This is a genomic window from Pseudomonas sp. GW821-FHT05H12 (genome assembly GCF_059419385.1).
This window is the reverse complement of record NZ_JBWKRS010000004.1, coordinates 1-47,965: the sequence shown is the minus strand read 5'-3', so window position 1 is coordinate 47,965 and position 47,965 is coordinate 1. Positions and strand designations below refer to the sequence as shown.

At 64.3% G+C, this 47,965-nt stretch carries 37 protein-coding genes and 1 riboswitch; of the genes, 14 read left to right on the top strand and 23 right to left on the bottom strand.

The window, feature by feature from the left end:
- Positions 1 to 62 precede the first annotated feature (62 nt).
- The 4 genes from AC07SU_RS04745 to AC07SU_RS04730 are packed head-to-tail and all read right to left on the bottom strand — an operon-like array spanning position 63 to position 5,051.
- A complete protein-coding gene (locus AC07SU_RS04745) occupies positions 63 to 1,670 on the bottom strand; it encodes a dipeptide ABC transporter ATP-binding protein (RefSeq protein WP_494996353.1) in 1,608 nt (535 codons plus the stop codon).
- Positions 1,667 to 2,494: an ABC transporter permease gene (locus AC07SU_RS04740; protein WP_494996352.1), complete on the bottom strand. Its 828-nt coding sequence runs from the start codon at positions 2,492 to 2,494 to the stop codon at positions 1,667 to 1,669. The genes AC07SU_RS04745 and AC07SU_RS04740 overlap by 4 nt, the downstream gene beginning before the upstream one ends.
- The gene (locus AC07SU_RS04735) at positions 2,494 to 3,471 is read right to left on the bottom strand and encodes an ABC transporter permease (RefSeq protein WP_494996351.1); all 978 of its coding nucleotides are present in this window, start codon (positions 3,469 to 3,471) and stop codon (positions 2,494 to 2,496) included. The genes AC07SU_RS04740 and AC07SU_RS04735 overlap by 1 nt, the downstream gene beginning before the upstream one ends.
- The gene (locus AC07SU_RS04730; protein ID WP_494996350.1) at positions 3,468 to 5,051 is read right to left on the bottom strand and encodes an ABC transporter substrate-binding protein; all 1,584 of its coding nucleotides are present in this window, start codon (positions 5,049 to 5,051) and stop codon (positions 3,468 to 3,470) included. Before AC07SU_RS04730 ends, AC07SU_RS04735 begins: the two co-directional genes overlap by 4 nt.
- Positions 5,052 to 5,357: 306 nt before the next feature.
- Here AC07SU_RS04730 and AC07SU_RS04725 point away from each other — a divergent pair, with 306 nt between their 5' ends.
- Positions 5,358 to 6,704 carry a tetratricopeptide repeat protein gene (locus AC07SU_RS04725; RefSeq protein WP_494996349.1) on the top strand — a complete coding sequence of 449 codons (1,347 nt, stop codon included), beginning with the start codon at positions 5,358 to 5,360 and terminating at the stop codon, positions 6,702 to 6,704.
- Positions 6,705 to 7,128: 424 nt separating this feature from the next.
- Here the strand turns inward: AC07SU_RS04725 and AC07SU_RS04720 are convergent, their stop codons facing one another.
- Positions 7,129 to 8,127 carry a P1 family peptidase gene (locus AC07SU_RS04720; RefSeq protein ID WP_494996348.1) on the bottom strand — a complete coding sequence of 333 codons (999 nt, stop codon included), beginning with the start codon at positions 8,125 to 8,127 and terminating at the stop codon, positions 7,129 to 7,131.
- Between the two features lie 354 nt (positions 8,128 to 8,481).
- Here AC07SU_RS04720 and AC07SU_RS04715 point away from each other — a divergent pair, with 354 nt between their 5' ends.
- Genes AC07SU_RS04715 through AC07SU_RS04685 form a run of 7 tightly spaced genes read left to right on the top strand, consistent with a single transcriptional unit; the run spans position 8,482 to position 17,267 of the window.
- A complete protein-coding gene (locus AC07SU_RS04715; RefSeq protein WP_494996347.1) occupies positions 8,482 to 10,917 on the top strand; it encodes a TonB-dependent receptor plug domain-containing protein in 2,436 nt (811 codons plus the stop codon).
- 57 nt (positions 10,918 to 10,974) lie between these two features.
- Positions 10,975 to 12,312, top strand: coding sequence for an LLM class flavin-dependent oxidoreductase (locus tag AC07SU_RS04710; RefSeq protein WP_494996346.1), 1,338 nt, complete (start codon positions 10,975 to 10,977; stop codon positions 12,310 to 12,312).
- Complete coding sequence (locus AC07SU_RS04705) at positions 12,309 to 13,223, top strand: 5'/3'-nucleotidase SurE (RefSeq protein WP_494996345.1); 915 nt, start codon at positions 12,309 to 12,311, stop codon at positions 13,221 to 13,223. Before AC07SU_RS04710 ends, AC07SU_RS04705 begins: the two co-directional genes overlap by 4 nt.
- Entirely contained in the window at positions 13,220 to 14,209 is a 990-nt protein-coding gene (locus AC07SU_RS04700; RefSeq protein ID WP_494996344.1) for an LLM class flavin-dependent oxidoreductase, read from the top strand. The genes AC07SU_RS04705 and AC07SU_RS04700 overlap by 4 nt, the downstream gene beginning before the upstream one ends.
- Positions 14,206 to 15,183 carry an LLM class flavin-dependent oxidoreductase gene (locus AC07SU_RS04695; protein ID WP_494996343.1) on the top strand — a complete coding sequence of 326 codons (978 nt, stop codon included), beginning with the start codon at positions 14,206 to 14,208 and terminating at the stop codon, positions 15,181 to 15,183. Before AC07SU_RS04700 ends, AC07SU_RS04695 begins: the two co-directional genes overlap by 4 nt.
- Positions 15,184 to 15,199: 16 nt before the next feature.
- Positions 15,200 to 16,153, top strand: coding sequence for an LLM class flavin-dependent oxidoreductase (locus tag AC07SU_RS04690; RefSeq protein ID WP_494996342.1), 954 nt, complete (start codon positions 15,200 to 15,202; stop codon positions 16,151 to 16,153).
- A gap of 1 nt (position 16,154) precedes the next feature.
- Positions 16,155 to 17,267, top strand: a complete 1,113-nt coding sequence (locus AC07SU_RS04685; RefSeq protein WP_494996341.1) for an LLM class flavin-dependent oxidoreductase — start codon at positions 16,155 to 16,157, stop codon at positions 17,265 to 17,267.
- Positions 17,268 to 17,678: 411 nt separating this feature from the next.
- On the opposite strand, the gene AC07SU_RS04680 is transcribed toward AC07SU_RS04685, so the two are convergent.
- Positions 17,679 to 23,900, bottom strand: coding sequence for an amino acid adenylation domain-containing protein (locus AC07SU_RS04680; protein WP_494996340.1), 6,222 nt, complete (start codon positions 23,898 to 23,900; stop codon positions 17,679 to 17,681).
- A 490-nt stretch (positions 23,901 to 24,390) separates the two neighbouring features.
- Between AC07SU_RS04680 and AC07SU_RS04675 the strand changes: the two genes are divergently transcribed.
- On the top strand, positions 24,391 to 25,185 hold the full coding sequence (locus AC07SU_RS04675; protein WP_494996339.1) for a helix-turn-helix transcriptional regulator: 795 nt from the start codon (positions 24,391 to 24,393) through the stop codon (positions 25,183 to 25,185).
- Complete coding sequence (gene adeC, locus AC07SU_RS04670; RefSeq protein WP_494996338.1) at positions 25,185 to 26,636, top strand: AdeC/AdeK/OprM family multidrug efflux complex outer membrane factor; 1,452 nt, start codon at positions 25,185 to 25,187, stop codon at positions 26,634 to 26,636. Before AC07SU_RS04675 ends, adeC begins: the two co-directional genes overlap by 1 nt.
- Positions 26,637 to 26,726: 90 nt before the next feature.
- Here adeC and AC07SU_RS04665 read toward each other — a convergent pair whose 3' ends face one another.
- The 6 genes from AC07SU_RS04665 to AC07SU_RS04640 form a co-directional block, all read right to left on the bottom strand.
- Entirely contained in the window at positions 26,727 to 27,131 is a 405-nt protein-coding gene (locus tag AC07SU_RS04665) for a RidA family protein (RefSeq protein ID WP_494996337.1), read from the bottom strand.
- Between the two features lie 190 nt (positions 27,132 to 27,321).
- Positions 27,322 to 28,254, bottom strand: coding sequence for a flavin-nucleotide-binding protein (locus tag AC07SU_RS04660; protein ID WP_494996336.1), 933 nt, complete (start codon positions 28,252 to 28,254; stop codon positions 27,322 to 27,324).
- 79 nt (positions 28,255 to 28,333) lie between these two features.
- Positions 28,334 to 29,218: a LysR family transcriptional regulator gene (locus AC07SU_RS04655; protein WP_494996335.1), complete on the bottom strand. Its 885-nt coding sequence runs from the start codon at positions 29,216 to 29,218 to the stop codon at positions 28,334 to 28,336.
- Positions 29,218 to 30,138 (bottom strand): LysR family transcriptional regulator, encoded by a 921-nt coding sequence (locus tag AC07SU_RS04650; protein WP_494996334.1) that lies wholly within the window; start codon positions 30,136 to 30,138, stop codon positions 29,218 to 29,220. The genes AC07SU_RS04655 and AC07SU_RS04650 overlap by 1 nt, the downstream gene beginning before the upstream one ends.
- 24 nt (positions 30,139 to 30,162) lie before the next feature.
- Positions 30,163 to 30,783 carry a glutathione S-transferase family protein gene (locus AC07SU_RS04645; RefSeq protein ID WP_494996333.1) on the bottom strand — a complete coding sequence of 207 codons (621 nt, stop codon included), beginning with the start codon at positions 30,781 to 30,783 and terminating at the stop codon, positions 30,163 to 30,165.
- A gap of 106 nt (positions 30,784 to 30,889) precedes the next feature.
- Positions 30,890 to 31,762 (bottom strand): LysR family transcriptional regulator, encoded by an 873-nt coding sequence (locus tag AC07SU_RS04640; protein WP_494996332.1) that lies wholly within the window; start codon positions 31,760 to 31,762, stop codon positions 30,890 to 30,892.
- Positions 31,763 to 31,904: 142 nt separating this feature from the next.
- On the opposite strand from AC07SU_RS04640, the gene AC07SU_RS04635 reads away from it, so the two are divergent.
- From AC07SU_RS04635 to AC07SU_RS04625, 3 genes are read left to right on the top strand one after another with little or no spacing between them, the layout of a single operon-like run.
- Positions 31,905 to 33,257, top strand: coding sequence for a GntP family permease (locus AC07SU_RS04635; RefSeq protein WP_494996331.1), 1,353 nt, complete (start codon positions 31,905 to 31,907; stop codon positions 33,255 to 33,257).
- 20 nt (positions 33,258 to 33,277) lie between these two features.
- Positions 33,278 to 34,051: a glucose 1-dehydrogenase gene (locus tag AC07SU_RS04630; protein ID WP_494996330.1), complete on the top strand. Its 774-nt coding sequence runs from the start codon at positions 33,278 to 33,280 to the stop codon at positions 34,049 to 34,051.
- Between the two features lie 14 nt (positions 34,052 to 34,065).
- Complete coding sequence (locus tag AC07SU_RS04625; RefSeq protein WP_494996329.1) at positions 34,066 to 35,112, top strand: L-idonate 5-dehydrogenase; 1,047 nt, start codon at positions 34,066 to 34,068, stop codon at positions 35,110 to 35,112.
- Between the two features lie 146 nt (positions 35,113 to 35,258).
- Here the strand turns inward: AC07SU_RS04625 and AC07SU_RS04620 are convergent, their stop codons facing one another.
- From AC07SU_RS04620 to AC07SU_RS04610, 3 genes are read right to left on the bottom strand one after another with little or no spacing between them, the layout of a single operon-like run.
- A complete protein-coding gene (locus AC07SU_RS04620; RefSeq protein WP_176999127.1) occupies positions 35,259 to 36,050 on the bottom strand; it encodes an ABC transporter permease in 792 nt (263 codons plus the stop codon).
- Complete coding sequence (locus tag AC07SU_RS04615) at positions 36,047 to 36,724, bottom strand: ABC transporter ATP-binding protein (protein WP_176999126.1); 678 nt, start codon at positions 36,722 to 36,724, stop codon at positions 36,047 to 36,049. Before AC07SU_RS04615 ends, AC07SU_RS04620 begins: the two co-directional genes overlap by 4 nt.
- A gap of 4 nt (positions 36,725 to 36,728) precedes the next feature.
- A complete protein-coding gene (locus AC07SU_RS04610; protein ID WP_494996328.1) occupies positions 36,729 to 37,976 on the bottom strand; it encodes a voltage-gated chloride channel family protein in 1,248 nt (415 codons plus the stop codon).
- An 80-nt stretch (positions 37,977 to 38,056) separates the two neighbouring features.
- A riboswitch (Fluoride riboswitch) is annotated at positions 38,057 to 38,127 on the bottom strand.
- Positions 38,128 to 38,269: 142 nt separating this feature from the next.
- Here AC07SU_RS04610 and AC07SU_RS04605 point away from each other — a divergent pair.
- Positions 38,270 to 38,776: a GNAT family N-acetyltransferase gene (locus tag AC07SU_RS04605; protein WP_494996327.1), complete on the top strand. Its 507-nt coding sequence runs from the start codon at positions 38,270 to 38,272 to the stop codon at positions 38,774 to 38,776.
- Between the two features lie 26 nt (positions 38,777 to 38,802).
- Here the strand turns inward: AC07SU_RS04605 and AC07SU_RS04600 are convergent, their stop codons facing one another.
- The 8 genes from AC07SU_RS04600 to AC07SU_RS04565 form a co-directional block, all read right to left on the bottom strand.
- Positions 38,803 to 39,576: an OmpA family protein gene (locus tag AC07SU_RS04600; RefSeq protein WP_494996326.1), complete on the bottom strand. Its 774-nt coding sequence runs from the start codon at positions 39,574 to 39,576 to the stop codon at positions 38,803 to 38,805.
- Positions 39,577 to 39,586: 10 nt separating this feature from the next.
- The gene (locus AC07SU_RS04595; RefSeq protein ID WP_494996325.1) at positions 39,587 to 39,979 is read right to left on the bottom strand and encodes a DUF4398 domain-containing protein; all 393 of its coding nucleotides are present in this window, start codon (positions 39,977 to 39,979) and stop codon (positions 39,587 to 39,589) included.
- A gap of 310 nt (positions 39,980 to 40,289) precedes the next feature.
- Entirely contained in the window at positions 40,290 to 40,724 is a 435-nt protein-coding gene (locus tag AC07SU_RS04590; RefSeq protein WP_494996324.1) for a RidA family protein, read from the bottom strand.
- An 11-nt stretch (positions 40,725 to 40,735) separates the two neighbouring features.
- Positions 40,736 to 42,319, bottom strand: a complete 1,584-nt coding sequence (locus tag AC07SU_RS04585) for a flavin monoamine oxidase family protein (RefSeq protein WP_494996323.1) — start codon at positions 42,317 to 42,319, stop codon at positions 40,736 to 40,738.
- A gap of 12 nt (positions 42,320 to 42,331) precedes the next feature.
- Entirely contained in the window at positions 42,332 to 43,255 is a 924-nt protein-coding gene (locus AC07SU_RS04580) for an ABC transporter substrate-binding protein (RefSeq protein ID WP_176999119.1), read from the bottom strand.
- A gap of 18 nt (positions 43,256 to 43,273) precedes the next feature.
- A complete protein-coding gene (locus tag AC07SU_RS04575; RefSeq protein WP_494996322.1) occupies positions 43,274 to 44,047 on the bottom strand; it encodes an amino acid ABC transporter ATP-binding protein in 774 nt (257 codons plus the stop codon).
- Positions 44,040 to 45,005, bottom strand: a complete 966-nt coding sequence (locus tag AC07SU_RS04570) for an amino acid ABC transporter permease (protein WP_494996321.1) — start codon at positions 45,003 to 45,005, stop codon at positions 44,040 to 44,042. Before AC07SU_RS04570 ends, AC07SU_RS04575 begins: the two co-directional genes overlap by 8 nt.
- Positions 45,006 to 45,020: 15 nt before the next feature.
- Positions 45,021 to 47,414 (bottom strand): TonB-dependent receptor plug domain-containing protein, encoded by a 2,394-nt coding sequence (locus AC07SU_RS04565; RefSeq protein WP_176999116.1) that lies wholly within the window; start codon positions 47,412 to 47,414, stop codon positions 45,021 to 45,023.
- Positions 47,415 to 47,965: the final 551 nt, after the last annotated feature.

The following is a 47,965-nucleotide window of genomic DNA, read 5'->3' as shown; positions in this document are numbered from 1 at the left end:
CCCCCCCCCCCCCCCCCCCCCCCCCCCCCCCCCCCCCCCCCCCCCCCACCCCAGCTCCCACATTAAATGGCGTCAGGCTCAAGTACCGGGGCTACAGTCGCACATTGCAACAGCGCGCGGGTGTAGGGGTGTTGGGCATCAGCGAACAGTCCAGCGGTGTCGCCCTGCTCCACCACCCGCCCGTTCTGCATCACCGCAATGCGATCACACAACCGCGCCGCCACGCGCAGGTCGTGGGTGATGAACACGATGCTCAATTTCAGCCGCCGCTGCAGAGACTCCAGCAGTTCCAGGATCTGCACCTGGATCAACGCATCAAGGGCCGACACGCACTCGTCGGCGATCAACACCTTCGGTTCCACCGCCAACGCACGGGCGATGCCAATGCGCTGGCGCTGCCCTCCGGAGAACTCATGGGGGTAGCGCTCGAACGCCGTGGCAGGCAAACCCACCAGCTCCAGCAAGGCGCGCGCACGCGCCTCGGCATCGGCCTTCGAATGCCCTTGCACCAACGGCCCGGTCATGATGATGCGACCCACCGTCTGGCGCGGATTAAGCGAGGCGAACGGGTCCTGGAAGATCATCTGCACCTCACTGCGCAGCGGCCGCAAACGCCCTTCGGATAACCCCACCACATCTTGGCCGAGCCACTGGATGTGTCCGCTGTCAGCCCGCAACAAGCGCACCAGGCAGCGCCCCAAGGTGGACTTGCCCGAGCCGGACTCACCGACAATGCCCAGGGTCTCGCCTTCGCGCAGCTGCAACCCCACCGCGTCCAGCGCACGGGTGCTGCGCCGCCCCCACCAGCCCGCACGGGTGCTGAAGACTTTGTTCAACTGTTCGGCCTTGAGCACCACGGCCCCACTCACCACACCACGGGGCTCCCGTGGTTGCGCCGATACCGCCGCCAGCAGTTGCCGGGTGTAAGGCGCCCGGGGTTCGCCCAGCACCTGGCGAGCGCTGCCCTGCTCCACCACACGGCCCTTTTCCAGCACCAGCACACGGTCGGCGATCGCCTCAACCACGGCAAAATCATGGGTGATCAACAGCAGCGCCATGCCCTTGTCCCGCTGGATCTTGCGCAACAGCTCAAGAATTTGCGCCTGGGTGGTCACGTCCAGCGCCGAGGTCGGCTCATCGGCAATCAACAGCGCCGGATCGAACGCCAGGGCCATGGCGATCACCACCCGCTGGCGCTGGCCACCGGACAGCTCAAAGGGATAGGCCAGGCGCAGGCGCTCAGGGTCCGGCAGACCGACGTAACCCAGCAGGTCCACCACCCGCCGGCGGCGCTCCCCGGCCGATTTCACCCCATGGGCACGCAGGGTTTCATCGATCTGTTCACCCACCCGCAGCAATGGGTTGAGTGCGCTCATCGGCTCCTGGAACACCATGCTGATCTCGCGCCCACGCAGTTCGCGCATGGCGGCTTCGCCACGGTTGGCCAAGTCCTCATCACGAAACACCAGGCGCCCGCTTTGCACCGTCAGCGGCGCCGGCAACTGGCGCAGCAGCGCCTTGGCCAACATGGATTTGCCCGAGCCAGACTCGCCCACCACACACAAGCATTCACCGCTGTGCAGTTGCAGCGACAGGTCATACAACGCATGGCTGCGGTCCGCCCCGTCGGGCAAGGCGATACGCAGGTGTTCAACCCTCAATAACGTCATCGCGATCTCCCCGGCTCAAACGCCACGCGCAAGCCTTCGCCCACGCGGTTCACCGCCAGCACACACAGCACGATCGCCAGGCCCGGCAGAAAGCTCATCCACCAGGCGTCCCGCAACAGGCCACGGGAAGCGTTGATCATGTAGCCCCAGCTCATGGCTTCCGGGTCGCTCAAGCCAAGGAACGCCAGGGCGGCTTCGGTGAGGATCGCAGTGGCCATGACAAAGGTCATCACCACCAACAACGGCCCCAGGGCATTGGGCAGGATCTGCTGGGTGATGATCCCCAGCGGCGACTGGCCCAGCACACGGGCCGCCTGCACGAATTCACGCTGGCGCAGCGTGAGGAATTCACTGCGCACCAACCGCGCCACGGCCGGCCAGGCAACCAAGGCAATCGCCAGCACGATGGTGCCCAGCGACGGCTCCAGCACCGCCACCAGGATCACCGCCAACACCAGTTGCGGGATGATCTGGAAAAACTCGGCGACACGCATCAGCACGCCGTCGAGCCAACCGCCGAAGTAACCGGCGATGGCCCCGATGATCAGCCCCACCACCAGGGTTGCCAAACTGGCCAGCGCGCCGACGGCCAAGGACACCCGCGCCCCGTAGAGCAAGCCGCTGCCGAGGTCGCGCCCCAGCAGGTCACTGCCCAGCCAGTGGGCGGCGTCGTGAAACGGCGGCAGCATCGGCCGGCTGTTCATTTCCCACGGCGAGCTGCTGGTGAGCCACGGCGCTGCCAGTGCCAGCGCCGCCAACACCAGCAAGAACAGCGCACCGGCCAGCGCCGAGGGTTGGCGGATAAAGCGTCTGAACACCGCCATCAGCCCTGCCCTCCGGCGCCAATGCGCGGGTCGAGGTAACGGCACACCACATCGGTCAACACGTTGAAGCCCACCACCAACATCGAGATCACCAGGAACCCGCCCATCAGCACGCCGTAGTCGCGCTGGGCCAGGGAGTCGTACATCAAGCGGCCGATGCCCGGCCACGCATACACCACTTCCACCAGCAAGGCGCCGCTGGCCAGTTGGCCCAGTTGCAGGCCGGCGAAGGTCACCACCGGCAGCAGCGCATTGCGCAAGACGTGCACGTACAGAATCCGCCGTGGGTGCAAGCCCTTGGCGTGAGCGGTGCGCACGTACTCCTGGCCGAGGGCGTCCAGCACGGCGGCGCGGGTGAGGTGGATGTACAGGGCGAGGAACAACACGCTCAACGACAGGCACGGCAACAGCAGGTGCTGCAGGCGATCCAGCAATGAAAAGTCCCGGCCCACGGTTTCCATGCCAAAGGCCGGCAACCAGTCCAGACTCACCGAAAACAGCAAGATCAACAACATCGCCAGCCAGAACGGCGGCATCGCATACAGCAGCAACGCGCCATGGGAAATCACCCCATCAAGCCAATGGCGCCGTTGCCGTGCCCGCGCCGCCAGCACGCCCAGGGTCACCCCCAGCAGCGACGACACCACAAACGCCGAGCCCATCAAGGCCAGCGTTGCGGGCAAACGCTCGGCGATCAGCGACCACACCGACGTCTGGTTGCGGTAGGAGTACCCCAGGTCCAGGTGCGCCACATTGCCCAGGTAGATCAGCAGTTGCTGCAGCAGTGGTTTGTCCAGGCCCATGGTCTGGCGCAACTGCTCGATGAACTGCACATCGTCCACCCCCGCCTCACCAGCCAGCAGTAATGCCGGATCACCCGGCGCGAGGTGGATCAACACAAAGCTCAGCACCAGCACCGCCACCACCATCAGCAGCGCCTTGACCAGGCGCCCGCCGAGATACACCACGCCGTTCATGGCGCGGGCGCGTCGAGGTAGACGCTTTCGTAGTCTTCGTTGAGGCTGGTGGCGGTTTGCAGCAAGTTATGCACCTGCGTGTGGAACAGCGTCTGGTTGCGCATCTCGAAGATCGGCGCGATGGGCAGGTCGGTGTTCAACCGGTTTTCCAACTGGCTGTAGAGCTGGGTGCGCGCAGGGCCTTCGGGCGTGTCGGCGATTTTCGTCCACAAGGCATCGGCTTCAGGGCTGTTGTAGCCACTGACGTTGGCGAACGGCGAGGTCTTGAGGATGTAATCGGAGCGGTACAGGTAGGCGCTGGTCAGGTAGGGGTCGCCGATCTGGAAGATGAAGTTGTAGGTCAGGTCGAAGTCCCAGTCGCTCACGCGCTGGAACCAGGTGGCGGCGTCGGACGTCACCACCTGCACCTTGAAGCCCAGCGGCTGCAACGCTTGCTTGGTGTACTCGGCCAGGCGCTCCCAGGCACCGCCCTTCTCGCCGTTGAGCAGGCGGATTCGCACCGCGCCCACGTCCACGCCGGATTCGGCGATCAACGCCTTGGCCTTTTTCACGTCATAGGTGTACTGCGGCAAGTGGGGGTCGTGGTAGGGCGTGCCCGACACGAACTCGCCCTGGGCGACCTTGCCCGAACCGAAGAAGATGTTGTCCACGACAAACTGCCGGTTCAGCGCATACAGGATCGCCTGGCGCACCTTGGGGTTGTTCAGCGGTGGCTTGCGCGTGTTGATCTGCAGGAAGGCCAGGCCGGCATACAACTCCCAGCCTTTCTCGGAAGACTGCACATTCGGCAAGGCGCCGAGGCGCTTGAGGTCGGAATAGTCGGCATCGCCGCTGCGCAGCACCTGCACGTCATTGCGCTCGAAGGCTGCGGCGCGGGAGGAACCGTCGGGGATCACGTGAAAGACAATCCCATCCAGGTGCGGCAGGCCTTTTTTCCAGTAGGTGGGGTTCTTGGCCAGCTTGATGTAGGCACCGCGTTTCCACTCCACGAACACGAACGGCCCAGTGCCCACCGGCTTGAGGTTGTAGGGGTTGTTGCGAAAATCGGTGTTCTCGTAAAGGTGCTTGGGCACCACCGGGCGCAGGCCGCTGCCCAGGGCCGAGAGCAACGGCGCGAAGGGTTTCTTCAGGTGGAAGACCACTTGCAGCGGGCCGGTGGCGGTGATGCTGTCGACGTACTCGGTGATGATGCCGCCCAGGCGCTTGTCCACTTCCGGGTAGAAGGTCTGGAAGCTGAACACCACGTCATCGGCGGTGAATGCCGGGCCGTCGTGCCAGTGCACGTTGTCTTGCAGTTGGAAGGTGTAGGTGAGGCCGTCCGGGGAAATGGTCCAGGATTTGGCCAGCACCGGTTTGGGGTTCAGGTCCGTGTCGAAAGTCAGCAGGCCCTGGAGGATCTTGCCACTGACGTATTGGGTGGACACATGGCTGACCACGCCGTGCATCAGCGACGGCGGTTCAGGCTGGGCCACCAGGTTCAGCACCCCGCCCTCCTGGGGTTGCGCCTGGGCCTGGCCGGCCAGCAGCACGCTGCACAACCCCACGCAGGAGAGGGCACGGCGGAAAGAGAATGGGCGCATGGAGGCTCCTCGAATGGAAAGATTCTGGGAGGGATTTTGCAAGGGCTGTGCCATGGGGGTTTTCGGCGCGATTGCGGGTGTTGGTTGCCGTCTGGGTGATGAAAAAACCACAACAGCCTGCGCGAGTGTGCAAAAAACAACAGCCCACCGCCCTCCTGTAGGCGCCGGCTTGCCGGCGATAGCGGTCCACCCGCCAGCAAAGATGCAGGCCGACACACCGCCATCGCCGGCAAGCCGGCTCCTACAGTGCGTCATGGCACAAGGTTTGCCCCTTCAGCTGCCTCTGAACCCACGAGCCTCTTCACCATGTCACTGGATTACCTGGGCAACCCCATCGACACCCTCGACCCGTCCACCCGCCAGGGCCTGGACGATTTCATCGGCGGCTTCCTCGGCTACCAGCCCCGCGCCGAAGGCATTCTCGCCACGGCCGACGCCGCCCCTGACTCGGCCCTGGCCAATGCCTTCGCCGGCTTGCTGCTGATGTTCATCGAGTCCCCCGAAGGCCCGACTTTGGCCGAGCAATACCGCCAGCGCGCAGCCGCCGTGAACAGCGATCACCCGCGCGCCCAGCTGTACCTGGCCGCCTTGAGCGCCTGGATCAACGACGACCTCGACCAGGTCCTGCACCTGAGCGAACACCTGCTGGGCCGCTATCCTCGCGACCTGTTCGCCGCCAAGCTCAACCAGTACCTGGAGTTCAACCGGGGCAACTGGCCGGCGTTGCTGCGCATCGGCCTCAAGGCTGTCGCGGGCGCGCCGGACATCGCCCACAGCCATGGCCTGCTGGCCTTCGCTTATGAGCAGTGCCACTTGCTCGAAGAGGCCGAAGCCAGCGCCCGCGAAGCCCTGCGCCTGCAACCCTCGGAGCCCTGGGCGCAACATGCCCTGGCCCATGTGATGCTGACCCAGGGACGCATCGAGGAAGGCACCGAATTCCTTGAAAGCGTGGCCCATCACTGGGCCGGTTTGAACTCGTTCATGTACACCCACAACTGGTGGCACCTGGCGCTGTTCTACCTGGCGCGGGGTGAGGATCAGCGGGTGTTGGAGATCTACGACCAGCACGTGTGGGGCATCCTGCCGGAGTATTCCCAGGACCAAGTGGGGGCGGTGTCGTTGCTGGCACGCCTGGAACTGGCGGGTATCGACGTCGGCGAGCGTTGGCAGGGGTTGGCGCCGTACCTGCAGCGACGGACCGGGGATGTGGTGCAGCCGTTTCTCAGCGTGCAGTACCTGTATGGCCTGGCACGCGCTGGCAAGCCGGAGGCGGATGAGCTGTTGGCGGCGTTGCGCGAGCATAGTGTTGCGGCGCGGCCGGTGTGGGGTGAGGTGACCTTGCCATTGGCGCGAGGGCTGTTGGCCCATGCACGCGGGGATGCGCAGGGTGCGCTGGAACACTTGGCCCTCGCCCTGCCCCGGTTGAATGAGATTGGTGGTAGCCATGCGCAGCGTGATCTGTTTGCCCAGGTGGAATTGGACGCGCGGTTGAAGGCTGGGGATTGGTTTGGGGCGCAGCAGGCGCTGGAGTTACGGCGTCGGTATGACGGGTGGGATGTGCCGACTAATCGGAGTTTGGGGCGGGTGTATGAGGCGCTGGGTTTGCCGGAGCAGGCGGCGAATGCCCAAGCCCGGGTTTCGCGCTTTACCTGATGTACAGAGCCAAAATTGTAGGAGCTGGCTTGCCGGCGATGGCTATGTGTTAGGCGCTGGAGCTTTTTCGTCGGGGTACATATCCGTTATTTGGGTAACGGCTGATATGGGTTCCGCCCTTACGGCGGCTCACTTTTGATAGAGCCCAAAAGTAAGCAAAAGGCTCTTGCCCCACCACTCGGCACCTCGCCTAGGCTCGGTGTGCCCTCACTCCGGCCAGCGTGGTTTAACGGGGCGCCTAAGATCAAGATCAAAAGCCACATCAAAAGCCAGAGCCAGAGCCAGGGCAAGGGCAAGGGCAAGGGCACACCACTGTCTACCTGATAAATGGAGATCCAAATGTGGGAGCTGGCTTGCCTGCGATAGCGGTGTATCAGTGCCAGATAAGCGGGCTGACACACCGCCATCGCCGGCAAGCCGGCACCTACAGGGGTTGGCGCGCAGCAAATACGCCGCGCGCAATCCCTCGCGCCACACAATCGGCCGCTGCGGCGCCAATCCGGCCGATTTCCACCTGCCGCCGTGGCCCATCGGTTAAGGCCACCCCCGCTGAGGCCAGGGCAAACACTGTGTCGCCATCAAACGGCAAATGCGCCGGCCGCACCGCTCGCGCTATGCCGTCCTGGGCCATGATCGCCACGCGCTTGCATTCGGCCACGGTTAATTGCGCCGTGCAGGCCACCACCACCAGCGTAGTGTTGGCGCCGGCTTGCAGGCGGCCCATGGAGTCCAGGCGCGACAGTTCCGGCATTGGGTCGCTGCAATCCATCTCCGTTTGCGGCCGCTGGCCACCGAACTCCCCCGCCACTTCCCAGGGCCAGGCCCAGAAGGTTTGGCCGTCGGGCATGTACACCGAGCCGATGGGGTTGGCGACCACCAATGCGGCGACCACCAGCCCGTCGCCCAGGTCCAGCGAGGCAGTGCCCAGCCCGCCTTTCAACACCCCGGCCATGGCGCCACGGCCAGCGCCCACCGAGCCCAGTTCAAACGTTTCACCGGCATTGGCCAGCGCTTCAAAGCCCAGGCGCCGATAAGGCGGCTCCAGGCCCCAATCCTTGTCGCCGCCATTGGCCAGGTCATGCAGCACCGCAGCGGGCACGATGGGGATGGCCGGCGCACCGGGCTTGAGGTGCAGGCCCACCTGGTCCTGGGAGAGTTTCGCCGCCACGGCATCCGCCGCGCCCAGGCCGAATACCGAGCCGCCGGCGAATACCAGCGCGTGGAGTTGGCCGACCATATTTTCGGGCTCCAGCGCCGCGGTTTCCCGCCCGCCTGGGCCGCCGCCGCGAATGTCGATGCTGGCGGTCCAGAAGCCATCGGGGCGGATCACCGTGACGCCGGTGTCGACGTGCAGGTCCGTGGCGTGGCCGACCGTGAGGCCTGGGATATCGGTGAGGGCGTTGCGCGGGCCGGGTCTAGGCATACAAAAAAAGCTTCCTTGGGTTGAGGTATGGCCCGAAGGCAGCAAGGGCTATGCCAAACACCGTTCTCTGTAGGAGCCGGCTTGCCGGCGATAGCGTGTGCTAGGTCGGGGGGCCTCATCGCCGGCAAGCCGGCTCCTAAAGGGGCGATGGGTGCTGTAGGAAAATCAGCAGCCTGCTGATGGCGCTGTTAGAAAAACACCAAAACGCTCTATCACCACATAACAACCCATTGTTTTTAATAACTTTTTAACGATGGCACAGCCTTTGCTCTCCAGCCTCTCACCAGAGCTTGAACCCAACAAGCCGACCTCGATCAAGGCCCAACGCCTTAACCAACTGGAGTGTTTCCCATCATGAATGCATCACGCGCCGCCGGCAGCCGACCCGGCAAGGCCTTCGCCCATACCCTGTTATTTATCGCCCTGTGCGAGGCGGCCAGCTACAGCAGCCTGGCCCTCGCCGCCGATGCCCCGGCCAGCGACAACCCGCTGGACACCGTGGTGGTGATCGGCAACCGTGGCCAGGCGCGCACCCTGGCCGAGAGCCCGGCGCCGGTGGATGTGATTTCTTCCAAGCAACTGCTGGCCACCGGGCAAGGTGACCTGACCCGCGCCTTGAGCAAAGTGTTGCCGTCGCTCAACCAGCCGGCGTCGTCCGGTTTCGGTTCCACCTCGGTGGTGCGCCCCATCAGCCTGCGTGGCCTCAACGGCGACCAGGTGCTGGTGCTGGTAAACGGCAAGCGCCGTCACAACAGCGCACTGCTCAACAACGGCACCTACCTCAACTCCGGTTCGCAGCCGGTGGATCTCGACATGATCCCCACGGCGCTGGTGGATCACGTCGAAGTGCTGCGCGATGGCGCCTCGGCCCAGTACGGCTCGGACGCGATTGGCGGCGTGGTCAACGTGGTGCTCAAGCAGACCGACCACGGTGGCAGCCTGTCCACCAGCTACGGCCAGAACTATGAAAACGGCGACGGCGAAACCGTGCGCCAGACCGGCAACGTCGGCCTGGCCCTGCCCAACGACGGCTTCATCAACCTGGCCCTGGACGCGAAGAAGCAAAACGTCTCCGACCGCTCCGACAACGCGCCGTACACCGACTCCGCCGGCAACACCAGCCAGCAACACACTTACTACGGCACCGGCCTGCCCGAGGCGAAAAACTTCAGCCTGGGCTACAACGCCGAGCTGCCGGTGGATGACGCGCTGACCCTGTATTCGTTCTCCACCTACACCCACCGCAACTCGGAAAAACCCCTGGCCTTCCACCAGCCGTCGAGCTTCAACGGTATCCAGACGCCGTACCCGGAAGGCATCGAAGACAACCTGCGCTTCATCGAAGAGGACTTCCAGGTCGCATTCGGCGGCAAAGGCAAGGCCGCCGGTTGGGACTACGACCTGTCCAGCACCTTCGGCCAGGACCATGCCCGCGCCACGCTCACCGACACCTACAACCTGAGCTACGGCCCGACGTCGCCGACCTCGGTGGACACCGGCGTGAAGACCTTCAGCCAGTGGACCAACAACCTCGACCTGACCCGCGCCTTTGACTTGGGCCTGTACAAGCCGACCCAGATTTCCTGGGGCCTGGAACAACGCTACGAGGACTACAAGATCGGCAAGGGCGACCTCGCCTCCTATGCCAGCGGGCCGTTCACCACAGGCGCCAACGGTGCCTTGATCCCACCCGGCACCATCTCCGGCGCTGGCACCACCCCGGCCGATGCCGCGCAGAAAAGCCGCACCAGCCTGGCGGGCTACGGCGAAATCGGGCAGGACTTCACCGACAAGTGGCACGTGGACCTGGCCGGGCGCTACGAGCATTACAACGACGGCTCCGGCACCACCACCAACGGCAAGTTCTCCACCCGTTACCAGTTGACCCCGATCCTGGCCGTGCGCGGCACCGTCAGCACGGGCTTCCGTGCGCCGTCCCTGGCCCAGCAGATCTACAGCGCCACCTCGCAGACCAGCGTCAACGGCCAACTGTTTGACTACCGCAACGTGGCGGTGGACTCCGACGTGGCCAAGGCCCTCGGCGCCAGCAAGCTCAAGCCGGAAAAATCCACCAACTTCAGCGTCGGCTTCACCCTGCAACCCACCGATGCCACCAACATCACCCTCGATGCGTACCAGATCAAGATCAAGGACCGCATCGCCCAGACCGGCTACCTTGGCGGCACCGCGCAGATCAACGCGATCCTCGCGGCTGCCGGCCTCAACCCGAACCAGGCGGTCACTTACTTCACCAACGCATTGGACACCACCACGCGCGGCGTCGACCTGGTGGGCGACTACCGCCAGGACATCGGCGCCTGGGGCAGCCTGAAATACTCGGCGGGCTTCAACTGGAACACCACCCAGATCGACGACATCCATGCCTCAGCCGTTGCCGCACAGGCACTCGGCCCGGACGGCGGTTATGACCGCCAGCGCCAGGGCAACCTCAAGTACGGCTTGCCGCAATCCAAGTTGCTGCTGGGCACCACCTGGACCTACGACAAGCTGGAAGTGGCGCTCAACCTGACGCGCTACGGCGAGTACACCCAATACGGCACCGCCGAGATTTACGACCGTACTTTCTCGCCCGCGTGGATCACCGACCTGAACATCGACTACCACCTGACCAAAGCCGTCACCCTCAATGCCGGCGCCAACAACCTGTTCAACAAGTACCCGGAGCGCACCGACCTGGCCAGCAGTTCGGGTGGTTTCCCGTACGGCAACTTCTCGCCCTACGGCACCACCGGCGGCTACTGGTACACCGGCGTGACCTACAACTTCTGACCTGGTGCACGGGGCCGGTTCGCCAGCCCCGTGCCTGACTTGAATGGGAGCCTGCTCATGACCCGTCGCACCGATCAACTCAAGCTAGGGGCGTTTCTCGCCAACAGCGGCCACCATGTCGCTGCCTGGCGCCACCCCTTGGCCCAGGCGGATGCCAGCCTGGATTTCGAGCACTTCAAGCACATCGCCCAGACCGCCGAACGCGGCAAGTTCGATGCGTTGTTCATCGCCGACGTGGTCGCGCTGTGGGGGCATCATCACGATGCCTTGAGCCGCACGGCGCGCGCCGAGCATTTCGAACCCCTGACCCTGATGTCGGCCCTGGCCGCCGTCACCCGGCACATCGGCCTGATCGTCACCGCCACCACCACTTACAACGAGCCCTACCACATCGCGCGCAAATTCGCGTCCCTCGACCACCTGTCCAAGGGCCGCGCGGCCTGGAACCTGGTGACCTCGGTGGTCTCGGATGAAGCGTGGAATTTCGGTCGCGAAAACCATGTGGACCACGGCGACCGCTATCAGCGCGCCGAAGAATTCCATGATGTGGTCCAGGGCCTGTGGGACAGTTGGGACGACGACGCCTTCACCCGCGACAAAGCCAGTGGCGAGTATTTCGACCCGGCCAAATTGCACACCCTCAACCATCGCGGCGAGCATTTCTCGGTGCGCGGCCCGCTCAACGTGGCGCGCTCGCCCCAGGGTCATCCGGTGCTGGTTCAGGCCGGCGCATCGGAGCCGGGTAAGAACCTCGCGGCCCGGGTCGCCGAGCTGATCTTTGCCCATGCCCATGACGTGGAAAGCGCCCAGGCGTTCTACCAGGACATCAAACAACGCGCCGTCGCCTTCGGCCGCGACCCGGACCACATCAAGATCCTGCCGGGCATCACCCCCTTCATCGCCGACACCCGTGAACAGGCCCTGGCACTCTTCGAGGAATTCCAGGCCCTGATCGACCCGGTGCTGGGCCTGCGCCTGCTGGCGGACACCCTGGGCGAGGACATCGACCTGTCGGGCCATGACCTCGACGGCCCGCTGCCCGACACGCCGGTCGGCCAACGCGGCAGCCGGCGTGACAAGGTGCTGGAACTGGCGCGCAAGGAAAACCTGAGCATCCGCCAGCTGTACCTGCGCCTGGCCGGTGGCAACCCGGTGATCGGCACGGCCGAAGACGTGGCCGACCACTTCGAGGCGTGGTTCCAGGCGCGGGCCTGTGATGGTTTCAACGTGTTCTTCCCGTATTTCCCCGGCGCCATCGACCTGTTTGTCGACCGGGTCATTCCGCTGTTGCAGGCGCGCGGGCTGTTTCGCGAAGCCTACGAAGGCACCACCTTGCGCGAAAACCTTGGCCTGCCACGCCCCGCCAATCGTTTTACGACGGAGGCCCCTGCATGAAACGCAGCGCCTGGATGCTGGCCTGTGGCAGTGTGTTCGCGTGCAAAGCCTTTGCCTTGAACATCTTGCTGACCAATGACGACGGCTATCAGCACCCGAATATTCGCGCCTTGTACACCGAGCTCAAGGCCCAGGGGCATACCGTGCGGATCGCCGCACCACAGAGCGACCAGAGCGCGCGCGGCGGTGCGTTCTTCTTTGGTCGTGAAGTCAGCGTGGGCCGCGACAGCGACCCCGCCTACCCCGACAGTTACTACATCAGCACCCACGAAAACGGCGTGTGCCAAAGCCCTGAGTGCGCCGGCAAGGCCGTGCAGATCGAAATCAGCGGCACCTCGGTGATGGCGCTGCTGATGGGCCTGAAAAAAGTCCTGCCCCACCCCGACCTGGTCATCGTCGGCCCCAACCCCGGCAACAACCTGGGCGCAATCAACCTGGCATCGGGTACGTTCAACGCCGCCAGCGCGGCGGTGCAGGCGGGCATCCCCGCACTGGCGGTGAGTACCGACCTGAAAGAACAAGACCCACAGCGCGTCGCCCGGTGGGTGGCGAAGTTGGTACAAGTCCTCGACCGCCATCGCCTACCCAACGGCGCCCTGCTGCCAACGGGCCTGGGCCTGAACATCAACCTGCCTAAAGAGGCACAGCCCAAGGGCGTGAAACTCACGCGGATTGGTAGCTACGTGGGGTTTGAGGCGCTGTACACCGACGACCTCAAGCGGTTCAACCTGCCGGGAAAACCGGGCATCGGGTTCCAGTACAGCCCTGCTGCCACCGCCGCACAACAGCATGATGAAGCCGTGTGGCTGAACAAAGGCTACCTGACCATCAGCCCGTTCAGTGGCCTGCCGGAATCCCTCAATGCCGATCCTGCGCTGCAAAAACAATTGACCCGGGAGCTGACACCATGAGCACAGGCTTTTCCCTGGGGTTTCTCAGTCGCGTCTACAGCCCCAGCGCTGATCCCAAGGTTTATCGCGACACCCTGACGTTGTTCAAAGCCGCCGAAGAACTGGGCTTCGACAGTGGCTGGGTCGCGCAGCACCATTTTGCCAGTGAGCACGGGCGCCTGCCTTCGCCACTGGTGTTGCTCGCCGCGATTGCCCAGCACACGCGGCGTATCAGCCTGGGCACGGGGATTATCGTGCTGCCCCAGGAAGCCCCTCTGCGCCTGGCCGAAGACGCGGCGGTGTTGGACCTGCTCTGCAACGGCCGCCTGGAATTGGGCCTTGGCGCGGGGTTTGATCCCGAGACGTTCCTGGCCTTTGGCCGGGAACATGAGGCAAGGCACCGGGATTACGAGCAGCACCTGCAGCAGTTGCTCCAAGCCCTGGGCAACGCGCCACTGGCTGATAACGGGGCGCGCCTGCTGCCACGGGCCAATGGCCTGAGCCACCGCGTGTGGGAGGCCACCTCACGGGTAGAGCGGGTGGCGGAACGTGGCCACGGCCTGATCATGGCGCCGAACCCCCACTTACCGGCGCACGCTGGCGTGGAGTTGGTGGAGCGCTACCGCAATGCCTGGACCGGCGACAACGGTACTCCGGCCCGCGTTGTGCGGGTGCAGGCGCTGCTTCCGTCGCCCGGCGACGCCACGCGCCGCGACATCCTGGCGTATGTGGAGCGCCAGCAACGCATCGGCGTATTCAAGGGTGCGCTTGACGATGACTTCGACACCACGCTCGAACGCCTGGGCATCCTGCATGGCCCGGTGGAGCGCATCGTCGAGCAGTTGCAGCAAGGCCCGGTATTGACGGCCCACGACCACCTGATCCTGCAAGTACAGACCGTCAGCACACCGCTGCGCGACGCCATCCGCGCCCTGGAAACCCTGCGCGAACACATCGCCCCGGCCTTGGGCTGGCAACCGGCCCGGCCCTCAGGAGCCCTGTCATGACCTTCAAACTGGGCTTTCTCAGCCACGCCTTTGGCGACGACCCGCAGCAGGTCTACCGCGACCTGATCGAACAATTCGAAGTCGCCGAAGCGCTGGGCTTCGACGGCGGCTGGATCGCCCAGCACCATCTGAGCAACGGCTTCGGCCGGCTGCCTTCACCGCTGGTGTTGTTGGCTGCGGTGGCCGAGCGTACCCAGCGGATCGAGCTGGGTACCGGGGTGATTGTGCTGCCATTTGAAGACCCGATCCGCCTGGCCGAAGACGCCAGCGTGCTCGACGCGTTGAGTGGCGGCCGAGTGCAATTGGGCCTGGGCAGCGGCGGCGCGAACCTGGATAACTTCAGCGCGTTTGACCGTGACCCCGCCCAGCGCCAAGTGGAATTTGCCGAGCATCAGCAACGCTTGCAGCACCTGCTGGCCGGCGAGGCGCTCGCCGGTGAATTGACCCTGCAACCTCCCGCGCCTCGCCTGGGGGAGCGCCTGTGGCATTCCCACGGCAGCATCGATGGTGCGGTCTACACGGCCCGACAAGGCAACGGCCTGCTGTTGGGCACCGCGACCCACGACCCACTCACCGTGCAAAAACCACTGGCCGAGGCTTACTTGCAAGCCTGGTCACACACCGACCGCTCGCCACGTATCGGCGTGGTCCGTGCGATTTTCCCGGCACCCAGCCGCGCCGACGCCCAGGCCGAACTGGCGGTGGACATCGAACGGCATATCCCGCGCCTGCAACGTGAAGGGCTGATCGACGAGGCGGTGGACCTGCAGGCCCATTTGCGCCTGATGAATGTGCACCACGGCCATCCCGATGAAGTGATCGAAAGCTTGCAACAGGATCCTGCGCTGCTGCCTTATGCTGATTACGTGATCGCCGTGGTCCAGGCGGAAAGCTCGACCCAGGCGCAGATCCTCAAGCGCCTGGAAACGATTGCCCGGGACATCGCCCCGGCCTTGGGTTGGAAAAGACGATGACTGACGGAGCTTATGCATGCCCCTTGAATTCAGCTGGCTGATGCCCCTGTGTACCCCCGACTGGGCGGCGCGGCCGGGGCAATGGATTCAACTGGCCCAGGCCGTGGAATACGCCGGCCTCGACGGCCTGTGGATTCCCGGTGGTGCGCTGTGCGCTGACAGCCTGGGCGTGGCGGCGGCGTTGTGTGCGCACACGCGGCGGGTGAGCTTGTCGGTCAGCGTGCCACCCGAAGTGATGCTGCCCGCCGCGCTGGCCACGACCTTGCAAAGCCTGCAATCGATCAGCGGGCACCGGGTGCAATTGCACCTGCCCAACAGTGAACGCAGCGCCTTTGGCGAATGGCTCAACCGTGACCAGCGCAGCGAGCGCATCGGCGAGTATCTGGAGATCCTGCAGCAGCTGCTGGCGCCCGATGATACGGGCCTGGATTACCAGGGCCGGTATTTCCAACTGGAAAACGCCGGCGTTGCCCGCCGTGAACTGCCCGCTCCCGGGTTGATTCTCGACGACAGCCAGAGCCACAGCCTGGTAAGCGCCCATGCCCAGACCTGCCTGCTCACGCCTGGCGCTCCCAAGGCCCTCGCCAAGGAGATCCAGCGCTGGCGGGCGATTCAGCCAGCGCTGGGTTTCGCCTGCACCTTCGGCCTGATCCTCGGCGACAGCGAAGACCTGGCCTGGGAGACCGCCGCCGCGTTGTTGCCCGTGGCGGACGTCCCAGACGAACTGCTCGCCACCCTGCCCCGCGCACGCCACCCGCTGCGCCAATGGGAAGTGCACCCGAACCTGCTGCAACGCGCACCGGGGCAACCGCTGATCCTGGTGGGCACGCCGCAGCAGATCGCCACGCGCCTGCAGGAACTGCACGGGCTGGGCTTGAAACAGCTGATCCTCGAAGGCGGGCCGGCCGTGGGCGATGTGCTGCGGTTTGGCGAACAGGTACTGCCCCTCTTGCGCAAGGAGCGCCCGTAGCATGAGCACAGACGTACGCCCACCGATCCAGCTCGACTGGTTCCTGCCCACCAATGGCGACGGTCGCCACCTCACCAGCAGCGGCTTGCCCAAGGTCGGGCTGTTCCAACAAGGCGAACGCGCGCCCACCCTGGACTACCTGCGCCAGATCGTGCGCGCCACCGAACAGGCCGGTTTCGACGGCATCATGGTGCCCACCGCCAGCGGCTTCGAAGACCCGTGGCTGATCACCGCCGTGCTGGCCCAGGAAGTACGCCGCCTGAAGTTTCTGCTCACCCTGCGCCCTGGCACCGAGTTGCCCGCCTACACCGCGCACCGTGCGGCCACCTTGCAGCTGCTCAGCGAAAACCGCCTGGCGCTGCACGTGGTGACCGGCTCCAGCCGCTTTGAACAGCGCTCGCTGGGAGATTTCCTGGAGCATGACGAGCGTTATGCGCGCACGGCTGAATTCCTGCAGATGTTCCAGGCCGTGTGGGCCGGGCAACCGCCGACCCATCCGGGCCGCTACTACCGCAGCGCGATCCATACGCCGATTGCACCGGGCGCCGAAGCACCGCCGATCTACTTCGGCGGCGCCTCCGAAGCCGCCGAGCGGGTGGGCGCGGCCCATGGGCAAACCTACCTGATGTGGTGCGAACCACCGGCGATGATCGCCGAACGCATCCAGCGCATGCGCGACCTGGCCGCCGCCCAGGACCGCATCTTGCGCTTCGGCCTGCGCCTGCACGTGTTCGCCGCCCCCACCGACGACGCCGCGTGGGCCCATGTGGAACATCTGCTGCAAGAAATCCCCAAGGACGCCATCGATCAGGCACAGCGGCAGATGGCAGCCTATGAATCGGTCGGCCAGAACCGCCAGACCCAACTGATGCAAGGCCGTGGCCGTGGCGCCCGTGAGCTGGAAGTGTCGGCCAACCTGTGGGCCGGTGTGGGCTTGGTCAGGGGTGGTGCGGGTACCGCGCTGGTGGGCAGTTATGCCCGGGTGGCGGAGCGGATCGAGGAGTATCACCAGCTGGGGGTGGACAGTTTTATCCTGTCGGGTTTTCCACATTTGGAGGAAGCGATTCATGTGGGGGCGGAGGTGTTGCCGTTGTTGCGCAACCTGGCCGCCTGAGCGTTGCCGACAGGTCTGGCGCCATCGCCGGCAAGCCGGCTCCTACAGAGGAAAAAAACGCATCCACGATGCGTAGCGAGTCGCTTTTGATTTTGATCTGAGGCGCCCCGTCAACCACGCTGGCCGAACGCAGGCTTGAATCCGTGGGTAACCCGGCAGGACGCCGGGTTAGCCGTCCTGGGCCAGGGATGGCCCATGACGGCGGCCCACGGACTCAAGCCGGAGTGAGGGCACACCGAGCCTAAGCGAGGTGCCGAGTGGTGGGGCAAGAGCCTTTTGCTTACTTTTGGGCTCCTCCAAAAGTGAGTCGCTGTAAGAGCGAAACCCTAAGTAGCCGTTACCACAACAACGGATATGTACACCGACAAACCGCCATCGCAGGCAAGCCAGCTCCCACAGGTGGCGCCGCAGTCAGATACGGCGCCGGCGATTGAGCTGCGGAATGGCAGTCTCAGGCACTTCCACCCGCTGCACCTGCGCCACCGTGCAAGCCGCCAATTGCGCCAACGTCGGCTGGCTGAACAACGTGCGCGCATCCACCTCCAACCCCGCCTTGCGCAAACGAGCCACCAAGTTCACCGCCAGCAACGAATGCCCACCCAACTCGAAAAAGTGGTCATGCCGCCCCACCCGTTCCAATTTCAGGACCTCGGCCCAGATGCCCGCCATCAAGGTTTCCACCTCGCCAACCGGCGCCTCATAAGCCCGGCTGAGCACCGACTCCAACCCCGGTTCCGGCAATGCCTTGCGATCCAGCTTGCCCGCCGGATTGAGTGGCAGCGCCTCCAGTTGCACAAACGCCGCCGGCACCATGTATTCGGGCAAGTGCTCCAGCACATGGGCTCGCAACAGGTCCAACGCTGGCGCCTCCCCGCGCACGGTGAAATACGCCACCAGGCGCTCGTCCCGGATCAGCACCGCCACTTCGCGCAACGCCGGATGCGCCGCCAACCGTGACTCGATTTCCCCCAGTTCCAGGCGCACCCCGCGCAACTTCACCTGGAAGTCATTGCGCCCGAGGAATTCAAGGTTGCCATCGGGCAGATAACGCACCAGGTCGCCGGTGCGATACAGCCGATCGCCTTCGACAAACGGGCTGTCGATAAAGCGCTCGGCCGTCAACTGCGCCAACCCCAGGTAACCACGGGCAACCCCCACCCCACCAATGTGCAGTTGGCCGCTGACGCCCATCGGCACCGGCGCATCGTGTTCATCGAGCACATACAGGCGCGTGTTGTCTATCGCCCGGCCAATCGGCAACTGCAACGCCGGCACCGCCGCGCCGGGCTCCAGTGTCCAGGCGCTGCTGTCCACCGTGGCTTCGGTAGGGCCATAGACGTTATGCAAACGCACTCCCGGCAAGCGGGCTTGCACGCCTCGGGCCAGGGCTTCGGTGAGTTCACCACCGCCACACAGCACGTCAGTAAGGCTGGTGCACAAGGCGGACTCTTCCAACTCAAGGAACTGCTGCAACATGGCCGGTACGAACTTGATAACGGTGATCTGCTGCTCGCGAATCACCTGCGCCAGGTAGGCCGGTTCGCGGTGGCCGTCGGGCCGCGCCAGCACCAGGCGCATGCCGTTGGTGAGCGGCCAGAACAGCTCCCACACCGAACCGTCGAAGCTGAACGGCGCACGCTGCAGCAACGCGCCGCCTTCGGCGTTCGGGCACAGCCGGGAGCCCCAGTGCATCAGGTTGCCCAGGCCGCGATGCTCGATCATCACGCCCTTGGGCGTGCCGGTGGAGCCGGAGGTGTACATCACGTAAGCCAGGTTGGCGACGCTCAGGCCCGGCACCAAGGGGTTGCCGCTGGGCGCCTGGCTCCAGGCGCAATGGTCGAAGTCGATGACCGGGATCGATACGTCACCCGTAAGGTCACGGGTCGCCGCGTGCACCAGCAGCGCCACCGGCTGGCTGTCTTGCAGCATGTAGGCGAGCCGTTCGCGGGGGTAGCCCGGGTCCAGCGGCACATAGGCGCCGCCGGCCTTGAGGATGGCCAGCAAGCCCACCACCAGGTCCAGCCCGCGCTCGACGCACAGCGCCACCCGCGCGTCCGGCTGCACACCGCGCTCGCGCAGGTAGAAGGCGAGCCGATTGGCGCGCTCATTGAGCTCGCGATAGGTGAGCTGCCGCTCGCCGGCCTGTACGGCAATGGCGTGGGGAGTATGCCGCGCATGGGCTTCGAACAGCGCTTGCACGGTGAGGGTGTCGGGGTAGTCGGTCTCGGTGGCGTTGAAGTCAACCAGCAGGGTGTTCAGTTCACCGGCGGGCAGCACCGGCACCTCGCGCAATGGTGTTTGCGGCGCATGCTCCAGAGCCTCCACCAGGTGGGTCAGCACGGTCTCCAGGTAGTCCAGCAGGCGCTCGGCCCCCACCTTGAGCGGGGCCTTGGCCTTGAGCAGGAAGCCATTGGCGGTGTCGTCCACGGTGAGCATCAACGGGTAGCTGAGGATGTCTTCGCTGCTGATCAAGGCGATGCCCGGCACCAGGGTCAGGTCGCGCTCGGCGTCGGTATGGCGGTAGTTGAGCAAGCTGTTGAACAGCGGCGATGCACTGCTGCAACGCTGGGCCAGAGCCAGGGAAGCCTGCTCGTGGACCAGCAACGCACTGAGCCGCGCGTGGGTGTCGCGCAGTGCATCGGCCACGCTCTGGCCGGCCAACCGCAAGCGCAACGGCAAGGTGTTGATGAACATACCCAGGGCGCGGTCGGCGCCCTCGCCCGCCTGCAAGCGGCCGAGCAATACGGTGCCGAACACCACGTCTTCACGGCTGCTGACACGGGCAAGCACCTGGGCCCAGGCCAGGTGGAACACACTGGCGACGCTGACCCCCAAGCCACGCGCCTGGCCACGCAAGCGCTGATTGAGGCTGTCCTTCAATGGGCGTGCAGCCTCTTCGGTCTGCGCCCGATCCGCCTGGCGTTCCTGCAAGCCGAACGCCAGGGTCGGCTCGTCCACGTCTCCCAACTGCTCGCGGAAAAACCCCTCGTGCGCCGCTTGCCGAGCCGGAGACCGGGCCTGTACCACCACGTTGCGATACGGCACCGGCACGGGCAACTGCGCCTGCTGGCCCAGCAGGTGGGCACGGATCTCCTGCATCAGGATCGTGGTGGACGTGGCGTCATTGACCAAATGGTGGAAGCGCAATCGCGCGATCCAGCGTTGCGCGTGGGGCTCTTCGGCATAGTCCAGGGCCATCAGCGGTGCCTGGCGCAGGTCCAGCGGCGCAGGGTGTTCGCCCATGGGTTCGACACGCAACGGCGCGGTGCGCCACACCACTTGCATCGGTTGTTCCAGGGCGTCCCAGACCAGGCTGGTGCGCAGGATATCGTGGCGGTTGATCACCTGTTGCAGGGCCTGGGCAAAAGCATCCAACTGGTCGCGGCGGGCAAAGCTGAACAGGGCCTGCTGCTGATACGGGTCGTGCTCATCGGTGATGTGGTGGTAGAGCAAGCCTTCCTGCAACGGGGCCAAGGGGTAGACGTCTTGTATGTTCGCCGCACCGCCGGGAATGCTCGCGACGATGCGCGCCAGGCCGGCGTCGTCCGGGCCGGCCAATTCGGTCGCCTCCACGTCGCCGGCTGCACTCGCCGCCGCCAACGCCGCCAGGGTTGGCTGGCCGAACAGCACCTGCACATCGGCGCGCAGGCCCACCTGGCGCATGCGCTGCACCAGTTGCACGGCCAGCAACGAATGCCCGCCCAGCTCGAAGAAATGGTCATGCCGACCGATCTGCTGCACCTGCAACAGCTCGGTCCAGATCTCTGCCAGCAGGGTTTCCACCCCAGGGTGCGGCGCTTCATACCGGCGGGTGACAAAGGCCTCCTGGGTCGGCGCCGGCAGGGCCTTGCGATCGAGCTTGCCGTTGGCGGTCAGCGGCAGCGTATCGAGTGCCATGTAGGCAGCCGGCAGCATGTAGTCCGGCAACGTGGCCTGCAGATGGGTACGCAGGGCTTCGATGGCCACCGGTTCACGCGGGACGAACCAGGCCAGCAATTGGCCGTCGCGGTACTGCACCACGGCTTCCTGGACCTGGGGATGGGTGGCCAGGGCGGACTCGATTTCGCCCAGTTCGATCCGCACCCCACGGATTTTCACCTGGTCGTCGTTGCGCCCCAGGTAGTCGAGGTTGCCGTCGGGCAGCCAGCGCGCCAAGTCGCCGGTGCGGTACATGCGGCCCTCGTTGAACGGATCGTCGAGGAAGCGCTCGGCGCTGAGTTCGGGACGGTTCAGGTAGCCCCGCGCCACGCCCTTGCCGCCCACATACAGCTCCCCCGCCGCGCCGATCGGCACAGGGCGCTGCTGCTCGTCGAGCAGGTACACCCGGGCATTGGCGATCGGCCCGCCAATGTGCAACGGCTGGCCGACGTCCACGCGGCCCGACGTGGCGACCACCGTGGCTTCGGTGGGGCCATAGTTGTTGATCACATCAAACGTCTGCGCCCGGGTGAAGGTGCGCAAGCGGTCGCCGCCGATCAGCAAGGTGTGCAGGGTCGGGTGTTCCAGGCGCTGGCTGAAGGCGTACTCGGCCACGGGCGTGGGCAGGAAGCACACGTCCAGTGGCTGCGCCTGCCACCAGCCCAGCAGCGCGTCGATGTCTTCCGCGCCCTCGTGAGCGGGTGGCAGGTGCAACGTCGCGCCTACGCACAATGCCGGCCAGACTTCCCAGGCCATCGCGTCAAACCCGAACCCGGCGACGCTGGCGGTGTGGCTGCCGGCGCGCAGGTGAAACGCCTGGCAATGCCAGTCCACCAGGTTCGACACGGTGTGGTGCTCGACCATCACGCCCTTGGGCAAACCCGTGGAGCCGGAGGTGTAGATCACGTAAGCCAGGTTCGAAGGCGTGACAGCCACACGCGGATTGCTGCCCAGGTGGAAGGTGGGGCGGTCCAGCTCGATCACCGGCACGTTCGATGCCGGCAGGCGGTGCAGCAGGTCGTGCTGGGTCAGCATCACCACCGGAGCACTGTCTTGCAGCAGGTAATTCAAGCGCTCGGCCGGATGGGCCGGGTCCACCGGTACATAGCAGGCGCCGGATTTGAGAATCGCCAGCAACCCCACCAGGGTTTCCAGGCTGCGCCGGGCCAGGATCACCACGCGGTCATCCGGTTGCACGCCGTGTTCCAGCAGGCGATGGGCCAACGCATTGGCCTGTTGATTGAGCTGGGCGTAGGTCAGGTGCCGGCCCTGATAAATCGCCGCGATGGCCTCCGGTGTACGGGCCGCCTGGGCTTCGATGCGCCCGTGCAGGGTGTGCCGCTCAGTGTTGGGTTGGGCAGTGGCGTTCCAGCGCTGCAGCAGCACCTGTTCGGCAGGCGTTACGAGGGAAAACTCGCCGACTTGCAACGCGGTGTCTTCCAGCCCTTGCTCCAGCAACCAGGTAAAGCGCTGTGCCAGTGCCTGCACTTCGTCGTGCTGCAAATAGGCTTCGTTGTACACGCAATGCAGGCACGCGGTGTCCTGGTAGCGGTTGCTGCGCAAGTGGATGGCGAGGGGCAACGGTTCATGCAGGTTGGACACCTTGACCGCCCGCGCCTGGACCTGGCCGTAGCGCAGGTCATGGTCGTCCTGCTCGAACGACACCGACAGGTCGAATAACTGGCCGCGATCCGCACGGCGCAGGCCCAGCTCGCGGTTCATGTCGCTCAAGGGGAAGCGCTGATGGCGGAAGTCCTGCTTGAGCTGGTCACGCACCCCGCGCACCAGCGCGCTGAACGGCAACTGTTCGCTGAACTGAAACCGTACCGCACTGACCTGGGTGAACAGCCCGACGGTGGAGCGGAAACGTGCGTTGGAGCGATTGAGGATCGGCAGCCCCACGACCCACTCATCGCGCTGATGGGTGCGAGTGAAGTACACGTACATCGCCGCCAGCAGCACATGGAACGCCGACGCCTGGTAACGGTTGGCCACTTGTTCCATGCGGTCGAGCAAGGTCACGGGAAAGGGTTGCACGAAGGTATTGCTGGCGGCTTGCGCGGTGTACCGGGGTGTGAGCAGTGGCTCGGGCAGTGCCTGGTATTTGTCCAGCCAATAGGCCCGGTCGCGTGCGTAGCGTGGCGACTGGTGGTAACGCTGGTCGGCCTCGATAAAGTCGACATAGGACGGCGCCAGCGGTTCGGGTTGCCGCCCCTGTTCCAGGGCGGTGTACAGGCGCGCCAGGGATTGCAGCATCTGGCCGAAGCCCCAGCCGTCAAGGATCAGGTGGTGGGCTTGTGTGCCCAGGCGATAGTGGCTGTCATCGAGCTTGACCAGGAAAAACCGGAACAGCGGCTCGCCTTGCAGGGCATAGGGTCGGGCCATGTGCGCATGCATCAGGGCCTGGGCAGCGGCCTGAGGGTCGGGCAGCGCAGAAAAATCGTGCAGGGCCACTTCAGCCGGCAATTCGTCGGCAAATGTCTGCCGAGGCAGGCCATCGGCATCGCTGTGCAACTGGGTACGCAAGGCATCGTGCTTGGCGACCAGTTGCTCGATGGCGCGCTGGATCAATTCGGGCACCACCGCACCGGCGAAATCGACATAACCGCCGATGTTGTACAACGGTGAGTCGCCTGCACGCAGTTGGTCGAGCCAGATGTCCTGTTGCGCGGCGGTGAGGGGGAAGCTGGCCGGCAGGCTGGGGAAATGCTTCATAAGATCCTTCTCATGGGGGGCAGGCACTGGCCGCGCAGGGAGGCCCATGACGGCGAAATTGCCGGATTTGAGCATGGGGGTGGGGGACTGTCTGTCACCCGAAACCCGGACATCCAAACGGATCGAAACAGGGCCTGCTGATGGTTCACTGCTGAATCGATTAAATGAGTGTAGGAAATTGGCTATATCTGGCCGATGTCGTTTTTACCGAATTGGCTCCGCATATCATTTTTATCTTTATTTTTCAGATAGTTAAAAAACTCTAAATGCCCTGAATGAAATATCTTCGGCGGAATGCGCCGTCAGAAACGTCGAATTAATGACGATGTTTTTATGGCAGCTTGTGTCCCACGTTTCCGCTACATACGTAGGACAAATCCACTGGCTAAATGCACTCTCGAGCGCCGACTCACGTTCATGAGGAACGGATCGCCCCCGCAGAGGCCCAGGGAGTCCGTTGACGGTGTTCGACTTCAAGGATGAGATGGCTATGAGTTTGACGCGCAGCATCAACAACACGGAAAGCCCGCATTTCTACGCCGAAATGGGCGAGTTGATTTCAACCAGCGGCCACGAGGAATTTGCCAGCAAGATGCTGCACCTCGTGGACAAATGGGTACCGATTCACCTGGTGGACTTGAGTGAATGGACCCTCGACGAACCTCGCGACAGCGTGCTCGACATCAAGCTGCTGGGCAGCGCCGGCCTGAACAAGGACCTGCCGATTTCCCAGACGCTGCACCCGCTCAACGACCACCCACTGCTGCGGGAAATGCTCGGCATGCAGGACCCGCTGCTGATCCAGATGAAGGCCAAGGCCAAGAGCACGCACCTGCGCGGCACGTCGCACCAGTGCAACCTGGTGTCACGCCAGGGCAACCGGCGCTGTGTGATTTCGCTGTACCGCTTGCCGGGCCAGCGTGGGTTTTCCCTGGCGGAGCTGTCGTTTCTCAAGAGCCTGTCGGACACGCTGTTGCCGTTGATGGAACGCCACGCGCAGATCCTGCGCCAGGCGCCGCCCGCCTCCACCGAGCCGGCGCACAGTTTGCTGGAGCAGTCGCAGTTGCAACGTGAGTTCTACAAACGCTTGTCCCTCAGCGATATCACCCTGTCGGCCCGGGAGCAGGAAGTGTGCCTGGGCTTGTTGACCGGCGGCACCGTGCCGCAAATGGCGGAAAAACTCAGCGTGAAAAACAGCTCGATCGAGACCTACCTCAAGCGCGCCGCCGCCAAGTTGGGCGTGAGCGGGCGCCACGGCCTGGCCAAATGGATGGTAGGCGCCTGATGAACAGACAGACCCTCACGGGCGTTGGCCTGGCCTGGATGCTCGGCGGCTGCTCGTTGATCCCCGAGTACCAGCGCCCCGAGGCGCCGGTGCCGGCGCAGTTTCCTCAAGGCGGGGTCTATCGCCTGGCGCAAGCCGGCACCGTGGCAGTTACGCCGGACTGGCGGCAACTGTTCCACGACCCAGCCTTGCAGCAGTTGATCGGCGACGCATTGGCCAACAACCGCGACCTGCGAGTGGCCGCACTGAATGTGGAAGCCTTCCAGGCGCAATACCGCATCCAGCGCGCGGACCTGTTCCCGGCGGTTTCCGCCACCGGGGCTGGCAAACGCCAGCGATTGCCCGGCGACGTAACGGGCACCGGCAAGCCTGCGATCACCTCCAACTACTCCGCAACGCTGGGCATCAGCGCGTATGAGCTGGACCTGTTCGGCCGTGTGCGCAGCCTCAGCGAACAGGCGATGCTGGCTTACCTGGGCACCGAAGAAGCACGCCGCAGCGCGCAATTGAGCCTGGTGGCCAACGTCGCCAATGCCTACCTGACCTGGCGCGCTGATCAGGAATTGCTGGCCCTGGCCCAGCAGACGCTGGTCGCAAACGATCACAGCTGGCAGTTGACCAGCCGCAGCAAAAGCGCCGGCAAAGCCTCGGCGCTGGATGTGGTGCAGGCCCGTACGGCGGTCGAGAGCACCCGCGCCAGCGTGGCCCGTTATGAACGCCAGGTTGCCCAGGACCTCAACAGCCTCGCGCTGCTGGTCGGCGGTCCGGTGGATGAGCGCCTGCCGTCACGCCCGCTGGCCGACGACCTGGTGGCACGCGTGCCGGCCGGCCTGCCGTCGGACCTGCTGCAACGGCGCCCGGACATCCTGCAGGCCGAATACCAGCTGCAGGCGGCCAACGCGAACATCGGCGCGGCCCGAGCGGCATTCTTTCCGTCGATCAGCCTGACTGCCAACGCCGGCAGCACCAGCAATGAACTGTCCGGGCTGTTCAAGGGCGGCGCGGGCACCTGGACGTTCCAGCCGCAGATCAACCTGCCGATCTTCAACGCCGGCAGCCTGCGCGCCAGCCTCGACTACGCGAAGCTGCAAAAAGACATCGGCGTGGCCCAGTACGAGAAATCCATCCAGACCGCCTTCCAGGAAGTCGCCGATGGCCTCGCTGCGCGTCAGACCTTCAACGACCAGTTGGAAGCGCAGCGCGATTTTGTCGCCGCCAACCAGGCGTATTACGACCTGGCGCAGCACCGCTACCGCAGCGGCGTCGACAGCAACCTGACGTTCCTCGATGCCCAGCGTTCGCTGTTCACCTCGCAACAGGCGCTGATCGTCGACCGGCTGGCGCAGTTGGTGGCGGAGGTGAACCTGTACACGGCGTTGGGCGGCGCGTGGAACGTCAACCCAAGCCCGACTGCTGCGGCCGATACTCCCGAAAACACTACCGTCCTGTAGGAGCCGGCTTGCCGGCGATGGCGGTGTAACAGACAGCGCAGGCGTGACTGACAGATTGCTATCGCCGGCAAGCCGGCTCCTACAGGTGATTTAGGCGGCCGGTATGACTGCCTCGGCTTCGATTTCGATCAGCCATTCGGGCAACGACAACCCGCTGACGATAATCCATGAGGACGGCGGCGGGTTGTGCGGGAACCGCTCGCGCAACGCCTGGGCAATCGGCTCCTGCTGGTTGCGGGCGGACTCGGCGATGTACAGCCGCAGCATGATCACATGGGACAGATCGCCGCCCGCCTCGGCCAGGATCTTGTCGATATTGTCCAGCGCCGTGGCGGTCTGCTCGGCCATACCCGGGCCTACCGTGCGCTCGTTTGCATCCACCCCTACCTGACCGGACAACATGATGCGCCGGCCCTGTGGAACCTCAAGGGCCTGGCTGAAGCCGTATTGCAGGGCGTTGAATACCGTTGTGGGATTGATGACCTTTCGTTGCATGACGCTTCCTTGTTGTCGGTGGGCAAACAAGGCTACCCCATCGGCCTCACGCACTCTGCCGGTTCAACATCCCGCAACACTTGTAGTGAGCGAGCTTGCCTCGCGCGGCGGTGTGTCAGGTGTAAATAAGGAGCCTGATACGCCGCCGCGCGAGGCAAGCTCGCTCACTACAGGGTCATCTTTGGTCAGGTTACCAGGGCCCCATGGCCAGGCTGAACGGTGAAAACTCGTCAAACTGCCAGCGCAACGCCAATGCCCCGGGGCGTCGGATCATGTGTTCCACGGTCACTGTCCACAGCCGTTGTGCCCCTTCAAACTGCGCCACTTCAGGGCCTTCGAGGATCAACGCCGTGCGCCCGCTTAGCTGCAATACATCGCCCGACTCAAAATCGATGAACAACAACCCCGCCACCGGGTTGGCCTGCAAGTTGCCCAGGGTGTTGAAGAACTGGTTGCCGGCGAAGTCGGGGATGGTCAGGACGTTGCCGTCGACGCGTACAAACCCGGTATTGCCGCCTCGGTGAGACACGTCCACCGAGCGTTCGTCTTGCACGTCCACGTAGCTGGCGACGAAGAATGTATCCGCGTTGCGGATCATGGCGCGGGCTGTATCGTCCAGCCCATCGGCACGCTCGACGAGGCTGCCGGGCTTGCGGGCGATCGCGTCGACCGGGCGCAGTTGGATGTATTTGGGGCAGTTGCCGTAGGTCTGCACCACGTCGATTGAAAAGCCGTCGTGATCAAGGGCGCCAATCCGGCCGTTCATGCGGTTGCGGCGGCGGGTGTTGAGGTCGATGCCCAACAGCCCGATTGCTGCGCCTTCGTGCAAGGCGTTGCGGGCCGGGTCAGAGGCCGACGGCAGGCTGTCGACCTGCAAGGTGTAAGGGTCCGGCGAATGGACAAACCCCGGCGCACCTTCCACCATCGTCGCCCAGGGAATGCCATGCTCGTCTACCACGCCGAGCAGCAGGTAGGGCAACAACGGGTAGAAATCCCGATGCTGTTCCGGCAGGTGATCGCGGATCACCTTGGGCCCAACCACCGCCATGCGGTCGGCCACGCCCACGGCTTCTTGAATCTGTCGTTCACCGGCATGCCACACAGACTGTTCGATCAGGTTCATGGCGCGTACCTCCCAGTAGATGCCCCGATACTGCGCCCTACCCGCAGGCGTGAGAATCACCACGCCAGGCAATCCACTATTACGCCAGCTGAAATGCCGGATGCTCGCGCAACGCTGCCACGCAGTGGTCGACAAAGCTGCGCACGCGCATGGGGGCGTTACGGCCTTCGCGGTACACCACATTCACAGGCAGGGGTGGCAGCTCAAAGTCCGGCAAGACACGGCGTAACTGCCCACTCTGCAGGTGTTCGTGAACCGGATAGCTCAGGCAACGAATCAACCCCGCGCCATGCACGGCCGCGTTGATTGCGCCTTGCACCGTGGCACAGCCCAGGCGGGCGCGGGCCTTGAGTGAGTAGCCCTGGAAATCCCACTGCACCTGATCGGCACCGGCAATCAGCCGATGGCGCTTGAGGTCGTCTGGGCGTTGGGGCTCGCCGTGAGCCGCGAGGTAATCGGGGCTGGCGCAGAGGATAGGCCGCACCTGCCCCACCGGCCGGGCAATCAACGCCGAGTCGGGCAGCTCGCCGACGAGGATGGCCACGTCGAGCCCTTCTTCGTGCAGGTTCGGGTAATAGTCATGATAGTGAGCGACCAGGTTTACCTCGGGATAGCGATCCAGGTAACTGGCCAACACCGGCGCCATCACATAGCGGCTGAACAAAAACGGCAAGAACACCCGCAGGTTGCCCTGGGCCTGCACATGCAAGCCTTTGGCCGAGGCTTCGGCGGCGTCCACGGCGGCGAGCAGGCGCACGCAGTCGGCCAGGTAGGCACTGCCGGCGTCGGTGAGGCTCACGCCACGGGTGCTGCGCGCCAGCAACGGCACGCGCAATCGCGCCTCCAGGCGGGCCACCGCGCGTACCAGGGTCGGGCCGGACACCTGCGCGCAACGCGCCGCCGACGCCAGGCTCGGTTGCCCGGCCAGGGCGGCGAACAGCTGCATGTCGCGATAGCGCTCCATCAACTGCGCCGTTTCATCGCCGGGTTCAGGGCAGCGTCCTGGCCCAGGCGATGGCTGAGGAAATCGACAAAGGTGTTGATCTTGGCCGGCACGCGGCCGCTCTTCTGGAACACCACCTGGATCGGCAGCGGCGGCGGTTCGAAGGCTTCGAGCACCACTTCCAGCTCGCCCACCGCCACGGCGGCCGCCACCTGATAGGACAACACGCGGGTCATGCCCCAACCCAGTCGAGCCAGGTTGATCGCCGCGTTATTCGCCGTGACCACCAGGCGCGGCTCAATGGGCACCGTCAACGGCTGGCCCGCCTCGATAAATCCCCACTCGCTGACCAACTGGCTGGACGACGACGTGGCGATCTTGGCCTCACGCAGCTGCGACGGATGGCTGGGCCGTCCGTGCTGTTGCAGATACGCCGGCGAGGCGCACACCACCCGGCGCACTTCGCCCACCTTGACCGCCTGCTGCCCGGGCTCATGCAGATGGCCGATGCGCACCGCCACATCCACGCCCTCATCGGTCATGTTGACCACACGATCGACCAGCAAGGCGTTGATATTGACCAAGGGAAACCGGTCCAGGTAATCCCCCAGCACCGGCGCCACATACAGCTCGCCAAACAGCACCGGCGCGGTCACGGTCAGGTGGCCACAGGGGATGGAATAACTACCCGCCGCCGCTTCCTCGGCCTCATCGAGTTCCGCCAGGATGCGTCGGCAATCTTCCAGATAACGCTGGCCGGCTTCGGTGAGGTGCAGGCTGCGGGTGGTGCGCGCCAGCAGTTGAGTGCCGATGCGCTCTTCCATGGCGGCGATGGCGCGGGTCACGCTGGGCGGCGAGGTTTTCAGGCGACGCGCCGCCGCGGCAAAGCCCTCCTCCTCGGCCACCGCCAGGAACACCTGCATTTCGTGAAATCGGTCCATCGGCTCCCCTTATCAAACAACTCGCTATTGCGCCTGCAAACCTACCGCCGTGCGCGGCATGCCTACAAACCCAGGCAGCGCTTCGAGGCTGGCGAGCCAGGCGCGTACATGAGGGTAGTCGGCCAACGACACATTGCCTTCCGGCGCATGGGCCACGTAGGTGTAGAACGCGATATCGGCAATCGTGGGTTGCTCACTGGCCAGGAAGCGGCTCTGGCTCAGCTGTGCTTCCACCAGTGTCAGCAAGGCATGGGACCGGGCAATGGTGGCGACGGTGTCGACCTCGGCACCAAACACCGTGGCCAACCGCGCCGCCGCAGGCCCTGCGCTCAGTTGGCCCGCTGCCGCCGACAACCAGCGCTGAACCCGCGCTTGCCCCACCGCGTCGCTCGGCAGCCACTGGCCCTTGCCGTAGGTGTTTGCGAGGTACACCAGGATCGCGTTGGAGTCGGCCAGTACCACACCGTTGTCATCAATCGCCGGCACCTGGCCAAAACTGTTGATCGTGGCGATATAGTCCGGGGCTTTTTGCGCACCGACCTTGAGGTCCACCAGCACAAATTCGGTGGGCAGCCGCAGCAGGGACAACATCAGCTTGACCCGGTGGGAATGACCGGACAACGGGAAACCATAAAGCTTGATCATGGAAAGCTCCAAAAGCGTGGGTGATCGACGCCTCGCATCGTCTACCGCTGCCTCGGCCGTTGGAATCACCAGGATTTACAATCCAGCATTTCATCGGGCGAAACAATCACTCGCCAAACAATTCCACGATCAGGTTGAACACGGTGGTCTTCACCGCGCTGTCCAGCTCGGTCCAGGCCAGGCCGGTGCAAGCCTGGAACGCGCCCAGCTCCAAGGGCCGCGACACGCAATTGGCCGGCAGTGCCCGCGCCGCCTGCTGCGGCAGCACGCCCACGCCCAACCCGGCAGACACCAGCGCCAGCATGGTGGTGAACTCGCCCAACTCGGAGGCGATCGCCAGGGGCAGGCCCACCGCCTGGATGAATTCGTCGTAAAAGCCCGGCGCATAGCGGCGCGCCAGGATGTACACCGGCACCTGGAACAGATCGGCGGGATGCAGGCAGGCCTTGGACGCCAGCGGGTGGTCCACCGGCAACGCCACGCAGAAGTGCTCGTGCAGCACCGCGCGGGTCTGCACGCCGGGGTGGCTGGCGGGCAGGCGCATCAAGCCAAAGTCCAGCAGGCCGTTCTTCAGCGCAGCCGCCTGGTCCGGCCCGGGCATGTCCTTGAGTTCCAGCTCGATGCGCGGGTAGCGCTGGTGCACGGCGCGGATCAATTCGGGCAACAGTTGCGGCAGCACTGACGACACAAAGCCCAAACGCACCCGGCCGATTTCGCCACGGTTGGACGCCCGTGCCGCATCCGCCGCACGCGCCGCCTGGTGCAAGGTGGCCTGGGCCTCGGGCAGAAACGCCCGGCCCGCATCGGTCAGGGTTACCGAATGGCGGTTGCGGTCCAGCAGGCGCACGCCCAGGCCACTCTCCAGCAATTTGATTTGCATGCTCAACGCCGGTTGCACGATCGACAGCTGCGCCGCCGCCCGGCCGAAATGCAGTTCCTGGGCCAGCACCACAAAGGCGCGCAAGTGCTTGAGCTCCATCAATTCAGCCTGCTTATCACAAACATTGATCACCCGATCACAAATGAAAATTGGACGCTCGCCTGCGCCTGCGGTGAAGTAACACCCTGTCATACACGATATGACAGGGCCTGGCCTATAACAATGAGAACAAGGAGGCACCATGCTCGGCATGGCTAACGACACTTATCTGCTGCTCGATGCGCTGGTCACGATTATCGGATTGATATTGTTGATCACCCATCTCAAGGTCCACCCCTTTGTCGCCCTGACCGTGGCCGCAGGCTTCCTCGGCCTGACTTCCGGCATGCCGGTGGACAAGGTCATGAAGTCGTTCCAGGACGGTTTTGGCGGTGTACTGGGCTTCGTCGGCATCATCCTCGGCCTGGGCACCATGCTCGGCAAGTTGATGGCCGACTCCGGCGGTGCCGACCAGATCGCCCGCACCCTGATCCGCGCCTTCGGCAAACAGCGTGTGCACTGGGCGATGATGTTTTCGGCATTCCTGGTGGGCATTCCGCTGTTTTTCGAAATCGGCTTTGTGCTGCTGATCCCCTTGGTGTTCATCGTGGCGCGGCGCACCGGGCTGTCGCTGATCAAGGTCGGCATGCCGCTGCTCGCCGGCCTGTCGGTGGTGCACGGGCTGGTGCCGCCGCACCCGGGGCCGTTGCTGGCCATCGGCATCTTCGGCGCCGATATCGGCAAGACAATTTTCTACGGGCTGGTCGTCGGGCTGCCCACGGCGGTGATTGCCGGGCCGTTGTTTGGCAACCTGATTTCGCGCTATGTGCCGGGCAAGGCCTCGGATGAACTGATGGAGCAATTGGCCAAGGAGTCCTCGGGTGACAACCTGCCGGGCTTCGGGATTACCGTCATCACCATCCTGCTGCCCGTGGTGCTGATGTTGCTCAAGACCTTCGCCGACGTGGCCTTCGCCGCCGACGCCACCTTCCGGGTGTGGATGGATTTTATCGGCCACCCCATCACCGCCCTGCTCGCGGCCTTGTTGCTGGCGTTCTATACCTTTGGGGCGGCGCGCGGGTTCTCGCGGGAGCAACTGAGCAAATTGCTGGATTCGAGCCTGGCCCCCACCGCCGCGATTGTGCTGATCGTCGGCGCCGGTGGCGGCTTCAAGCAGATGCTGGTGGCCAGCGGCGTCGGTGATGTGATCGGGCATATGGCGGTGCGTGCCGAGATTTCGCCGATCCTGCTGGCGTGGCTGGTGGCGGCAGTGATACGCGTGGCGACCGGCTCGGCAACGGTCGCGACCATCACCGGCGCGGGCATTGTTGCACCGGTCATCGGCCTGATGCCGGGGGTGAACCGCGAGCTGCTGGTGCTCGCCACGGGCGCCGGTTCCCTGGTGCTGTCCCACGTCAACGACGCCGGTTTCTGGCTGGTCAAGCAGTACTTCAACATGACCGTCGTCGAGACTTTCAAGACCTGGACGCTGATGGAGACCGTGCTCTCCTTCGCCGCCCTGGGGTTCATCATGCTGCTGTCGTTGGTGGTGTGAAGCGTTAGGAGAGGTAACCCATGAGAAGCGTTTTAGACAATTTCCGCCTCGATGGCCGGCTCGCGCTGGTCACCGGTTCCAGCGCCGGGATCGGCCTGGCGATTGCCCGTGGCCTGGCCCAGGCCGGCGCGCAGGTGGTGCTCAACGGGCGCAACCGCAGCACCTTGCGCGACGCGGCGGCCCTGCTCGCTGCCGAAGGCCTGCCGGTACACACCCAGGCATTCGACGTGACCGACAGCGCGGCAATCCAGGCCGCCGTGGCCGACATCGAAGAACGCCTGGGCCCGCTGGAGATCCTGGTGAACAACGCCGGCATGCAACGCCGTGGCCCGCTGGAAGATTACAGCGAGCAGCACTGGCGCGAGCTGATCAGCACCAACCTCGACAGTGCGTTCCTGGTGGGCCAGGCGGTGGCACGGGCGATGATCCCGCGCAAACGCGGGCGCATCATCAACATCTGCTCGGTGCAAAGCGAACTGGGCCGCCCGGGCATCGCGCCGTATGCCGCGAGCAAGGGTGCGCTGAAAATGCTCACCAAGGGCATGGCCATCGACTGGGGCCCGCACGGCTTGACGGTCAACGGTATCGGCCCGGGCTACTTCAAGACCGAACTCAATGCCAACCTGGTGGCCAACCCCGAGTTCAGCGACTGGCTGGTGCAACGCACCCCGAGCCGGCGCTGGGGCGATGTCGAGGAGCTGGCGGGCGCAGCGGTGTTTCTTGCCAGCGATGCGGCGAGCTTCGTTAACGGTCATATTCTGTACGTCGACGGTGGCATCACCGCGTCGCTGTAATCCTGGAGAACCTTATGCACGCCATTGTCTGCCACGCCTCGAAAGACCTGCGGGTCGATCCTCAGGATGAACCGCAAGCCCTCGCCCCCGACCAACTGCGCGTGCGCATTGCCCGGGGCGGCATCTGCGGCTCGGACCTGCATTACTACCAGCACGGCGGTTTCGGCACTGTGCGCCTACGCGAGCCGATGGTGCTCGGCCATGAAGTGTCGGCGGTGATCGACGCGGTGGGCCGTGACGCCGGCGCGTTCAAGGTCGGCCAGCGTATTGCGGTGTCGCCTTCGCGCCCTTGCGGCGGCTGCCGTTATTGTCACCAAGGCTTGCCCAACCATTGCCTGAACATGCGCTTCTACGGCAGCGCGATGCCCTACCCGCATATCCAGGGTGCGTTTCGCCAGAGCCTGGTGATAGAGACCCATCAGGCCCACGTGCTGGCCGATGAAGTCAGCCTCGCCGAAGGGGCATTGGCCGAGCCGTTGTCGGTGGGCTTGCACGCGATCCAGCGCGCTGGCGCGGTGTTCGGCAAGCGGGTGCTGGTGACTGGCTGCGGGCCCATCGGCAACCTGCTGATCGGCAGCCTGCGCGCGGCCGGCGCCGGTGAGATCGTTGCCGTGGACCTGTCCGCCAGCGCCCTCGCCTGCGCCGAAAAAATGGGCGCCACGCGCACCCACAACCTGGCCGATGGCGCCGACGCACTTAAGCGCTATACCGCAGAGAAGGGTTACTTCGACGTGATGTTCGAGGTATCCGGCAGCGCCCAGGCCCTGCGCAACGGCCTGGAATGCATCGCCCCGCGTGGCGTGCTGGTCACCGTCGGCCTCGGCGGCGATGTGTCGCTGCCGCTCAACCTGCTGGTGAGCCGCGAGATCGACCTGCGTGGCACCTTCCGCTTCCACCCGGAATTCGCCCAGGCCGTGGATTTGCTCAACCGCCGCATCATCGACGTACGCCCGGTGATCTCCCACACCGTGCCGTTCGGCGATGCCGTGCAGGCGTTCGAGCTGGCAGCGGACAAGACCCAGGCGATGAAAGTGGTGCTGGACTTCGGCGTGCCGGACTAGCCCAGCGGGCCTGGCTTGTGTAGGAGCTGGCTTGCCAGCGATCGCGGTAGTTCAGCCAACACAGATGCCACCCGGTAGACCGCCATCGCCGGCAAGCCGGCTCCTACAGGTTTACCGTCCCCTGTGGGACCTGGCCCCTACAGGGCTCAGCGTTCTTGCAGGCGGTCGCGCAAAAAGCGGTGGCTGGTGGAGAACAACCGGCGGTAGGTGAGCAGCACCGCACCCACCGTGCCCAACGCCGACGAGGCGGCGATCAGGAACATGATCACGATCTGATAACGCACCGCGTCCACCGGGCTTTCCCCGGCCAGCACCTGGCCGGTCATCATGCCCGGCAGGCTGACGATGCCCACCACGGTCATCTGGTTCAGCGTTGGGATCATCCCGGCACGCACGGCCTGGCGGATGGCTTCCTGGGCGGCCTCCCAGCGTGAACCACCCAAGGCCAGGATCATCTCGATGGTGTTGCGCCCCGAGGTGAGTTCCTGGGTCATGCGCTCTATGCCCAGGGACACACCGGTCAGGGTATTGCCCAAAATCATGCCAAGAATCGGGATTGCGTACTGCGGCTCATACCACGGGTGAATGCGGATCACCGCAAACAGCCCCACCGCCGTGACCAGCCACGAGCTGCCCCACACCGACACAATGCTGTCGACCCGCTGGCCCTTGTACGTGCGCCGCCCCCGGCCCGCCGCCGAGACACCGGCAATCAAGGTCATCGCGCACATCAACGGCAGCACCACATACCAATAGGCAAACTCGAACACCCAGCCCAACAGGTAACCAATCGCCAGCAGTTGCACCACGGTGCGCACTGCCGCCCATAGCAACTGGCGCTCCAGGCCCAATCGCAGCAGCAGCGACAGCGCGCCGTTAATCAGGATCAGCGAGGCAGCAATGCCCATGTCCAGCGCGGTGAGGTTGTGATAGTTCATGGCTGCACCGCCGTGCCCAGCACGCCGGCACTCATCTGCAAATGGATGTCGCTCATGCGCCGGGCCTGGTCCAGGTCGTGGGAGACCCAAATACAGGCGCGAGAGCGGTCTGCGGCAAACCAGGCATCGATCAGCGCTTCTACCTCACGGGACGACGCAGGGTCGAGGGCCGCGGTGGGTTCGTCGAGCAACAGCACTTCAGGATTGAGTTGCAGGGTGCGGATCAGCGAGACCACCTGGGACTCACCGCCCGACAGGTCGGCGGCACGCTTGACCAGGAAGTCCGGCGCCTTGCCGGCGTGCTCCAGCAAGGTGGTGACCGTGGCCAGGTTGAAACTGCGGTTGCGCGAGGTCTTGAGGCTGAAAGGGAAACGCAGGTTGTCTTCCACCGTGCCCTCCAGCAGCGCCGGGCGCTGGGACAGGTAGCTGATGTGGCACCGGTAATGGGGAATCTGCGCGTTGCTGATCGGCTGGCCGTTCCACAGGATCTGCCCGGAGCTGGGCGCATCCAGCAAGGCCAGTGCGCGCAGGAACACACTTTTACCAGAGCCGGACGCGCCGGTGATCGACACGCGGTCGGCGGCGTTCAAGGTGAAATGGGTCGGCTGCAACAATGCCACGCCTCGGCGTTCATCCAGGCGCGTAAGGGCGCGGGTTTCCAGCAATGCATTCATAGACTCACTTGGGCTCCTGTTTGAAACGCTCATGCTTGGCATGGCCGATGCGCTGGGCGTGATAAATGCCAGTGTGCCCGGAGACCAGGTAACTGGCGATGCAGGCGATGGCGGCCAAGGGCGCGATGTCCGGGCCGAACAGTTCCATGGCCATCACGATAGTCGCCAGCGGCGTGTTCGCCGCACCGGCAAACACCGCCACAAAACCGATGCCCGCGAGCATCGCAAAGGGCAGGTGCAGCAACGGTGCCAAGGCATTGCCCAGGGTAGCGCCGATATAGAACAACGGTGTGACCTCCCCGCCCTTGAAACCGCTGCCCAGGGAACCCACGGTGAACACCAGCTTGCCCAGCCAATCCCACGGCGCCATCGGCACATTGAAGGATTGCACGATACTCGGAATACCCAGGCCGATGTAGGCGTAGGCGTCCAGGGCCCACACCGCCACGGCGATGACCACGCCGCCGAGCAACGGCCGCAGCGGCCCGTAGGGAATCATGCGCTTGACCCACGCACCCAGACGGTGGGCCGCGGTGGCAAACAGCATCCCCACTAACCCAAACACCACGCCCGCCGCAGCCACCGCCAACACACTCCACAGTGACACCGGCACCACTTCGCCAATGGGGTAATGGGTGTGCACCACGCCCCAGGCCAGGCCGACCTGGTCGGCCACGATGGCAGCGACGACACAGGGGAACAGCGCGTCATAGCGCATGCGCCCGATGGCCAGCACCTCCAGGCCGAACAAGGCCCCCGCCAGCGGTGTGCCGAAGACCGACGCAAAGCCGGCACTGATGCCCGCCATCAACACGATGCGCCGATCTTCACGCCGCAGGCGGAACACCCGGGTCAGCTGGTCTGCCAGCGCCCCGCCCATCTGTACGGCGGTGCCTTCACGGCCGACCGAGGCACCAAACAGGTGAGAGACCAGCGTGCCGCCCAGCACCAGCGGCACCATGCGCAACGGCACTACTTTTTTGGGATCGTGGATTTCGTCGATCAACAGGTTATTGCCCGCATCCACCGGCTTGCCCACCCAGTGGTAGATCAGCCCCACCGCAAACCCCGCCAGGGGCAACAGCCAGATGATCCAGCGATGGGCGTCGCGCCACGCGGTGGCGTTGTCCAGCGAGAACAGGAACAGCGCCGACGCACTGCCGGCGAGCACGGCCACCAGGCTGGCGAGCAGCAACCATTTGATCAGGTACGGGATAAGGTCGAGTTGTTCAGGGCGCTTGATCGGGAACATGGAATCAGCCACAAAAAACCAAAGGGGCCGGATCAACGAGGGAGTTTATGCGCGAACGCCTACAGCCCTGAGTTGACCAGGTGTCTGTAGGCATCATCAGCTGCGGAACGCAGCGGTTGGGTCAAGGAGGAATGCCATCTCCAGGCGACCGATCATAGAGAGGCGCGACGCAGATGTAAAATGATGTTTCAGGAAGGCCCGCAGAGAAGATCCGCCCGCCTCCCTCCCGGCCCCGCACAGTATGCTGTCGCGCTATCCGCCGTTCACCCTCGCTCATCCAGGAGCATTTCAACGTGACACTCATCGTGCGTCCAGAACGCAGCCAAGACATCGACCTCATCAGCCAACTCACTGAAGCCGCCTTCGAACACGAAGAGCACTCCAGTCACACCGAGCAATTCATCGTCACGGCACTGAGAAAGGCTGGCCAACTGACCGTCTCCCTGGTAGCGACGAGCGACGAACAGGTGGTTGGCCATGTTGCGGTTTCACCCGTCAGTATTTCTGGCGGTGCAACGGGCTGGTACGGGCTGGGGCCGATTTCGGTCTGGCCGGATCGACAGGGCCAAGGCATTGGCTCGACGCTGATGCAGAAGGCACTGGCCGAATTGCAACGCCTCGGTGCTGCGGGCTGCGTGGTGCTCGGTGACCCGGGCTATTACGGTCGTTTCGCGTTCAAGGCCAGCCCTGGCCTTGAGTTGCCCGGCGTACCTGCACAGTACTTCCAGGCGCTGTCGTTCAACGGTGAGGTGCCGCGCGGGGTGGTCAGCTACCACCCGGCGTTTGAGGCCACTGAATAAAGCGATCCGTGGCCCCAAAAAACCACTCAGCGACGTGCGCTGACCGCCGAGCCATCGTTGGACACGATCACTTCCACGCGACGGTTCAACTGACGCGACTGCGCACTGAGGTTATCGGCCACCGGGAACTGCTTGCCGTAGCCGATGACGGCCATGCGTTCGATCCCCACGCCGAGCCGTTGCAGGCTACGCGCAACGGCCTGGGCGCGGCGCTCGGACAAGCTTTGGTTGAAAGCATCGCCGCCGGTGCTGTCGGTGAAACCTTCTACGCGAACCTGGCGCTCCGGGTTTTGCAAAAGGAAATCCGCCAGTGCCTGAAAGTCGCGCTGGCTGCCCGGCTTCAAGTCGGCCCTGCCGGTATCGAACAGCACATCACCAAAGGTGACCACCTGGCCGCGCTCGGTGGGCTGGGCCTTCATTGCCTGCAACGCCTTGAGCTGAGCGGTGCGCACGTCGAGCTGCACCTGGGTGCGGTCAACTGCGATATTGTCGAGCTGGGCATCGGTTTGCCGGCTGATGATGGTTTGCTCGGCCACCGCGATTCTCTGGGTCGCCAGGTACGCCAGCTGGTCGATCTTCGGGTCGGTACGGCTGTGCAGGGACAGTTGGTTGGCGCGGTCCAGCGCGTTGGACGCAATGCGGGTTTCAACCGCCGCCAGGGTGTTGGACGCAGGGTTCTGCTGCAGGGTGGAGAACTGGCTGCGCGCTTGCAGCAGTTGCGGGTTTTCCGGTGGGGTGGCGCACCCGACCAGGGTCAGGGTCAGGGCCGACAGGACAGGTATGACGAGAGTGGCACGCATGGGAGGCTCCTCAGTGAGTGGTCGCGGGGGCGTTGAGCATTTCCTGCTTGAGCACCTGGATGCCCTCGCGCGCCTGGTTCAAGACCTGTTGTTTACGCACGGCAGTGGCCTTGGCTTCGGCCAGGTTGGCGTCAACCTCGATCTGCTCGGCCAAGCTGTCGACCAGGACGTAATTCTTTTCGCCGATGGCTTGCTCCATGCGGGCCAGCTTGTCCTGTGCCGTTTTCATCTCAAGCGGTGCGAATTGGGTGGCTTGCGCCGCCAGGGCACGACCGACCGAATCACGGGCCAGGGTGGTTTTTTGCTCGGATGGCGGGGTCGCGGCACAGCCTGCCAGCACACCCGCGACGATCACGGCCCAGGCCGAGCGGCGCAGGCGTTTGCTCACACAGGTCATTTTCATGGTTTGACTCCTAGGCATTTGCGGGCCTGATGCCCTCTCGCTTGGGGTCAAGCGAGGGGGCCATCCTAGGAGGTAAAGGTCGGGCAGGAATGATGAAATCTCCGGCCACCATGTAGGAATTTTCCCAGCAAAAACAAAGCCCTGTAGTGAGCGGGCTTGCCCCGCGCCGCGGTGTGTCAGATAAGCTTGAGCTGCCTGACACACCGCTGTGGTGTGTCAGATAAATTTTAGGTGGCTGACACGCCGCCGCGCGGGGCAAGCCCGCTCACTACAAGTCGGGGTGTGAAATAAAGGGGCGGTGTGGGGTGGTTCAGGAGGTTCTGGCGGCGATGGCTTCGACTTCGACCAAGGCCCCCGGCAACGGCAATGCCACCACTTGCAACGCGGTGCGCGCCGGTTTGTTTGGTTGCTCTGGTGTGCCAAAGAACTGCGTATAGCCGACCTGCAACCCGGCAAAGTCCAGCTTGCCGCCGGTTTCTTCAGCGCCCACCAGGAACACGCGCAATTGCACGATATCGCCGAGGTCCAGGTCTTGCTGGCGCAGGATCTTGCGCAGTTTGTTGAACACCGACACCGTCTGCACTTCGGTGTTGCCATAGGCTGCCGGGGTGCCGGCCGGGGCGTTGGCGTCATGCAGGTCGGGCAAGGTGCCGCTGACGAAGATCAGGCTGGCAGAGGCCGGGACGGTGACGGTTTGCGAGATCGGGAAGTCGCCGACGCTGGTACGTTGAATGCTGTCGCTCATGATGAAGCTCCTTAGGAGGCGGCAAGGGCCGCGATCTGTCGTTGTTGAGTCACGCGTTCGGCCAGTTGCCCGACCACATGGCGCGCCGAGTTGGCCGCCGATTCCTGCCAGATACCCACACCGCTTTGCACCAGCCCGTCACCGGCGAAGTACACGCGGCCAAAGCCGGCTTCGAGCAACGCGCTGGCGTCGGCCGGGAAGTGCTCGCGTTGCAGCCACGGGCCTTCGCTGTAGGGGATCTGCTCCCACGACACGGCCAGCGGGTTGCGCAAGTGTTTGGAATAGCCAGGGTGCAGCAGCTCCACTGCCTCCTTGGACGTGGCGTACTGCTTCTCGAACGGTTGCGCGCCAAACACATCGGCGCCCTCGCCGGTCACGTAGCCCGCCACCAGCAACCCTTCACGGGTATTGAGGTCGTTGCTCGGGTACCACAACAGGCGCGCCGGGTGTTCGATCCAGGACAGGCCGCCGTAGGTGCGGTAGTCGGTTTCCCAGAAGCGCGGCGACTGCCACGCGACCTTGGTCGCCTGGTCGCTGCGGGTGCTGAGCAGCGCGGCCTTGATCGGGTCGCTGAAGTCGGTGTCGAGCCTGGCCAGCAAGGGCAGCGGCAAGGTCGAGATCAGGTAATCGGCGCGCACCACCTGTTCGCGGCCGCTGTGTTTGTCGTGATAGGTCACGGCCACACCATCCTCCAGCTGACGGATCTGGCGCACCTGGGCGCCGAGCTGCACGTGGTCGCGCACCCGTTGGTAGAACGCATCGGTGATGCGGTCCATGCCGCCGACCGGTTGGAACATGGTGGCGGAAAACTCCGGGAACTCGGTGTGCAGCAACGCCCCCCACAGCTCCGGGTGCAGCAGTTGATCCAGCGCCAACGGGCGGCGAGTGGCGGGCAGCGCACCGGGATGTGCCGGCGATTCCAAATGCCCAGAGCGCAGCGTGCCCTCAAAGGCCAGCTCCTGTGACAGGTCGCCATACACCTGCAGGAACGCCAGCAACCGCGTGCGCTCCTCGTGACTCAACACATCATCCAGCGCGTCACGCTGCACCGCCTTGGCCAGCAAGCCAGACACGTGCCCGCGCGCATCGTTGATCGCCTGGCCCACGCTGAACGCCGGCTTGCTCACATCCGGCCGCACCTGGGCGCCATGGCTGCTGTTGACCAGCACTTCCAGCGGCACCCCCAGCTCGCTGCAATAGTCGAGAATCGTGCGGTGTTGGCTGGGGATCCTGGCCGGGCCTGCGTTGAAGTAATGCCCTGGGTCGAAAGTGGCGGTCTGGGTGCGACCGTCCTTGTAGTCCACGCGGTCGCCGTGGCGGATTGTCCAGGTGCGGCCGCCGGCCCGATCACGTGCCTCCAGCACCTGCACGTCGAACCCGGCGCGGGTGAGTTCCAGGGCCGTGACCAGCCCGGCAATCCCGGCGCCCAGTACCAGCACGCGGGTGCCCTGCCCCAGGCCTTCCTTGAGTTTCAGCGGCTGCGGACGGCGGTGCGAAGACGGCCCCAGGCCCAATGCCGCCAATGCATCCTTGACCGCCTTGTCGCCACCTACCGCAGCGATACTCGACAGCGCTTCACGTCGTGTCAGTCCCATGCTCGATGCTCCTTAATCCGGCAAGCCCGGTGGGTTGATCAGCGACGTGTCGACGCGCTCGATATCCAGGCCCCAGCGTTGCAGCACCTGCTCGTATTGGCCGCCGGCAATCGCGCCTTCCAGGGCGGTGTGGATCGGCTTGACCAGGCCGTTGTCCTTGCGCGTGGTCACCGCGATATCGGCTTTCAACGGCCAGCCACCGTTGACGGTGCCGACGAGCTTGATACCGCCGGTGATGGCCGCCGAGTAGGCGTACACCGAGTTGGGCCCGAACAGTGCGTCGCTGCGCCCGGACTGCACCGCCAGTTGCGCGGCGGCCTGGTCGTCGAAGTACTGCAACAGGGCCGGCTTGATGCCCGCCTTTTCATTGGCCTCGTTCCAGGCCAGCAGGACCTTTTCCTGATTGGTGCCAGAACCGACGATGATCTTCAGCCCGGCGATGTCGGAAGCCTGCTTGATCTCGCTGATTTTGCTGGTGCTCTTCACATAGAACCCGAGCACGTCCTGTCGATACGTGGCGAAGTCGAAGCGCTTCTTGCGCGCCTCGGTCACCGTGACGTTGCTGATCACCGCGTCGTATTTACCCGAGCTGACGCCCAGGGGCCAGTCTTCCCAGCTGGTCTGTACCACGTTGAGTTGCAGGCCCAAGCTGTCGGCGACCAGCTGCGCAGTGTCGGCCTCGCTGCCGATGGTGGTCTTGTCGTCATTGGCCAGCAGCGCCAGGGGCGGCCCTGCCACGCCGGACACGGCCACGGTGAACTTGCCCGGCTGGGCGAACTTGAAGCCCGGCGGAATCTGCGCGATGGCGGCTTCGTTGCGCGGCACGTGGATACGCGGGCGGTCGGGGCTGAGGTCGACCTGTTGCACGGCCAACGCGGTTTGCGCCGCACTGACGGCAAGCGCCAGCAAGGCCACACGAGCGGTATGGATGAACATGGGCAGTCACTCCTTGAACTAAAGCACCTTGCCGAGAAAGGCGACGGTGCGGGGATGTCGGGGTTGGCGGAAGATCTGTTCGGGCGGGCCTTCTTCGATCAACTGGCCGTCGCAGAGGAACACCACGTGGTCGGCCACCTCGCGGGCAAAACCGATTTCGTGGGTGACGATCACCAGGGTCACGCCCAGCTGGGTCAGGCCCTTGATCACGTCGAGCACCTCGCCGACCAATTCCGGGTCGAGGGCCGAGGTGGGTTCATCAAACAGCAGCACCTTGGGGTCCAGTGCCAAGGCTCGTGCAATCGCAACACGCTGCTGCTGTCCACCGGAAAGCTGCCGGGGATAAGCATCAATTTTGTCGGCCAGGCCGACCTTGGCCAGCAATTCGGACGCCTTGGCCCGCGCCTCGGAATTGCGCCAGCGCTTGTGGGCCAGGGGCGCTTCGGCGATGTTTTCCCAGGCGGTGAGGTGCGGGAACAGGTTGAAGTTCTGGAACACGAAGCCCACGTCGATGCGCCGCTTGAGGATCTCGCGTTCTTTCAATTCGTACAGCAGGTCACCCTTGCGGCGGTAGCCGACGTATTCACCGTCAATGGTGATGTGGCCGCTGTCGATCTTCTCCAGGTGGTTGATGGTGCGCAGCAAGGTGGACTTGCCCGAGCCCGACGGCCCGAGAATCACCGTGACCTTGCCCGGGTCGATGGTCAGGTCGATGTCCTGCAACACCTGCTGGTTGCCAAAGCGCTTGCCCACGCCCTGGATCTGAATGCGCCCGGCGCGTGCTTCAGCCATGGGTCTTCTCCTTGAGCCAGCCACGGATGCGCTGCAACGGCGTCGGTGGCAGTACCCGTGCCGTGCCGCGTGCAAAGTAGCGTTCGACGTAGTACTGGGCGCTGGTCAGCACGGTGGTGATGATCAGGTACCACACCGTCGCCACGATCAGCAGCGGGATCACCGCCTGGGTGCGGTTGTAGATGACCTGCACGGTGTAGAACAGCTCCGGCAGGGCCAGCACGTAGACGATGGAGGTGCCCTTGACCAGACCGATGATCTCGTTGAAACCCGACGGCAAAATCGAGCGCAGCGCCTGGGGCAGGATGATCCGGAAGATCCGTCGCGACGCCGGTAAACCGAGGGCCGCCGCCGCTTCATGCTGGCCGGCATCCACGCCGATCAGGCCGCCACGGATGATCTCTGCCGCGTAGGCCGCCTGCATCAGGCTCAGGCCGAGCACGGCCACGGTGAACTGGCTGAGCACATCCACCGTCGACCACTCGGCGAACACCACGGACGTGAACGGCACGCCCAGCACGATGTGGTCATACAGGTAGGCAAAGTTGTAGAGGATGATCAGCACCAGCAACGCCGGCATCGAGCGGAAGAACCAGATGTAGCCCCAGGCCAGCGCCGCCAGCAGCGGCGAGCCCGACAACCGCGCCAGCGCTAACGCCGTGCCGAGGATCACGCTGAACACCGTGCTCAGCAGGGTCAGCAACAGGGTCTGGCCAAGGCCGCGCAACACCGACGGCGAGAAGAACCACTGGCCGAACACGCCCCACTCCCAACGCGGGTTGGTGGCCAGGGAATGCACGATGGCCAGCAGCACCAGCGCAGCGAAGATCGACCCCGCCCAGCGCCACGGGTGCCGCGCTGGCACCACTTGCAGGGCCTTGATGGGCGTGGCGACACGCGCCTGGCGAACCGGACGCACGTCTTCGATCAGGTCATAGGTTTTGGCGACAATGGGCATGTTTGTTCCTCCGCCTTAGAAGGCATAGGTCAAGCGGGTGTAGTAGTACCCACCGGTAAAACCGTAGGGCGAATAGGTGCCGTAGCTGGCGAGCATGGTGCTGCTCGGCACGCCTTGTTTCTTGGGGTACAGGTCGAACAGGTTCTTGGCGCCGATGGCGATGTTCAGGTCTTTGGTGAGGTTGTAGCCAAGGTCGAGATCGGTGATCCAGCGGGCGTTGTAGACCCGGTCCAGGTCGCGATTGGCCGAGACGTTGACCTCTTTGTAGGCGCCATAACGGGTCAGGGCCAGGTTGAGGTTGAAGCGGTCGATGCTCCAGTCGCCCCCCAGGATCAGCTTGGTTTTTGGTTGCACGTCGGTGATCAGGCCCCGGGCCTGACGGTCCATCAGGTCATACGAGGTGCCCAGGATCGTCGTGGACTCCTTGTAATTGAGGATCTTGGTCTGGTTCCAGTTGAACGCCGCCGTCCACTTCAGCGAGCCGAACGCGCCGAGGTCCTGGTTGTAGTTGCTGACCAGGTCCAGGCCTTTGGTTCGGGTGTCTGCGCCATTGATGAAGTACTGGCCGCCGGAGGTGGAATTGATGCCGTTGTTCTGCAGCACCTGGGTGACTTCCGGGCCGAGCAAGGTGCCGGTGAGGGTGATGCGGTCACGCAGGTTGATCACGTAGGCGTCGGCGGTGAAGTTCAGGCGGTCGGTGGGCGTGAGGGTGAAACCCAGGCTGAAGTTGGTGGAGCGCTCGGGCTTGAGGTCCTGGGCGCCCAGGGCCTTGGCCGCCGCCGAACCCACCGGCAACACGCCGTAGTTGATCGACTGGTACACCCCGTCCACCACACCGTAGGTGGTGGAGCGCGCACTGAACAGGCTGTTGGCCAGTGACGGCGCGCGGAAGCCGTTGCTCACCGTGGCACGCACGGCGAACTGCGGCGTGAAATCGTAGCGCGTGGTCAGCTTGCCGCTGCGGGTGGCGCCTACGCCTTCGTTGTAGTGCTCATACCGAAAGGCGGTACCGACGTACCAATCCGGCAGCGGGTTGAAGCCCACGTCGACATAACTGGCAAGGCTGTTGCGCGAGGCGCTGCTTTCTTCATCCGGCGAAATGCCGTTGGTGACCTGGGCGCCAGACGATGCGCAATTGCCCGGCGCCACGCAGTAGCCGCCGTTGGCATAGGACGCATAGTCACCGGCCTGCACCTCATAGGTGTCACGTCGATGCTCGAAGCCATAGGACAGGTCGAGGGGCTTTTGCAGACCGATGTCGAAGCCGCGCTTGAAGTCCAGGTTGGTGGTCAGCTCGGTGGAGATCCAGGTGCCGGAAGTAAAACTGTTCGGCGTGGCCTCGCCCAGCGACGGGTTCTGGTTGTGAGTGGTGCCCTGCTCTGCCGCGTTGCGCCCGTAGGTGGTGGACAAGTCCCAGGCCCACTCGCCGACGGTGCCTTTGCCGCCGAACGCCGCCTGGAAGTCGTCTTCATCGATGTACCAGGTGGGCGTGTACCCCGACGGGTAGCCGTTCGGCCCGGTGGTGATGGTGTTGGTGATGGTCGGCAGGCGGAAGTTCTGCCCCTGCTCGGCCTTGCGCCGTGAATAGGTGGTGAAGGAGTACAGGCTCAGGCTGTCATCGATCGGCAATTCGGCGTTGTAACCCAGGGTAAGCAAGTTGGTCTTGGGCGTGCCGTAGCCGCCATAGGTCGCCTTGCCCGCCAGGCCATACGCCTGCTCGTAGGTGTAGCCGTTGGCGCTGGCCTTGTTGTCGTCGTTCTGACTGCGTGCATCCAGGGCCAGTTGCACGATGCCGCCGTTGCCGATTTCGAAGCCCTTGTTGAGGCTCTGTTGCACGGTCTGCTTCTTGCCATCGTAACCCTGGCCGACGTTGGTCACCGAGGTGCCGCTGGTGTCGGCCTTGAGGATCACGTTGATTACCCCGGCGATCGCATCGGAACCGTATTGGGCAGCGGCGCCATCGCGCAGCACTTCCACGTGGTCGATGGCGCTGATGGGGATCAGGTCCAGGTCAGCCGGTGCGGCGCCGGTGTTGATGCCGTTGATATTGAGGGTGGCGCTGGTGTGGCGGCGCTTGCCGTTAACCAGCACCAGCACTTCGGCGGCACTCAGGCCGCGCAGGTTGGGTGCGCGGGCGATGCCGCTGGCGTCCCAACCGGTTTTTTCCGGCAGGGTCAGCGAGGGGATCACAGCGCTGAGGGCTTCCATCAGGCCGGGCTTGCCGGTGCTCTGTAGTTGTTTGGCGCTGACCACGTCGATCGGCACGGGGCTGCTGGTGACGGTGCGTTGTTCGGCGCCTCGGTTGCCGGTGACCACCACGGTGGAGAGGGTGCTGTCGTCCTGGGCCTGTGCTGGGTTGGCCAGCAGGGCCAGGGCGAATACGGCGGTGGGTTGTAGGGCTCGCTTCATATCCATTCCTGCAGGTTCAAATCGCGAAGTCGGGCAGGCACGCGGTCGTGCGCGGTGCTCGGCGTTTTTGGGGGTGTTGCGGCGATTTGGGGCTAGGTGTGGGGCGAGTGCGGGGTTTGGATCGACAACATACGTTGAACTCCCTTCCAACGATTCTGCTGCGGGGTGGTTAGCCGGTTATGGGCGCAGAATCCGAATCACGATGGGTACCATCCGAGGTCAGGGGTAGGCTGTTGAGTTCAAACATAACGGAATGGGTTTTGAAAATATAATGCTATTTGGGCATAAGCTAATATTCTTGAATTTCATTATTGTTTGTTAGATTTATTCTTATAAGTAATGTTTTTTTGGGTGGGGTACATATCCGTTTCTGCGGTAACGGCGGCTATGGGTTCCGCCCTTACGGCGGGTCACTGTGGAAAAGCCCCAAAGTAACCAAAGGACTCTTGCCCCAACACTCGGCACCTCGCTCACGCTCGGTGTGCCCGTAATCCGACAGGTATTTGGGGGGCCGCCGCCACGCGCCATCCATGGCGCGGGGCGGCTAAACC

Coding starts and splice junctions, on each gene's coding strand:
- AC07SU_RS04710 (WP_494996346.1), top strand. CDS start 10,975: ATGACCCGTCGCACCGATCAACTCAAGCTAGGGGCGTTTCTCGCCAAC.
- AC07SU_RS04600 (WP_494996326.1), bottom strand. CDS start 39,576: ATGCGTGCCACTCTCGTCATACCTGTCCTGTCGGCCCTGACCCTGACC.
- AC07SU_RS04700 (WP_494996344.1), top strand. CDS start 13,220: ATGAGCACAGGCTTTTCCCTGGGGTTTCTCAGTCGCGTCTACAGCCCC.
- AC07SU_RS04640 (WP_494996332.1), bottom strand. CDS start 31,762: ATGGAGCTCAAGCACTTGCGCGCCTTTGTGGTGCTGGCCCAGGAACTG.
- AC07SU_RS04590 (WP_494996324.1), bottom strand. CDS start 40,724: ATGAGCGACAGCATTCAACGTACCAGCGTCGGCGACTTCCCGATCTCG.
- AC07SU_RS04730 (WP_494996350.1), bottom strand. CDS start 5,051: ATGCGCCCATTCTCTTTCCGCCGTGCCCTCTCCTGCGTGGGGTTGTGC.
- AC07SU_RS04685 (WP_494996341.1), top strand. CDS start 16,155: ATGAGCACAGACGTACGCCCACCGATCCAGCTCGACTGGTTCCTGCCC.
- adeC (WP_494996338.1), top strand. CDS start 25,185: ATGAACAGACAGACCCTCACGGGCGTTGGCCTGGCCTGGATGCTCGGC.
- AC07SU_RS04575 (WP_494996322.1), bottom strand. CDS start 44,047: ATGGCTGAAGCACGCGCCGGGCGCATTCAGATCCAGGGCGTGGGCAAG.
- AC07SU_RS04645 (WP_494996333.1), bottom strand. CDS start 30,783: ATGATCAAGCTTTATGGTTTCCCGTTGTCCGGTCATTCCCACCGGGTC.
- AC07SU_RS04665 (WP_494996337.1), bottom strand. CDS start 27,131: ATGCAACGAAAGGTCATCAATCCCACAACGGTATTCAACGCCCTGCAA.
- AC07SU_RS04660 (WP_494996336.1), bottom strand. CDS start 28,254: ATGAACCTGATCGAACAGTCTGTGTGGCATGCCGGTGAACGACAGATT.
- AC07SU_RS04745 (WP_494996353.1), bottom strand. CDS start 1,670: ATGACGTTATTGAGGGTTGAACACCTGCGTATCGCCTTGCCCGACGGG.
- AC07SU_RS04630 (WP_494996330.1), top strand. CDS start 33,278: ATGAGAAGCGTTTTAGACAATTTCCGCCTCGATGGCCGGCTCGCGCTG.
- AC07SU_RS04580 (WP_176999119.1), bottom strand. CDS start 43,255: ATGTTCATCCATACCGCTCGTGTGGCCTTGCTGGCGCTTGCCGTCAGT.
- AC07SU_RS04610 (WP_494996328.1), bottom strand. CDS start 37,976: ATGTTCCCGATCAAGCGCCCTGAACAACTCGACCTTATCCCGTACCTG.
- AC07SU_RS04655 (WP_494996335.1), bottom strand. CDS start 29,218: ATGGAGCGCTATCGCGACATGCAGCTGTTCGCCGCCCTGGCCGGGCAA.
- AC07SU_RS04690 (WP_494996342.1), top strand. CDS start 15,200: ATGCCCCTTGAATTCAGCTGGCTGATGCCCCTGTGTACCCCCGACTGG.
- AC07SU_RS04635 (WP_494996331.1), top strand. CDS start 31,905: ATGCTCGGCATGGCTAACGACACTTATCTGCTGCTCGATGCGCTGGTC.
- AC07SU_RS04715 (WP_494996347.1), top strand. CDS start 8,482: ATGAATGCATCACGCGCCGCCGGCAGCCGACCCGGCAAGGCCTTCGCC.
- AC07SU_RS04565 (WP_176999116.1), bottom strand. CDS start 47,414: ATGAAGCGAGCCCTACAACCCACCGCCGTATTCGCCCTGGCCCTGCTG.
- AC07SU_RS04625 (WP_494996329.1), top strand. CDS start 34,066: ATGCACGCCATTGTCTGCCACGCCTCGAAAGACCTGCGGGTCGATCCT.
- AC07SU_RS04740 (WP_494996352.1), bottom strand. CDS start 2,494: ATGGCGGTGTTCAGACGCTTTATCCGCCAACCCTCGGCGCTGGCCGGT.
- AC07SU_RS04595 (WP_494996325.1), bottom strand. CDS start 39,979: ATGAAAATGACCTGTGTGAGCAAACGCCTGCGCCGCTCGGCCTGGGCC.
- AC07SU_RS04680 (WP_494996340.1), bottom strand. CDS start 23,900: ATGAAGCATTTCCCCAGCCTGCCGGCCAGCTTCCCCCTCACCGCCGCG.
- AC07SU_RS04650 (WP_494996334.1), bottom strand. CDS start 30,138: ATGGACCGATTTCACGAAATGCAGGTGTTCCTGGCGGTGGCCGAGGAG.
- AC07SU_RS04615 (WP_176999126.1), bottom strand. CDS start 36,724: ATGAATGCATTGCTGGAAACCCGCGCCCTTACGCGCCTGGATGAACGC.
- AC07SU_RS04705 (WP_494996345.1), top strand. CDS start 12,309: ATGAAACGCAGCGCCTGGATGCTGGCCTGTGGCAGTGTGTTCGCGTGC.
- AC07SU_RS04735 (WP_494996351.1), bottom strand. CDS start 3,471: ATGAACGGCGTGGTGTATCTCGGCGGGCGCCTGGTCAAGGCGCTGCTG.
- AC07SU_RS04620 (WP_176999127.1), bottom strand. CDS start 36,050: ATGAACTATCACAACCTCACCGCGCTGGACATGGGCATTGCTGCCTCG.
- AC07SU_RS04570 (WP_494996321.1), bottom strand. CDS start 45,005: ATGCCCATTGTCGCCAAAACCTATGACCTGATCGAAGACGTGCGTCCG.
- AC07SU_RS04585 (WP_494996323.1), bottom strand. CDS start 42,319: ATGGGACTGACACGACGTGAAGCGCTGTCGAGTATCGCTGCGGTAGGT.
- AC07SU_RS04695 (WP_494996343.1), top strand. CDS start 14,206: ATGACCTTCAAACTGGGCTTTCTCAGCCACGCCTTTGGCGACGACCCG.
- AC07SU_RS04725 (WP_494996349.1), top strand. CDS start 5,358: ATGTCACTGGATTACCTGGGCAACCCCATCGACACCCTCGACCCGTCC.
- AC07SU_RS04720 (WP_494996348.1), bottom strand. CDS start 8,127: ATGCCTAGACCCGGCCCGCGCAACGCCCTCACCGATATCCCAGGCCTC.
- AC07SU_RS04675 (WP_494996339.1), top strand. CDS start 24,391: ATGAGTTTGACGCGCAGCATCAACAACACGGAAAGCCCGCATTTCTAC.